Source organism: Acidovorax sp. GW458-11-26-14-TSB4 (assembly GCF_059423865.1).
Genome location: NZ_JBWKYR010000012.1, coordinates 1 through 55,898 on the forward strand (window position 1 = coordinate 1; position 55,898 = coordinate 55,898).

Annotated in this window: 51 protein-coding genes, 1 tRNA gene and 2 pseudogenes (1 of these 54 running past the window's edge); 25 read left to right on the forward strand and 29 right to left on the reverse strand. The window is 67.9% G+C overall.

All coding sequences use genetic code 11. The features are described from left to right. Positions 1–110: 110 nt before the first annotated feature. The 5 genes and pseudogenes from urtD to AC07X5_RS21725 form a co-directional block, all read right to left on the reverse strand. Positions 111–986, reverse strand: coding sequence for an urea ABC transporter ATP-binding protein UrtD (urtD, locus tag AC07X5_RS21705; RefSeq protein WP_409960541.1), 876 nt, complete (start codon positions 984–986; stop codon positions 111–113). Beyond that, positions 983–2,137: an urea ABC transporter permease subunit UrtC gene (gene urtC / locus AC07X5_RS21710; protein ID WP_494771791.1), complete on the reverse strand. Its 1,155-nt coding sequence runs from the start codon at positions 2,135–2,137 to the stop codon at positions 983–985. The genes urtD and urtC overlap by 4 nt, the downstream gene beginning before the upstream one ends. 17 nt (positions 2,138–2,154) lie before the next feature. Further along, positions 2,155–3,735, reverse strand: a complete 1,581-nt coding sequence (urtB, locus tag AC07X5_RS21715; protein ID WP_494771792.1) for an urea ABC transporter permease subunit UrtB — start codon at positions 3,733–3,735, stop codon at positions 2,155–2,157. Between the two features lie 121 nt (positions 3,736–3,856). Continuing rightward, entirely contained in the window at positions 3,857–5,128 is a 1,272-nt protein-coding gene (gene urtA / locus AC07X5_RS21720; RefSeq protein WP_492232364.1) for an urea ABC transporter substrate-binding protein, read from the reverse strand. A gap of 243 nt (positions 5,129–5,371) precedes the next feature. Continuing rightward, positions 5,372–5,830: pseudogene (locus tag AC07X5_RS21725) on the reverse strand (Lrp/AsnC family transcriptional regulator). A 155-nt stretch (positions 5,831–5,985) separates the two neighbouring features. On the opposite strand from AC07X5_RS21725, the gene AC07X5_RS21730 reads away from it, so the two are divergent. The 3 genes from AC07X5_RS21730 (at position 5,986) to AC07X5_RS21740 (ending at position 9,452) form a co-directional block, all read left to right on the forward strand. Continuing rightward, a complete protein-coding gene (locus tag AC07X5_RS21730; protein WP_494771793.1) occupies positions 5,986–6,594 on the forward strand; it encodes a glutathione S-transferase in 609 nt (202 codons plus the stop codon). A 97-nt stretch (positions 6,595–6,691) separates the two neighbouring features. Then, positions 6,692–8,965: a xanthine dehydrogenase family protein molybdopterin-binding subunit gene (locus AC07X5_RS21735; RefSeq protein WP_494771794.1), complete on the forward strand. Its 2,274-nt coding sequence runs from the start codon at positions 6,692–6,694 to the stop codon at positions 8,963–8,965. A 25-nt stretch (positions 8,966–8,990) separates the two neighbouring features. Beyond that, positions 8,991–9,452 (forward strand): (2Fe-2S)-binding protein, encoded by a 462-nt coding sequence (locus tag AC07X5_RS21740; protein ID WP_409960548.1) that lies wholly within the window; start codon positions 8,991–8,993, stop codon positions 9,450–9,452. Between the two features lie 93 nt (positions 9,453–9,545). Here AC07X5_RS21740 and AC07X5_RS21745 read toward each other — a convergent pair whose 3' ends face one another. Continuing rightward, entirely contained in the window at positions 9,546–10,601 is a 1,056-nt protein-coding gene (locus AC07X5_RS21745) for a sensor domain-containing diguanylate cyclase (protein ID WP_494771795.1), read from the reverse strand. 21 nt (positions 10,602–10,622) lie between these two features. Next, positions 10,623–11,804, reverse strand: coding sequence for an S-methyl thiohydantoin desulfurase domain-containing protein (locus AC07X5_RS21750; protein WP_494771796.1), 1,182 nt, complete (start codon positions 11,802–11,804; stop codon positions 10,623–10,625). A 196-nt stretch (positions 11,805–12,000) separates the two neighbouring features. Here AC07X5_RS21750 and AC07X5_RS21755 point away from each other — a divergent pair, with 196 nt between their 5' ends. Next, entirely contained in the window at positions 12,001–12,714 is a 714-nt protein-coding gene (locus AC07X5_RS21755) for a DUF3334 family protein (protein ID WP_409960551.1), read from the forward strand. A 51-nt stretch (positions 12,715–12,765) separates the two neighbouring features. Here the strand turns inward: AC07X5_RS21755 and AC07X5_RS21760 are convergent, their stop codons facing one another. After that, positions 12,766–13,461: a glutathione S-transferase family protein gene (locus AC07X5_RS21760; protein ID WP_494771797.1), complete on the reverse strand. Its 696-nt coding sequence runs from the start codon at positions 13,459–13,461 to the stop codon at positions 12,766–12,768. Positions 13,462–13,538: 77 nt separating this feature from the next. Between AC07X5_RS21760 and AC07X5_RS21765 the strand changes: the two genes are divergently transcribed. From AC07X5_RS21765 to AC07X5_RS21775, 3 genes are all read left to right on the forward strand, one after another. Then, the gene (locus AC07X5_RS21765; protein ID WP_494771798.1) at positions 13,539–14,435 is read left to right on the forward strand and encodes a LysR family transcriptional regulator; all 897 of its coding nucleotides are present in this window, start codon (positions 13,539–13,541) and stop codon (positions 14,433–14,435) included. A 98-nt stretch (positions 14,436–14,533) separates the two neighbouring features. Further along, on the forward strand, positions 14,534–15,247 hold the full coding sequence (phoB, locus tag AC07X5_RS21770) for a phosphate regulon transcriptional regulator PhoB (protein WP_494771799.1): 714 nt from the start codon (positions 14,534–14,536) through the stop codon (positions 15,245–15,247). Positions 15,248–15,425: 178 nt separating this feature from the next. Next, on the forward strand, positions 15,426–15,956 hold the full coding sequence (locus AC07X5_RS21775) for an arsenate-mycothiol transferase ArsC (RefSeq protein WP_494771800.1): 531 nt from the start codon (positions 15,426–15,428) through the stop codon (positions 15,954–15,956). 3 nt (positions 15,957–15,959) lie between these two features. Here the strand turns inward: AC07X5_RS21775 and AC07X5_RS21780 are convergent, their stop codons facing one another. The 3 genes from AC07X5_RS21780 to AC07X5_RS21790 all read right to left on the reverse strand — a co-directional run bounded on the left by AC07X5_RS21780 (position 15,960) and on the right by AC07X5_RS21790 (position 20,629). Then, positions 15,960–16,235, reverse strand: coding sequence for a hypothetical protein (locus tag AC07X5_RS21780; RefSeq protein ID WP_409960555.1), 276 nt, complete (start codon positions 16,233–16,235; stop codon positions 15,960–15,962). A gap of 154 nt (positions 16,236–16,389) precedes the next feature. After that, entirely contained in the window at positions 16,390–19,308 is a 2,919-nt protein-coding gene (locus AC07X5_RS21785) for an EAL domain-containing protein (protein ID WP_494771801.1), read from the reverse strand. A gap of 415 nt (positions 19,309–19,723) precedes the next feature. After that, complete coding sequence (locus AC07X5_RS21790; RefSeq protein WP_494771802.1) at positions 19,724–20,629, reverse strand: hypothetical protein; 906 nt, start codon at positions 20,627–20,629, stop codon at positions 19,724–19,726. Positions 20,630–21,039: 410 nt separating this feature from the next. Here AC07X5_RS21790 and AC07X5_RS21795 point away from each other — a divergent pair, with 410 nt between their 5' ends. Then, positions 21,040–21,366, forward strand: a complete 327-nt coding sequence (locus AC07X5_RS21795) for a plasmid stabilization protein (RefSeq protein WP_494771803.1) — start codon at positions 21,040–21,042, stop codon at positions 21,364–21,366. Positions 21,367–21,379: 13 nt separating this feature from the next. On the opposite strand, the gene AC07X5_RS21800 is transcribed toward AC07X5_RS21795, so the two are convergent. Together AC07X5_RS21800 and AC07X5_RS21805 are read right to left on the reverse strand one after the other, a co-directional pair. Next, a complete protein-coding gene (locus tag AC07X5_RS21800; RefSeq protein ID WP_494771804.1) occupies positions 21,380–22,420 on the reverse strand; it encodes a response regulator in 1,041 nt (346 codons plus the stop codon). Beyond that, entirely contained in the window at positions 22,417–26,025 is a 3,609-nt protein-coding gene (locus AC07X5_RS21805; RefSeq protein ID WP_494771805.1) for a hybrid sensor histidine kinase/response regulator, read from the reverse strand. Before AC07X5_RS21805 ends, AC07X5_RS21800 begins: the two co-directional genes overlap by 4 nt. 186 nt (positions 26,026–26,211) lie before the next feature. On the opposite strand from AC07X5_RS21805, the gene AC07X5_RS21810 reads away from it, so the two are divergent. The 9 genes from AC07X5_RS21810 to AC07X5_RS21850 all read left to right on the forward strand — a co-directional run bounded on the left by AC07X5_RS21810 (position 26,212) and on the right by AC07X5_RS21850 (position 32,315). Continuing rightward, on the forward strand, positions 26,212–26,514 hold the full coding sequence (locus tag AC07X5_RS21810; protein WP_409960561.1) for an urease subunit gamma: 303 nt from the start codon (positions 26,212–26,214) through the stop codon (positions 26,512–26,514). Positions 26,515–26,698: 184 nt separating this feature from the next. After that, positions 26,699–27,295 (forward strand): HupE/UreJ family protein, encoded by a 597-nt coding sequence (locus AC07X5_RS21815; RefSeq protein ID WP_494771806.1) that lies wholly within the window; start codon positions 26,699–26,701, stop codon positions 27,293–27,295. A gap of 27 nt (positions 27,296–27,322) precedes the next feature. Next, positions 27,323–27,628, forward strand: coding sequence for an urease subunit beta (locus AC07X5_RS21820; protein ID WP_184856956.1), 306 nt, complete (start codon positions 27,323–27,325; stop codon positions 27,626–27,628). Positions 27,629–27,699: 71 nt separating this feature from the next. Continuing rightward, positions 27,700–29,418, forward strand: a complete 1,719-nt coding sequence (gene ureC, locus AC07X5_RS21825; RefSeq protein ID WP_494771807.1) for an urease subunit alpha — start codon at positions 27,700–27,702, stop codon at positions 29,416–29,418. Positions 29,419–29,445: 27 nt separating this feature from the next. Next, positions 29,446–30,090 (forward strand): LysE family translocator, encoded by a 645-nt coding sequence (locus AC07X5_RS21830; RefSeq protein WP_409956687.1) that lies wholly within the window; start codon positions 29,446–29,448, stop codon positions 30,088–30,090. Between the two features lie 31 nt (positions 30,091–30,121). Further along, positions 30,122–30,739 (forward strand): urease accessory protein UreE, encoded by a 618-nt coding sequence (gene ureE, locus AC07X5_RS21835; RefSeq protein ID WP_494771808.1) that lies wholly within the window; start codon positions 30,122–30,124, stop codon positions 30,737–30,739. 30 nt (positions 30,740–30,769) lie between these two features. Further along, the gene (locus tag AC07X5_RS21840; protein ID WP_494771917.1) at positions 30,770–31,486 is read left to right on the forward strand and encodes an urease accessory protein UreF; all 717 of its coding nucleotides are present in this window, start codon (positions 30,770–30,772) and stop codon (positions 31,484–31,486) included. Beyond that, positions 31,483–32,169 (forward strand): urease accessory protein UreG, encoded by a 687-nt coding sequence (ureG, locus tag AC07X5_RS21845; protein WP_494771809.1) that lies wholly within the window; start codon positions 31,483–31,485, stop codon positions 32,167–32,169. The genes AC07X5_RS21840 and ureG overlap by 4 nt, the downstream gene beginning before the upstream one ends. Before the next feature lie 58 nt (positions 32,170–32,227). After that, positions 32,228–32,315 (forward strand) — tRNA-Ser (locus AC07X5_RS21850). Between the two features lie 79 nt (positions 32,316–32,394). Here the strand turns inward: AC07X5_RS21850 and AC07X5_RS21855 are convergent. Continuing rightward, positions 32,395–32,871: an Lrp/AsnC family transcriptional regulator gene (locus AC07X5_RS21855; protein ID WP_494771810.1), complete on the reverse strand. Its 477-nt coding sequence runs from the start codon at positions 32,869–32,871 to the stop codon at positions 32,395–32,397. An 88-nt stretch (positions 32,872–32,959) separates the two neighbouring features. On the opposite strand from AC07X5_RS21855, the gene AC07X5_RS21860 reads away from it, so the two are divergent. Next, positions 32,960–35,068: an aminotransferase class V-fold PLP-dependent enzyme gene (locus AC07X5_RS21860; RefSeq protein WP_494771811.1), complete on the forward strand. Its 2,109-nt coding sequence runs from the start codon at positions 32,960–32,962 to the stop codon at positions 35,066–35,068. A gap of 189 nt (positions 35,069–35,257) precedes the next feature. Beyond that, positions 35,258–35,977, forward strand: coding sequence for a glutamine amidotransferase (locus AC07X5_RS21865; protein ID WP_494771812.1), 720 nt, complete (start codon positions 35,258–35,260; stop codon positions 35,975–35,977). Between the two features lie 20 nt (positions 35,978–35,997). Here the strand turns inward: AC07X5_RS21865 and AC07X5_RS21870 are convergent, their stop codons facing one another. Beyond that, positions 35,998–36,135 (reverse strand): hypothetical protein, encoded by a 138-nt coding sequence (locus tag AC07X5_RS21870; protein WP_409956675.1) that lies wholly within the window; start codon positions 36,133–36,135, stop codon positions 35,998–36,000. Between the two features lie 197 nt (positions 36,136–36,332). Here AC07X5_RS21870 and norR point away from each other — a divergent pair, with 197 nt between their 5' ends. After that, the gene (norR, locus tag AC07X5_RS21875) at positions 36,333–37,910 is read left to right on the forward strand and encodes a nitric oxide reductase transcriptional regulator NorR (RefSeq protein ID WP_494771813.1); all 1,578 of its coding nucleotides are present in this window, start codon (positions 36,333–36,335) and stop codon (positions 37,908–37,910) included. 13 nt (positions 37,911–37,923) lie between these two features. On the opposite strand, the gene hmpA is transcribed toward norR, so the two are convergent. The 4 genes from hmpA to AC07X5_RS21895 form a co-directional block, all read right to left on the reverse strand. Continuing rightward, positions 37,924–39,114, reverse strand: a complete 1,191-nt coding sequence (gene hmpA / locus AC07X5_RS21880; RefSeq protein ID WP_494771814.1) for an NO-inducible flavohemoprotein — start codon at positions 39,112–39,114, stop codon at positions 37,924–37,926. A 291-nt stretch (positions 39,115–39,405) separates the two neighbouring features. Further along, on the reverse strand, positions 39,406–39,852 hold the full coding sequence (locus AC07X5_RS21885; protein ID WP_409956806.1) for a response regulator: 447 nt from the start codon (positions 39,850–39,852) through the stop codon (positions 39,406–39,408). 15 nt (positions 39,853–39,867) lie between these two features. Beyond that, positions 39,868–41,247, reverse strand: a complete 1,380-nt coding sequence (locus AC07X5_RS21890) for an RAD55 family ATPase (RefSeq protein ID WP_494771815.1) — start codon at positions 41,245–41,247, stop codon at positions 39,868–39,870. A gap of 221 nt (positions 41,248–41,468) precedes the next feature. Beyond that, positions 41,469–41,783 (reverse strand): hypothetical protein, encoded by a 315-nt coding sequence (locus tag AC07X5_RS21895; protein ID WP_409956810.1) that lies wholly within the window; start codon positions 41,781–41,783, stop codon positions 41,469–41,471. Positions 41,784–42,997: 1,214 nt separating this feature from the next. Here AC07X5_RS21895 and AC07X5_RS21900 point away from each other — a divergent pair. Next, entirely contained in the window at positions 42,998–43,561 is a 564-nt protein-coding gene (locus tag AC07X5_RS21900) for a hypothetical protein (protein WP_494771816.1), read from the forward strand. A gap of 103 nt (positions 43,562–43,664) precedes the next feature. Here the strand turns inward: AC07X5_RS21900 and AC07X5_RS21905 are convergent. After that, positions 43,665–44,945: pseudogene (locus AC07X5_RS21905) on the reverse strand (alpha/beta hydrolase). A gap of 179 nt (positions 44,946–45,124) precedes the next feature. Here AC07X5_RS21905 and AC07X5_RS21910 point away from each other — a divergent pair. Beyond that, entirely contained in the window at positions 45,125–46,063 is a 939-nt protein-coding gene (locus AC07X5_RS21910) for a LysR family transcriptional regulator (protein WP_494771918.1), read from the forward strand. Positions 46,064–46,139: 76 nt separating this feature from the next. Beyond that, on the forward strand, positions 46,140–47,075 hold the full coding sequence (locus tag AC07X5_RS21915; protein WP_494771919.1) for a tripartite tricarboxylate transporter substrate binding protein: 936 nt from the start codon (positions 46,140–46,142) through the stop codon (positions 47,073–47,075). 20 nt (positions 47,076–47,095) lie between these two features. Here the strand turns inward: AC07X5_RS21915 and AC07X5_RS21920 are convergent, their stop codons facing one another. The 4 genes from AC07X5_RS21920 to AC07X5_RS21935 all read right to left on the reverse strand — a co-directional run bounded on the left by AC07X5_RS21920 (position 47,096) and on the right by AC07X5_RS21935 (position 49,706). Further along, positions 47,096–48,235, reverse strand: a complete 1,140-nt coding sequence (locus tag AC07X5_RS21920) for an ABC transporter substrate-binding protein (protein ID WP_494771817.1) — start codon at positions 48,233–48,235, stop codon at positions 47,096–47,098. A gap of 426 nt (positions 48,236–48,661) precedes the next feature. After that, entirely contained in the window at positions 48,662–48,934 is a 273-nt protein-coding gene (locus AC07X5_RS21925) for a hypothetical protein (protein WP_409956818.1), read from the reverse strand. Positions 48,935–49,122: 188 nt separating this feature from the next. Beyond that, positions 49,123–49,482, reverse strand: coding sequence for a hypothetical protein (locus tag AC07X5_RS21930; protein ID WP_494771818.1), 360 nt, complete (start codon positions 49,480–49,482; stop codon positions 49,123–49,125). 23 nt (positions 49,483–49,505) lie between these two features. Then, the gene (locus AC07X5_RS21935) at positions 49,506–49,706 is read right to left on the reverse strand and encodes a hypothetical protein (RefSeq protein WP_409956822.1); all 201 of its coding nucleotides are present in this window, start codon (positions 49,704–49,706) and stop codon (positions 49,506–49,508) included. A 257-nt stretch (positions 49,707–49,963) separates the two neighbouring features. Between AC07X5_RS21935 and AC07X5_RS21940 the strand changes: the two genes are divergently transcribed. Both AC07X5_RS21940 and AC07X5_RS21945 read left to right on the forward strand, forming a co-directional pair. Continuing rightward, positions 49,964–50,302: an I78 family peptidase inhibitor gene (locus AC07X5_RS21940; protein ID WP_494771819.1), complete on the forward strand. Its 339-nt coding sequence runs from the start codon at positions 49,964–49,966 to the stop codon at positions 50,300–50,302. 95 nt (positions 50,303–50,397) lie between these two features. Beyond that, a complete protein-coding gene (locus tag AC07X5_RS21945; protein WP_494771820.1) occupies positions 50,398–51,573 on the forward strand; it encodes an MFS transporter in 1,176 nt (391 codons plus the stop codon). Positions 51,574–51,577: 4 nt separating this feature from the next. Here AC07X5_RS21945 and hemW read toward each other — a convergent pair whose 3' ends face one another. The 5 genes from hemW to AC07X5_RS21970 form a co-directional block, all read right to left on the reverse strand. Then, entirely contained in the window at positions 51,578–52,834 is a 1,257-nt protein-coding gene (gene hemW, locus AC07X5_RS21950; RefSeq protein WP_494771821.1) for a radical SAM family heme chaperone HemW, read from the reverse strand. Between the two features lie 180 nt (positions 52,835–53,014). Next, on the reverse strand, positions 53,015–53,614 hold the full coding sequence (rdgB, locus tag AC07X5_RS21955; protein WP_494771822.1) for an RdgB/HAM1 family non-canonical purine NTP pyrophosphatase: 600 nt from the start codon (positions 53,612–53,614) through the stop codon (positions 53,015–53,017). Positions 53,615–53,659: 45 nt separating this feature from the next. Then, a complete protein-coding gene (rph, locus tag AC07X5_RS21960) occupies positions 53,660–54,388 on the reverse strand; it encodes a ribonuclease PH (RefSeq protein WP_494771823.1) in 729 nt (242 codons plus the stop codon). Positions 54,389–54,498: 110 nt separating this feature from the next. Beyond that, on the reverse strand, positions 54,499–55,401 hold the full coding sequence (locus AC07X5_RS21965; protein ID WP_007855569.1) for a PP2C family protein-serine/threonine phosphatase: 903 nt from the start codon (positions 55,399–55,401) through the stop codon (positions 54,499–54,501). Between the two features lie 82 nt (positions 55,402–55,483). Next, positions 55,484–55,898 carry the 3' end of a serine/threonine protein kinase gene (locus AC07X5_RS21970; RefSeq protein WP_409956833.1) on the reverse strand. The gene runs 602 nt beyond the window's last position, so the window shows 415 of its 1,017 coding nt (coding positions 603–1,017); the start codon falls outside the window, past its right edge; it ends in the stop codon at positions 55,484–55,486.

The window sequence follows — 55,898 nt, forward strand, 5'->3', positions numbered from 1 at the left end:
TCTTTGCCTTCTTTCTTTTGGCGACGCAAAAGAAAGAAGGTGCGCCGCCGGGCGCACATCCCGGCCTCCGCCCTCAAACCAAGCACCGAAGAACGAAGAGCAGCAAGCCATCACCGCCCCAAATAAACCTCAATCACCCGCTCATCCGCCTGCACCTGGTCCAAGGTCCCCTGCGCCAGAACAGCCCCATCGCACAAGACAGTCACGATCTCCGAGATCGTGCGAATGAACCCCATGTCATGCTCCACCACCATGAGGGAGTGCTTGCCTTTCAGAGTCAAGAACAGCTCGGCCGTCCGCGCCGTCTCATCGTCGGTCATGCCAGCGACAGGCTCGTCCAGCAACAACAGCTTCGGATCCTGCATCAGCAGCATCCCGATCTCCAGCCACTGCTTTTGCCCATGGCTCAGATTGCCCGCCATGCGCGTCACGCTGCCCGCCAGGTGAATCGTGTGCAGCACCTCGGCCAGTCGGTCGGACTGGCCCGAATCCAGGCGGAAGAACATGCTGGACTTCACGCCCTTGTGGGTCTTCAAGGCCAGCTCCAGGTTCTCGAACACCGTGAGCTGCTCGAACACCGTGGGCTTCTGGAACTTGCGGCCTATCCCTAAGCTGGCGATCTCGGGCTCGTTGTGGCGCAACAGGTCGATGGTGCTGCCGAAGAACACGGTGCCGCTGTCGGGGCGGGTCTTGCCGGTGATGATGTCCATCATCGTCGTCTTGCCCGCGCCATTGGGGCCGATGATGCAGCGCAGCTCGCCGGGGGCGATATCCAGGCTCAGGTTGTTGATGGCCTTGAAACCGTCGAAACTCACGTTCACGTCTTCGAGGTAGAGAATGCGGCCGTGGGCCACATCCACCTCGCCGGGCGTGGCGATGCGCGAGAAGCCGGCGGCGCGCCCGCCCGATTCGGTCTGGCCCGGAGCCGCCGGGGCGGCCTTGGCCGCAATGCGGCGCGCGCCCTCTTCCATCAGGTCCGGGGTCATTGCGTGCCTCCCTTCTTGTCGTCGTTGTTCTTCTTGCTGCCGAAACCGAACTTCTTCACCAGGCCCACCACGCCGTTGGGCAGGAACAGCGTGACCGCGATGAACAGCGCGCCCAGGAAATACAGCCAGAACTCGGGCGCCGTCACGGTGAGCCAGCTCTTGGCGCCGTTGACGATGAAGGCGCCCACGATGGGACCGATCAGCGTGGCACGGCCGCCCACGGCTGCCCAGACGGCGATCTCGATGGAGTTGGCGGCGCTCATCTCGCCGGGGTTGATGATGCCGACCTGGGGCACGTACAGCGCGCCGGCCACGCCGCACATCATGGCGCTGATGGTCCAGATGGTGAGCTTGTAGGGCAGCGGCGAGTAGCCCGAGAACATGACACGGGTTTCGGCATCGCGCACGGCCTGCAGCACACGGCCGAACTTGCTGCGCACCAGCCAGCGCGCCAGCAGGAAAAAGCCCAGCAGCGCCACACCCGTCATCACGAACAGCAGCATGCGCATGTTCTGCGTGGCGATGGGCTGTCCCAGGATGCGCTTGAAGTCGGTGAAGCCGTTGTTGCCGCCGAAGCCCGTCTCGTTGCGGAAGAACAGCAGCATGGCCGCGTACGTCATGGCCTGGGTGATGATGGAAAAGTACACGCCCTTGATGCGCGAGCGGAAGGCGAAGTAGCCGAACACGAAGGCCACGATGCCGGGCACGGCCACCACCAGGATGAGCGTGGCCACAAAACTGTCGGACAGCATCCAGTGCCAGGGCAGCTCCTTCCAGTCGAGGAAGACCATGAAGTCGGGCAGGTCGCTCTTGTAGTTGCCGTCGCGGCCGATCTGGCGCATGAGGTACATGCCCATCACGTAGCCGCCGAGCGCGAAGAACAGGCCATGGCCCAGGCTCAGGATGCCGGTGTAGCCCCAGATCAGGTCCATGGCCAGCGCGCAGATGGCGTAGCACATGATCTTGCCGAGCAGGGCCACGGCATAGTCGGACAGGTGCAGCGGGCTGCCGGCCGGCACCCACAGATTGAGCACAGGTGCCACGGCGCACACCACGATGAGCGCCACGATGAAGGCCGACCAGCCGCCGCGCGTGAGCAGCGGCGCGGGTGCGGGCAATTGGATGGAGGAGGAAGGCGTAGTCGTCGTCATGTTCTGTCTCGATCCGCTCAGTCAGCGGTACGCCCTTTGACCGCGAAGATGCCCTGCGGCCGCTTCTGGATGAAGATGATGATGAACACCAGCACGGCGATCTTGGCCAGCACGGCGCCCGTCCAGCCTTCGAGGAACTTGTTGAGCACGCCCAGGCCGAGCGCGGCATACACGGTGCCGGCCAGTTGGCCCACGCCGCCGAGCACCACCACCATGAACGAGTCGACGATGTAGCCCTGGCCCAGGTCGGGGCCCACATTGCCCACCTGGCTGAGGGCGCAGCCCGCGAGGCCTGCGATGCCCGAGCCCAGCGCGAAAGCATAGGTGTCCACGCGGGCGGTGTTCACGCCCATGCACGAGGCGATGGGGCGGTTCTGCGTGACGCCGCGCACGAACAGGCCCAGGCGCGTGCGGCTGATGAGGAAGGCCACGCCCCCGAGCACCGCCAGCGCGAAGGCGACGATGATCACCCGATTCCAGGGCAGCTGCAGGTTTTCCATGAGCTGCACGCCGCCGCTCATCCACGAGGGGTTTTCCACGCCCACGTTCTGCGCGCCGAACACACTGCGCACCAGTTGCTGCAGCATGAGGCTGATGCCCCAGGTGGCCAGCAGCGTCTCCAGCGGGCGGCCGTAGAGGAAGCGGATCACGCCGCGCTCGAGCACCGCGCCCATGAGCGCCGAAGCCATGAAGGCGGCGGGCACGGCCGCCACCAGGTACCAGTCGAACGCGCCGGGGAAGTAGCGCTGGAACACGCCCTGCATGACGTAGGTGGCGTAGGCGCCGATCATCATCAGCTCGCCGTGGGCCATGTTGATCACGCCCATGAGGCCGTAGGTGATGGCCAGGCCCAGCGCCACCAGCAGCAGGATGGAGCCCAGGCTGATGCCCGAGAACATGGCGGCCAGGCGCTCGCCCCACTGCAGGCGCTCTTCCACGGCCTTGAGGGCCGTCTGCAGGGCGGCCTTGACCTTGGGATCCTCTTCGCTGCGCAACTGCTCCAGCAGCACGGTGCGCGTGGCGGGGTTGGCGCTGGCAGCCAGCAGTTGGGTGGCCTCCAGGCGCTTGGCGGTGTCGCTGCTGCTGATGAGGATGCGTGCGCGGATACCTTCCAGGCGCACCTTGAGGCCGGCGTCCTGCTCGGCGGCCAGGGCCTTTTCGATCAGCGGCAGGCGGGCTTCGTCGGTCTCTTCGCGCAGGGCGTCGATGGCCTTGCGGCGCTGCGCGATGTCGGCGGACATGAGCTGCAGCGAGGCGAGCGCGGTGTCGAACTCGCCGCGCATGCGGTTGTTGTTGACGATATCTTCTGCATCGTCGGGCACGGGCACCTCGGCGCCGGTCACGGGGTCGGTGCCCTTGCCGTCCTTGATGACGATGGCCTTGTCGCCGGCGATCTTGACCGCGTCGTCGCCCATGGCGCGGATGAAGGCGATGGTGGCCTCGTCGGGCGTGGCGATGGCGGCCTGCAGCGCTGCGATGCGCTCATCGGTGTCGCCAGCCGCCATGGCGCGCGCGGATTGCGCCGTGAGCGCGTGCGCCTGCACGGCTGCGCACAGCAGCAGGCAGGCGAACAAGCGGTGAAAGAGGGATGAAAGCATAGCGGCCAGTGGCGTCAGGAGAATGCGGCGGTGCGCTGGCGTCGCCCCTGGCTTCCATGCGGACCACGCAAGCCAGGGGGAAAGAAAGGAGGCGCATTGCGCCTCCCGGAACCGGCAACGATCAGAGCTTGCTCTTGCCGTCCGGCTCGTCCTTCTTCTTGTCGTTGCCTTCGATGTAGGGCGACCATGGCTTGGCCTTGACGGGGCCAGGCGTCTTCCACACCACGTTGAACTGGCCATCGGCCTTGATCTCGCCGATGAACACGCTCTTGTGCAGGTGGTGGTTCTTCTCGTCCATCTTGGAGACGATGCCCGACGGTGCCTTGAAGGTCTGGCCGGCCATGGCGGCGATCACCTTGTCCACGTCGGTGCTCTTGGCCTTCTCGACAGCCTGCTTCCACATGTTGATGCCGATGTAGGTGGCTTCCATCGGGTCGTTGGTGAGCGGCTTGTCCTTGTGGCCGGCAATGCCCTTGGCTTTGGCGTAATCGCTCCACTTCTTGATGAACTCGGTGTTGGCCGGGCTCTTGATGGACTGGAAGTAGTTCCAGGCCGCCAGGTGGCCCACCAGGGGCTTGGTGTCCACGCCGCGCAGCTCTTCCTCGCCCACGGAGAAGGCGACGACCGGCACGTCCTTGGCCTTCAGGCCCGCATTGCCCAGTTCCTTGTAGAAGGGCACGTTGGAGTCGCCGTTGATGGTGGAGACCACGGCCGTCTTGCCACCCTGGCTGAACTTCTTGATGTCGGCCACGATGGTCTGGTAGTCCGAATGGCCGAAGGGGGTGTACTTCTCGTCGATGTCGCTGTCCTTCACGCCCTTGGACTTGAGGTAGGCGCGCAGGATCTTGTTGGTGGTGCGGGGGTAGACGTAGTCGGTGCCCAGCAGCACCCAGCGCTTGGCGCTGCCGCCGTCCTTGCTCATCAGGTAGTCCACCGCGGGTATGGCCTGCTGGTTGGGCGCGGCGCCGGTGTAGAACACGTTCTTCGACAGCTCTTCACCCTCGTACTGCACGGGATAGAAGAGCAGGCCGTTCATTTCCTCGACCACGGGCAGCACGGACTTGCGGCTCACCGAGGTCCAGCAGCCGAAGATCACCGAGACCTTGTCCTGGCCCAGCAGCTGCTTGGTCTTCTCGGCGAACAGGGGCCAGTTGGAGGCAGGGTCCACCACCACGGGTTCGAGCTTCTTGCCCAGGACACCGCCCTTGGCGTTGATCTCGTCGATGGCCATCAGCACGGTGTCTTTCAACACGGTTTCCGAGATGGCCATGGTGCCCGAGAGGCTGTGCAGGATGCCGACCTTGATGGTGTCCTGCGCATGGGCTGGCAGTGCAGACAGGCCAGCGAGCGTAGCGACGGCCGCAAGGGCCTTGAGGGAATAACGACGTTGCATGTGTGCTTCTCCAGTGGAAGGGGTGGTGGTTCAACAAACCGCTTCGCCCGATGGCGCCTGGATGGGCGCCTTGGTCGGTCGATGGAATGGATTCTGGAGAGCGCACCCCGGATCGGAAATACGCCGGGTGGCGTACACGGCCGGTTACAGGAGGGGCTTCAATCACCCCCCGCCCTTTGCTGGACGGGCACTTGAAGCTACTGAAAAAATAGCTTCACAGGCATCCTCGGCATGCGCCGCCGCTCAGCGCGCCGGCCGCTGGAGTGCGTGCACCGTGGTGGTCTTGCGCACCGGGCTGGACAGCACCAGCGAGGTGGTGACGCCACCGTGCCTTGCCAGCGCATCCACCACGCGCTACAGGTCCTCGGGCTCGGCGATGGCGCAGCGCACGATGAAGCAGTCCTCGCCCGTGACGCGGTCGGCCTCCAGCACCTCGGGCATTTCCGCGAACAGCTTCAGGTAGGGTGCGATGCCGGCATGCGTGGTCTGGATGCGGATGAGGGCCTGCAGCCGCACGCCGATGGCGCGCAGGTTGACGCGCGCGCCATAGCCTTCGATGACGCCCGCGTCTTCGAGCTTGCGCACGCGCTCGCTCATGGCCGGCTGGGACAGGCCGATGCGCTTGCCCAGGGCCGCCAGGCTCTGGCGGGCATCGGCCTGCAGGGCTTCGAGGATGAGCCAGTCCTTCTTGTCGAGTTCCATGCTGCTGCGTATTGAACGGGGTTGGGCGGTGGCCGATCATCCATCGGTTTGGCGCCCATTATTCCGATGCCTGCTGCTTCACGCAGCACCGACAGGCCTATATGGTGCATGACCTGCGGCCAGTGGTGGCCGATTGCTCCGAGGAAACAGACCCCATGCAGCTGGTTGGAATGCTCGACTCTCCCTTTGTCCGCCGTGTCGCCATCGCGCTCACGGTGCTCGGTGTGCCCTTTGAGCACCGGCCACTGTCGGTGTTCAGCACCTTCGATGCCTTCGGCCGCATCAACCCCGTGGTCAAGGCGCCCACCCTGGTCTGCGACGACGGCGGCGTGCTCATGGACTCGACGCTGATCCTGCAATGGGCGGCCACGCTGTCCCCGCGCCGGCTGCAGCCGGCGGGCGGCGCGGCGCTGCAGCACGCGCTGCGCCTGACGGGCCTGGCGCTGGCCGTGTGCGAGAAGGCGGTGCAGATCGTTTACGAGCACAAGCTGCGCCCCACCGAGAAGCTGCACGCCCCCTGGCTGGAGCGTGTGACCGGCCAGTTGCTGGCCGCCTGCGCGCTGCTGGAGGACGAGCTGGCACGCGCGCCCCTGCCCGCGCCCGCGCAAGAGATCGGCGATGCCGGCATCACCATTGCCGTGGCCTGGGATTTCCTGCAGATGATGGTGCCCGACACCGTGGCGGCGGCGGGCTACCCGACGCTGGCCGCCTATGCGGAGCAGGCGGAGCGCTTGCCGGCCTTTGCCACACTGCCTGCGCGCTGAATCGGGCGCTTGTGTCGCCTGGGCGCATCGCGCCGGGACCCCTGCCGGTATACGATGGCTTCCTACCCATCGCTGCGACGAGAGGCAGGCAACAACCATGGTGAAACGACGCACAGTGCTCTGGGCCGGCGCGGCCACAGCGGGCGCGCTGGTGATTGGCTGGGGGGCCCTGCCCCCGCGCCAGCGCCTGCGCACGGGCGCGCCGCTGCCCACGGCGGGCGGGCAGGCAGCGCTCAATGGATGGCTCAAGATCGGCGCGGACAACACCGTCACGGTGATGATGGCCAAGGCGGAGATGGGCCAGGGCACGCACACCGGCCTGGCAGCCATCCTGGCCGAGGAGCTCGATGCCGACTGGCCCCAGGTGCGGCTGGAGATGGCGCCCATCGATGACATCTACAACAACCTGGCCACCGTGGTCGACGGCCTGCCCTTCCACCCGGACAACGATGGTTCCATCAAGGCCGTGGCCGGCTGGCTCACCGCCAAGGCCATGCGCGAGGTGGGCGTGATGATGACGGGCGGCTCGTCCAGCATCAAGGACCTGTGGCTGCCCATGCGCGAGGCCGGCGCCAGCGCCCGGGCCATGCTGGTGCGCGCGGCGGCCGCGCAGTGGAACGTGCAGGCCACCGAGTGCAGCGTGCAGGCCGGTGTGGTGGAGCATGCCGCGGGCCAGCGCGCCAGCTTTGGCGAACTCGCGGCCCTGGCCGCGCAGCAGCCGCTGCCCGGCAAGGTGGCGCTCAAGGAGGCCGCACAGTTCCGCCTGATCGGCAAACCGCTCACGCGCATCGAGGCGCGCAGCAAGCTCGACGGCACGGCGGTGTTCGGCATCGACGCGAATCCGCCTGGCCTGCTGCATGCCGCCGTGGTGATGTGCCCCACACGCGGCGGGACATTGGCGCGCATGGACGGCGCAGCCGCGGAGAAGCTGCCCGGTGTGAAGAAGGTGCTGGCGGTGGAGGCCCTGAACGGTGGCACCGGCGCGGTGGCCGTGATCGCCGATACGCCCTGGCATGCGCGCAAGGCGGTGGCCGCCGTCACGGTGGAATGGGACCACGGCCCGGCGGCCTCGCTGTCGAGTGCGGCGGTGTATGAACAACTGGCCCAGGCCCTGGACCAGGCCAAGGGCTTCGGCTACCACCAGAGTGGCGATGCCGAGGCGGCCATGCAGGGCGCGGTGCGCACCATCACGGCCGACTACCGCGCGCCCTACCTGGCGCATGCGGCGCTGGAGCCGATCAACTGCACGGTGCAGTTCAAGGACGGAGCGGCGACGGTGTGGACCTCCACCCAGGTGCCCGACCTGGCGCGCGCGGCAGCCGCCAAGGTGCTGGGCATCGCCGAAGACAAGGTGGACGTGCGCCAGCTGCTGCTGGGCGGCGGCTTCGGCCGCCGGCTGGAGGTGGATTACGTGGCCCAGGCGGCCGCCATCGCGCGCGCGGCCGGTGGCGCACCCGTGCAGACGCTGTGGACGCGCGAGCAGGACACGCAGCACGATTTCTACCGCCCCGCGTGCATGGCCCGCTTCAAGGCGGGCTTCGATGCGCAGGGCAAGCTGGTGGCCTGGGACAATCTCTCGGTGGGCCAGGCCATCGTGCCCCAGGTGCTCGGCCGCATCTTCGGCCTGCCCGGCGCCGGGCCGGACAAGACCACGTCGGAAGGTGCTTTCGACCAGCCCTACGAGTGGCCCCATGCGCGCGTTGCCCACGAGATCCTCGCACTGCCGCTGCCCGTGGGCTTCTGGCGTTCGGTCGGACACTCGCACCAGGCCTTCTTCAAGGAAAGCTTCATGGACGAGGCGGCGGCAGCCGCGGGGCAGGACCCGGTGGCGTTTCGCGCCGGCCTGCTGCAAAGGCACCCACGCCATCTGCATGTGCTGAAGACGGCCGCCGAACTGGCCGGCTGGGGCCAGCCGCTGGCGGCCGATGCATCCGGCGCGACGCGCGCGCGGGGCGTTGCTCTGCACCAGTCCTTCGGCTCCATCGTCGCGCAGGTGGCCGAGGTGTCGGTGGCGGCCGACAGCAAGGCCATCCGCGTGCACCGTGTGGTCTGTGTGATCGACTGCGGAGCGGCCATCAACCCCAACCTCATCACCCAGCAGATGGAAAGCGCCGTGGTCTTCGGCCTCACGGCTGCACTGCACGGCGAGATCACCGTGGACAAGGGCCAGGTTCAGCAGGCCAACTTCCACGACTACCCACTGCTGCGCATGGCCGATTGCCCGCGCATCGAGGTCCGCATCATTCCGAGCACCGAGCCACCCGAGGGCGTGGGCGAACCGGGCGTGCCCCCGATTGCCCCAGCCGTGGCCAACGCCCTCTTCGCGCTGAACGGCCAGCGCCTGCGCAGCCTGCCTTTGCGCGTGGCCTGAACCAACTGCTCCAGGAGACTCCCCCATGCCCACCACCCTTCGCATCAACGGCAAGGCCGTCTCAGTGAACGCCGAGCCCGACACCCCGCTGCTGTGGGTGCTGCGCGGCGAGCTGCACATGAACGGCACCAAATTCGGCTGCGGCATGGCCCTGTGCGGCGCCTGCACCGTTCACCTGAACGGCGAGCCCACGCGCGCCTGCATCACGCCGCTGTCGGCCGTGGGCGACGGGGACATCACCACCATCGAAGGGCTTGCAGGACCGCAGGCCGAGGCCTTGCGCAATGCCTGGACCGTGCTGGACGTGGCCCAATGCGGCTACTGCCAGAGCGGCCAGCTCATGTCGGCCTGCGCCCTGCTCACCAAGACCGCGCGGCCCACCGATGCGGACATCGACACCGCCATGTCAGGCAATGCCTGCCGCTGCGGCACCTACCCGCGCATCCGTGCGGCCATCCACCAGGCAGCAGGCACGCCACCGGGCTAAGAACCTGTTCAAAGGCCAAGGGGCAACATACAGAAGGAAGTGCGGGGCCGTGGCCTGTGTGTGGCGGCGTTCCGCCCCAAAGGCAGCCGTGCGTCAGTTGGCCAATACACGGCCTTCGGCGGTGTCGGGATCCAGCACGACCAGGATATCGTTACGAGCAGGGGGCCCGTGTGCCGCCATCTGCACGTTGTTGCGCCCGGCCTGCTTGGCCCGGTAGAGGGCCTTGTCGGCGGTATTGACCAGTTCCTCGAAGCTCGCGCCACGCACGTCGTCAAGGGTCGCCACGCCGATGCTCACGGTGACGGTGACGCAGGCGCCGTCACCATCCACCAGCACATTGTGGGCCGATACGGCGTTGCGCAGCGATTCGGCCATGCGCAGCGCGCTCTGGGTATCGATGCCCGGCAGGACGATGACGAACTCCTCGCCACCAAAGCGCGCCACGATGTCCACCGCCGTGCGCGAACGCGCCAGGCAGGCCTGGGCCACGGCGCAGATCACCCGGTCACCGGCCAGGTGGCCCCAGGCGTCGTTGACGGCCTTGAAGTGGTCGATGTCCACCACCATCAACGACAGCGGCTGGCCCAACTGCGCGGTGCGCAGGCACTCGCGCGCGCCCAGGTCCATCAGCGTGCGCCGGTTGGACAGGCCGGTGAGCGCATCGCAGGCAGCGAGTTGCTCCAGCGCGGTGTTCAACTGCTGCAGCAGCTCGTTCTGCTCGCGCAGCTGGCGGTTGATCTGGGCGATCTCGTCTTCCTTGCGCTTGCGGTCGTCGATGTTGAAGGTCACACCGATCAGGCGCTTGCCCGGGGTGTCGGTGTGGCCATCCATGATGCGGCCATAGTTGGCGTACCAGACCCATTCGCCGCCCTTGTTGCGCAGGCGGAACTCGCAGCGGTACTGCGGCGTGATGCCGGACACGTGGTCGGACACCGCACGCTGCACGATGGCCAGGTCATCGGGATGGAACAGGCCGTAGACGTCCTGCAGCCCCGAGACGATCTCCTCTTCGGTGAACCCCAGCTCCAGGAAGGTCTTGGTGGCCTTGCGCGTGACGGTGCCGGTGAGCAGATCGTTTTCCCACAGATCCAGGCCGGCCGCCTCGAGCGCCAACTCCAGCCGGTCCCGGTTCAGGTCTGCTTCACCCATGGGTTCCCGCCCGTCCACGCATCAGGCCGACGGCATGGCGCCCGCGTAGCCGATGTTGCGCAGCAGCCCCTCAAACGATGCCACCACGCCCGGCGTGTTGTACAACAGGGAGGCGGTCTGCACCTGGATGATGCTGACCTGCTTGCCGGTGCTCTGGCCGGTGGCGGCGTCGAAATAGATGGCCAGGTCATCGCTGGCATTGGAGAAGCCACGGCCCGTGCTCTCGGAGTAGTAGCAGATCGAATCGGGCGCGATGATGTCGGGCGAGGTGCTCGCCGTGCTGTACATGATGAGGTTCTCGTTCAGGTTGTACAGGTAGTGGGTCTCGGTGCTCTGCGAGGGGTCCTGCGTGTTGTCCAGGCGGATGATGCCCGAATCGAGCGAGGCGCTGGAGGTGGACTGGGTGACGGCGGTGATGTAGAAGTTTTTCAGCACGACCTTGGCCGGCCGGCCGGTGAGCGAAGTGATCTTGGCGGCGACATCGCTCGTGGCCTGGGGGCTGCCTGCGCCCAGCAGGTAGGCACCCAGCTGCCGTGCCTGCTCCATCGTGCCGGGGATGTAGTTGCCCGACAGGGCGAAGTTGTTGTTGGCGTTGGACGGCCACATGGCAATGCCGGAATAGCCGCCAAAGCCGCCGACCACGCCCCCGGCGAGCGATTCCACCTGGGCTGCCGTGGGCGCACCGAGGACGGAGGATTGGATCTGCGAAGGATCGGCGACGTCGTTGGCCAGGGCGCAGGGAGTGGGCGCCAACTGGACCCCGCCGGTGAAGGTGGTTTGCGGCAGCTCGGGCACCGCCCGGCCGGCCCCGTCGCCATCGACGACCCAGACCGTGCCATTGGACAGGGCCGCGCCGATCAGCGGCACCAGGGAGTTGATGGGCCCGATCTCCACCGGGATGAAGCAACCCAGCAGGATGCCGGTGTTCAACTCCATCACTGCCACGGTATTGGTGATGGAATTCTGGATCGTTGTGAGATCCAGGCTGTCGGCCGCATCGGGCGAGCCCATGATGGCCAGCACGCAGGCCGGGGTGGCGCCATCGTAGTCCTTGACGGTGACTTGGCCACTGAAGCCCTGGGCGGCCAGCTCCTGCAGGACACTGCAGGCATCGTTGTAGCTGCCCCCTCCACCGCTTGCCAACACGGCAGCACCCGCTGCAATGGATTGAAAATCGGCAAGCCCGTAGCTGTAAGTTCCCATTTGGATCCCTCTCTCTTGACGAATGGCTGGGACGATACGCCTAGCCGGTCGATTGTCAACCCGCAGCTTAACTTCTGGCGCCAATGACGCCAAAGGCACCACAGTGCCAGGTAACCACTCTGGCCGAGTGCTGCCGCTTCGCCTATGCTCTGTCAAGCCGTTGTCATCCTGAGTGCCCCTATTTCCTGCGACCACCATGAGCCCTACCGAAACCTCCGTCATCTACGGCACCGAAGACCTGCTGATCAGCCTGTGCAACTCGGTCACCCGCGTGCTCAACGTCGCCACGCACAGCCAGATCCATTACTCGGGCATGGTGCAGCGCATCAGCAAGACCTGCCTGAAGCCGGACATCGGCTGCTTCGTGCTGTTCGATGGGGGCTTCTCGGGCCTGGTGATCATCAACTTCTCGGCCCAGGCCGCGATGGAGCTGTATTCAAGCTACCTGCTGAACATGGGCATGTCCAAGGACGACCTGGTCTCCTCCTACACCTCGGACGAGGTCGCCAACGTGATGGGCGAGCTCATGAACCAGGTGGTGGGCGACTTCACCGGCAAGGTGCGGCGCGAGCTGCAGACCCACATCACGCAGAACCAGCCCAAGATGCTGGTGCTCAACAAGCAGGTGATGCTCAGCGTGGACGCCAACCTGGACAAGCCCGAGGCCCGGCGCGTGACTTTCTATACCGCCAGCAACAACATCTTCTACCTGGAGCTGGCCATCGACCGCACCGAATTCATCAAGGCGGTGGATTTCGAGGCCCAGGACACACCCGACGCCGATGCCCTGATGTCGCAGAACGCCCGCGGCACGCAAGGCGAAGCCCCGGCGCCTGCCCCCGCGCCCGCAGCGGACGCCGGTGGCGGCGGCTCCGACACGGACGAGCTGCTCAAGTCGCTGGGCATGTAGGCTCCCCGCCCCGGCCCACGCGCCGCCCGGGCTGCAGAGGCGGCGCAGGGGTCATGCCGGCATGGCCACGGCCTGTGCCATGCGCGCCGCCAGCGCACCCTGGCGTGCACGCAGAAAGGCGCGCAGCCGGTCCCCATAGTCTGCACCCACGGCACCGGCCACCGAGGGCCGGGCCGCCAGCGCCGCGCGCCAGACCGCCACATGGGGCAGGCCGGTGAACACGCCGAAATCGCCGATCCGGTCGAACACGTCGAAGTAGCGGAACACCGGACCAAAGACCGCATCGACCAATGTAAAGCGCGTCCCCGCAAAGTAAGGGCCCGCTTCCGAGCGCAAGGCCAGCTGTGCCTCGACCTGCGCGAACAGGCGCTGCAGGGCCGCGGCCCGGTCGGCCAGCGCGGCCTCGTCGGGCGCGCTGTAGAACGCGCCTATGGCCGAGAGCACGGCCGAACCGAACTCCATCCAGCCCCGGTGCCGGGCACGGGCCAGCGCATCCTGCGGGTGCAGGCGGGGCGCCACGGTCTCGTCCAGGTACTCGCAGATCACGGCCGATTCGAAGACAGGCTGGCCATCGACCAGCAGTACGGGCGTCTTGCCCAGCGGCGACAGTTGCAGAAACCAGGCGGGTTTGTCGCCCAGGTCGATGTCGATGCGTTCGATGGCGATGCCCTTTTCCGCCATGGCGATGGCGGCCCTCTGGACATAGGGGCACAGGGGATGGCTGATGAGGGTGAGTGCGTGGGGCATGGCAAAGATCCTTGAAGGGTGGGAGCCCTGAATCTATGATTGCGCCAGCGAAATCAAAATACGCAATACTGCAAACCATGCTTGCGCCAACGCAATATCCGGCCACCCCTTTCCAGTTGGGCGCCAGCGACCTGGAGAACCTGCTGGCCCTGGTGCGAGCGGGCACGCTGGCAGGCGCCGGCGAGCGCCTGGGGGTGGATCCGTCCACGGTATTCCGCACCCTGCAGCGCATCGAGCGCGGACTCGGGCAGGCGCTGTTCACCCGCTCGCGCTCGGGCTACCAGGCGCTGGAGCTGGCGCAGACGCTGGCCGGGCACGCGGAGCAGCTGGAATCGGCGCTGGAATCGGCGCGCTCCGCCGCGCAACAGCGGCCCGAGCGGGTGTCGGGCACGGTGCGCATCACCACCACCGACACCATCCTGCACGGCCTGGTGGCACCCGCGCTGCTGGCACTGCAGGGCCAGCACCCGCTGCTGCAGTTCGAGCTGCACGCGGGCAACGACCTGGCCAGCCTGACCCGGCGCGACACGGACATCGCCGTGCGCGCCACGCGCCGCCCGCCGGCCCATCTGGTGGGCCGGCAGGTGGGGCCCATCCGCATGGCCCTGTATGCCGCACGCCAGGGCCCGGTGCAGCAACTGGCCGACGTGCACGCCGACCACGACTGGGTGGCGCCCGACGATGCGCTGCCCGAGCACCCCTCGGTGCTATGGCGCAAGCGGCATTTTCCGAAGGCGGTGGCGCGCTATCGCGTGGGCAGCATCCTCACCGTGATGGAGCTGGTGGCCCTGGGGCTGGGCGTGGGCGTGCTGCCGGTCTTCCTGGCGCAGCAGCACCCCGGCCTGGTGGCGCTGACCGGCGCACTCGAAGAGTGCGAGACCGGGCTGTGGCTGCTCACCCATCCCGAGTCGCGCCACCTGCGCCGCGTGGCCACGGTGTACAGCCACCTGGCGCACACGCTGGTGCTGGAGTGAGTGACGCGGGTCTGCCATCCTGGATTTCACCCCGCGATGCATGCGGGAAACAACCCCTTCACGCCATAAGACAGGCAACCTGGGTTTACCCTTGGACCATGCGACCCTTACCCCGCGTTTTGATCGTCGATGACGAACCCGCGATTGCAGAACTGATCTCCGTGAATTTGCGGCACAACGGGTTTTCCCCATCCTGGGTCGAGGATGGGGAGGCCGCCCAGCGGAAGTTCGAGAGCGAACTGCCGGATGTCGTGCTTCTCGACTGGATGCTGCCGGGTGACAACGGCCTGGCCCTGGCCCGCAAATGGCGCGGCGATGAACGCACGCGGCGCCTTCCCATCGTGATGCTGACGGCCCGGGGCGATGAGTCGGACAAGGTGGCGGCACTCGATGCCGGTGCCGACGACTATGTCACCAAGCCGTTTTCCACGCAGGAACTGCTGTCCCGCATCCGTGCCGTGATGCGGCGCAACCCGGCCGACCCGGCCGGCAACCAGATGCGCACCGGAGACCTGGTCCTCGACTCGGCGACCCACCGCGTGGCCTTCAAGGGCCAGCAACTGAGGCTCGGGCCAAGGGAGTTCAAGCTGCTGCACCACCTGATGGCCCATGCCGAGCGGATCCACACCCGCTCGCAATTGCTGGACTCGGTCTGGAACGACAACCCGCTCATCGAGGAGCGCAGCGTCGATGTCCATGTGAAGCGGCTGCGCGAGACCCTGGGAGAGGCCGGCGCCATGATAGAGACCGTGCGGGGCGCCGGGTACCGGCTGACGGCGCACCTGGCGCCACGGTCGCAGGCAGCTGGCTGAAGGCGGCGGCTGGCGCGGGGCCCTGCACGCAGGCGACAGGGAGTCGGGCACGGATGCTGCATGCTGTCCGATACTCGGCAGCTGGGGAGGCCGCGGCACGCAACCGCCGGGCATCCAGCGCCCCGGGCCTTGCCGCTGCACCACCGCCACCTCTTCATCGAATTTCGAACCACCGACCATGGGCCCTGCGCCGAATGTCCTGTTCGTGTCTGCCGAGAATGCTGTCCGCAGCCAGTTGGCGGAGTCCTGCCTGCGCCACGTCGGCAAAGGCCGCTTTGGCGCATTTTCGTGTGGTGTGCCGGGGCGGACGGCGGCGACGGTGAGCCCGGTCGCGCTGGAAGTGCTGCACCGCGCGGGCATGCCCATTGCCCGCCTGGCACCCAAGGGCTGGGACCAGTTTCTGGCGCCAAGCGGGACGCGCATCGACATCATCGTGGCGCTCGATGCTGAAACCGCGCACCACCACCCACCCTGGCCCTGGCAGGCGCACAGCGCGCAGTGGGCCTACCCGCCGCTGCTGCACACCTTGGCGCCGGTGGCCAACCGGGTGCAGGAGGCAGAGCGCACGCTGCATTCGCTGCGCCACCGGATCGAGCTCGTGGTGACCCTGCACGCCAGCGGCAAGCTGCAGCGTGATGACTGGCAAGGCATTGGCGATGCGCCGCCGCCCGTTGCGCTGGAGCACGCCCCGCGGCCGGGGCCTGCATAGCCGCTACCGGGTCTGCGCGATCAACTCCCGGTCAATTCCGTTTTCCGCGCACAGCTCCGAAAGATCCTTCATGGCCGCCTCGAGGTGCCCCTGGGTGAAGGTGAGCTCCGCCACCAGCACATCGTCGCGTCCGTCCACCAGCACCCGGATGCTCCGGTCGCCATCCAGGGCGCGCCAGACGGTGATGGCACTGAGCGCATCGGTGGCCGCGCTGGCCCGGGACCTGGGAGCGCCCTGCGCGGCACGAACGAATCTGAACGATTGGGATATGTTGCGCATCTTGGTCGGCGGTCCACCAACGAGCCACGCCGCGTGGTACCAAACCCCATGCTACGCGGTGTTTTAGACGGCACCGTGTCAGACGCGAAGACATTGCGGTGCGCGTGGCGCAGGCGCACCGCAGGCTGCGCCCGGCGCGGGCGGTAGGGGCCCCTCAGTGCGGGTCGGAGCGGCGCTCGCCGAACAGCCCGGCCTGTCCTGACGGTGGACCGCTGGCGCCCAGCATCTGCACGAACTGCGCGAGCAGCGGGTCTTCAATGAAGCTGGCGGCGGACGATGCGGCCAGCAGTTGCTCCGGCAGCTGGGGCCGCGCGACGATGAAGCCCTGCACATAGTCCACGCCGATCTCGGCCAGGGTCTGTACGGTGGCCTGGTCCTCGGCCCATTCGGCAATGGTCTTCATCCCCAGGTTGCGCGCCAGGCTCACGATGGCCTCGACGATGGCCACGTTGGCCGGGTGGCGGTTCATGTTGACGATGAAGTTGCCGTCGATCTTGAGCAGGTCGGATGGCAGGTCCTTGAGGTAGGAGAACGAGGTGTAGCCCGCGCCGAAGTCGTCCAGCGCCACCTTGGCGCCGTAGGAGCGCACCTGGCTGATGAAGCGGCGCGTGTTCTCCAGGTCGTGCAGGGCCACGCTTTCGGTGATCTCCAGGCACAGCCAGCTGGCCAGGTGCGGGTGCTCGTCGAACAGGGCGAACACGTCGTCGATGAAGGCCTCGTCGTTGAGCGAGGCGCCGCTCAGGTTCAGGCATACGAACTGGGTACGCCCCAACTGGCCGTGGTGCTTATCCAGCCATTCGAACACGGTGCCCAGCACCCAGCGGTCGATGACGCCCATGCGCCCGCTGTGTTCGCCTGCGGCGATCAGCCGGGGTGTGGGCACCAGCGCGCCGCTGGCGTCGCGCATGCGCAGCAGCACTTCAAAGTTGAGCGACTCGGTCGGTGCGGTGAGCGACATGATGGGCTGCATCTCCAGGTACAGGCCTTCGATGCGCTCGTCCGACGACAGGCGCTCCACCAGCTTCATCTCGGTCTCGTGGGCGATCAGGCCGGGCGCGTCGCGCTCGTACACGGCCAGGCCCTGGTGCAGGCCGCGCTTGGCATCGCGGCAGGCATGGTCGGCGGTGGAGACCACGTCGCGTATGCTGCTGCCCTGCGCAACCTCGATCAGGCCGATGGAACCGCGCACGTGGAACGAGCGCGCGCCCACGCGGTAGGGGCTGGTGCAAATGCTGGAGACGATACCCTGGCTGATGAGCCGGGCCAGGGTGATGTGCGTGTCGGGGAAGACGATGAGGAACTCGTCGCCGCCCACGCGCCCGATCTGCATGTTGCCCGAGAGCATCTGCGAGACGCGCGCGCACACCTGCTGCAGCACTTCGTCGCCGGCGGCATGGCCGAACAGGTCGTTGATGAGCTTGAAGCGGTCCAGGTCCAGGTAGGCCAGCGCCAGCGGCTTGCCCTGGTTGCGCTGGGCCAGGGCCGATTCGAGCACCTGCTCGATGCCGCGGCGGTTGAGCACGCGCGTGAGCGCATCGTGGTGGGCCAGCACGCGCAGGTTCTCGGTGGCGCGCGATTTCTCGGTCACGTCCTGCAACGAGCCTTCGATGCGCCCGCGCGCCAGGGTGGCGCGCACCATGTAGCGCCGGGTCAACTCCCCGTCGTCGCGCCCGCTCACGGTGAACTCGGTTTCCGTCTCGCCCTGGCCGTGCACCATCTGGTCCAGCAGCAGCCAGGCCGCGTCGCCGAACTGCGCGCGCCAGGTGCGCCCGCCGTTGTCCAGCAGGCCTGCGCCCAGCATCTCTTCGAGCGCCGGGTTGGCGCTCAGGAAACGGCCCTGCAGATCGAGCGTGAACAGGCCGATGGGCATGGCCTCATAGGCGTGCTGCAGCTGGGCCTGCACCTCCAGGCGCTTGACGTGCTCCTGGCGCATCTGCTCGGCGATGGCCAGCGCGGCCAGCAGGCTCGACGACAGCGCCGCCGTGACGTGGTTGACGGTGCCCACCAGCACCTTCATGCCATAGGCCGCTGCCACGATCTCGGAGAAGCTCGACAGGAACGTGACCCCGAGCGATGCGGCATACCACATGGCGACACGCGAGCGGGTCTTGAACACGATGCGCACCAAGCTCACTGTCATCAGCAGCAGCCCCAGGCCGGTGGAGACCCACATCATCGGCAGGTACACGCCATAAGGCAGGAACACGGCGGCCAGCAGCAACGGGATGCAGGCCCACTGCGCGCCATGGATGAAGGGGCCCAGGCGCGAGCGGTCCAGGTCCTCCTGGAACAGGTTCTTGTACAGCGTGATGGTGAGGAGCCCGTAGACCGCCACCGTGATGGCGCGGGCCGGAAACAGCCACGGCGTGGGCACCACATGGCCCAGCCACTGCACGTCCCAGCCAGCGGAGATGGCCCCCACGCGCAGCGTGACCACCAGCCAGGCGGCAAACAGCACGTACAGCGATTGCCGGTTGATCAGCGCCGTCATCAGCACGAACATGCCCAGCACCACCAGGCCGCCTTCGAGCAGGCCCAGGTTGCGGTGGAATTCGAGCACCGAGGCCTGCAGATCGGCCTGGGCCCACCAGTCGGCCTGCAGGCGTGCGGGCCCGACGAAGGCCGCGCGGCACAGCACGCGCTCGCCGGCTCTGGCCTCGGGCAGGCCGAAGCCGGCTTTCATGGGAACCAGGCTGCCGCTGGCCTGCTCACGCGTTGCCTGGCCCAGCGACTCCAGGCTGCGGCCGTCCCAGCAAGCCATGGCCACGGCGTGGCGCGAGGGAAAGAGCACCGAAGGCGGTTGCGCCATGGACGCCGGCAGTTCCACCATGAACCACACCGGCTCCTCGGACAGGTTGGTGTCGTGGAAGGACTTGAGCGGCCGGCCGGCCAGTGCGTCCAGCGCCTGCGCCGGCGTGAGTCCGGCTGCCGCCTGGGGCAGCACGCGCATCATCAAGGTGTGGCCGCCCGCCGACAGGTAATTGCTCTGCCAGAACAGCAGCGCCCACAGGGCGATGCCGCCCATGGCAATGGGGACGATGTAGATGGACAAGGCGCGCAGCAGCCAGTCCACCAGGACTGTGCCGCGCCTTACCGCTTGCCGTGCGTGCTCCTGCAATCGCGCTGACCCCGTTGTTGCGTGTGGATGCGCGGGGCCCCCGAGGCCAAGCGCTGGACGGCGCATGGGCCACGGCCCCGCAAACAGGGGCCGTGGCCACGCGCAAACTTCCATCTTGTCATGGAACACGGGGCCTGCATTGCAAGTCTCGGCGCGTTCCCCCATTTTTGTGGAAGTTTACAAAGCAACGGGGCTCCAAAGACCCGGGCAGGTGTGGCCTTTTTGCCAACAGGTGATGAAGGGAAGTACCAGCAGCAAATTCCATCCCACCCTGACCGGGTAGGCCCGCGCACGGGCGGCGTCGCATTTTTGACCCGCCGGACGAGAGGAGGGGACGGTGTGTGAAGCCAGCCGCCAGGGCGGCTTCACTTCAGGCAAACATGCGGTTGCTGGTGCACGCAGGCAGCTCCCGGCCCCGTCCGCCGCCCACCATGCGGCGCGGGTTGGGTACCGCCACGGCGGTCCGGGCGGCCGGCAGGCTGCGCACCGGCACCGGTCCCATGTCGATGTCGGGGTGCCGGGTGTGGCAAAAGAAATTGAGCGCGGGGTGCTGCGCCTCGTGCCAGCGCGCCGGGCCCGTGCCGATGTCGAAGGCCATCACCCGGTGCGGCAGGTTGCCGGCATGCGCCAGCGGGATGAAGCCGCGTGCGGGGAACAGGTCTTCGAACAGCAATTGCTCATAGTGCCGGTCGATGGGCGCACGGCCCGCGGCGATGGCGTGCTCGATGCCCTGGCGCTCGCAGTACTGGAAAGCGGCCTTGATGAGCACGGTCTTGACCAGACGGCCCATGGTGCCGCCGACGATGCCCAGCCGCGTCACCTCGGCCAGGTGCAGGCCGTCCATCCAGGCCGGCAGGTCCACCGACTGCTCCACGCTCAGCGCATGCAGGCGGTTGCTCTGGATGCGCGCGGTGCCCAGCGGCGACCCATCGAGCTTGGACTCGGCCAACAGCACGACGACGCCCTCCTCGTAATCGGTGGCCTCGGGCTGCAGCAGTTGCTGCGCCAGGCCGGGCACGTGGCGCGCATAGGCCGCATGGCGGATGTGCACCGCCTTGCGCAGGTCGGCCTCGCTCTTGACCAGACGCACCCAGAAGGGCAGGCGCTCCTCCTTGGTGGCCATGCGGTTGAGTTCGTCCATGCGCGTGGGACGCAGAGCGCCACCCCGCACCCGGGCCGGCCGCGTGACAGGCAATGCCACGCCGAAGGCTCGCGACGGCAGTGGCGGGTGCGCACGCAGGGTGGGGGCTGCATTGGCAGCGGAGGACTCAAGCATGATCTGGCCTTGGTGACAAGAAAAAAATGGGCAAATTGCGACAACCCACTGTAGGTTCCGCCCCGGGTTTCTTGAGTCAGGGCCAGGATGGAAATCCTGTCTCTTTTCTTCCGACACACCTGGTGCGAAATTGCCCGACAGGCCTGTCTCCCTGGCGGGTAGTGGCGTGTCCCCTCGGGATCGATGGCAGTTGCAGGCCTTGTCAGCAGGCCGCGCGCATCCACGGCAAAAAGGGGCCTTGGCGCGACACCTGGCCGTGGCACCCGGGAGGCTCAAGCGCCTTGTGATGCGGCTGCACAGGGCGCAGAGGCTGTAGGCCTGTCCTACACCGGGGCGATGGGCCGTCCTATCCGGGAAGCGCGCCATGGCGCATAGATTGGAGAACTGGATACGCCACCATGGAGGTCCCCATGCCCCAGCCCACTTGGAGCGCCAAGCGCGAACGCCAGTACGGCCATATCAAGGACAGCCTGGTCCAGCGCGGCAAGAGCGAGCGCACGGCCGAGCAGATCGCCGCGCGCACCGTGAACAAGGAGCGTGCGCAGCACGGCGAGGCCGAGACCGCCCACCCCAAGACCCTGAAGGACACGCCCGCGCCGGTGCGCGGCGGCCGGCGCTCGCACCAGGGCGCACAGGGCCGCACGCGCGAGCAGCTCTACGAAGAAGCGAAGCGCAAGGGCATCCAGGGCCGCTCGAAGATGAACAAGGCCGAGCTGGAGAAGGCCGTAGGCCGCTGAAGCCCGCAGTGCGCTATCCCTCGAACTGGGGGTGCAACTGCCGGATGCGGTTCATCGCCATGCCCGCTGCGGCCGTGCGCGTTTCCACACCCAGCTTGGCGAACACGCGCTCCAGGTGCTTCTTGACCGTGGCGGGGCTGGCGCCCAGGATGTCGCCGATGTCGCGGTTGATCTTGCCCTTGACCACCCAGTACAGCACCTCGGCCTCGCGCGCGGTGAGCTTGAAAGACAGGCTCATCGACTCGATGATCTTGGCGTCCGACACCTCGCGCATCACCAGCAGCCAGTCGCCCCCGCCTTCGCTGTCACCCGCTTGCTGGTGCAGGCGGAAGGTCAGGCGCCGCGCACCCTGGTCGATGGCCAGGCGCGGCGGCTCGGCCTGGGCCTGCGCGAGCAGTTCGGCCGCATTGCCGGCCAGCACGTGGCGGCGCAGCCAGGCCTGCACGGCCTCGGGCGCCCAGGGGCTGGCTTCGCCGAAATAGGCCTGCAGCAGTTCGCGCGCCAGCGGTGTCTGCCAGACGATGCGCCCGTCCACCGCGCGCACGGTGATGCTGGCGTAGCCGAAGGCATCGAGCGCGTTGCGCGCTTCGCGCGCCTGGCTGGCTTCGGCCCGGGCCTTGCGCGCGGCGCCCAGGTGCACGCCCATGCGTGCCATCACCTCGCGCGGCTTGATGGGCTTGGTCACATAGTCCACCCCGCCCGCCTCCAGCGCCGCCACCAGGTGCTCGGTCTCGGTCAGCCCGGTCATGAAGATGATGGGGATGTGCGCGGTCTGGGGCGAGGCCTTCAGCCGCCGCGCCACCTCGAAGCCGTCCATGCCGGGCATCATGGCGTCGAGCAGCACGATGTCGGGCAGGGCCTGGGCGGCACGCTGCAGCGCGGCCTCGCCGTGCATGGCCACGAGAACGGTGTAGCCCGATTCGTCCAGCGCGTCGTGCAGCACGGCCAGGTTGTCGGGCACGTCGTCGACGATGAGCACCACGTCGCTGTCGCTGCGGTCCAGCGCAGCGCCGGCAGGTGCAGGCGGGTGGGATGCGGCGTTGGTGGTGGTCATGGGGGGGCTTGCTCCAGGATCTGGCCCATGGCATCGAACTGGAATTGCCGGGCCAGGCCCCGCATGGTATCGACGAAGGCGCCATGCACCGGCTGTTCACGCTCGATTTCGTCCAGAGCGTTGAGGATGCCGCGGTAGTAACCCAGCGACACGGCCTGCGACAGGGCCGCCAGCGCGCCGGGGTCAGGGTAGCTGAGCTCGCCTGCACCCTGTACAGGCACGGGCGCAGAGGCCGCGGCCTGCGGTACGGCCTCGCCCAGCCACTGCAGCGCCAGGCGCCGCTCCAGCCAGTCGAGCAGCTCGCTGTGGCGCACGGGTTTGACGATGAAGTCCTCGGGGCGGATATCGACGTCGTTGTCCAGCGCCTTGTCGAAGGCATTGGCAGAGACGATGGCGCAATGGAGTTCTGGCAGATTCATCTGCCGCACCCGCCGCAGCGTCTCCCAGCCGTCGATGCCCGGCATGGCCAGGTCCATGAAAAGGGCGTGGGGCCGGTAGCCGGTGGCCAGCAGGTCGAGCGCGTCGTGGCCGCTGGCAGCCTGGCGCAGCTCGAAGCCCAGGGGTTCGAGCAGTTGCACCAGCAGTTCGCGGTCGGCCTCCTCGTTGTCCACCACCAGAATGCGGCGGCGCTCGCCCGCATAACCCTTGCGCACGCGCGGCGCCTGCAGGGCCGGCGCCGCGGCCTTGCCCAGGGCCTCGGCATGCACCTCGGGCAGGAAGAGCTTGACGTGGAATACCGAGCCCAGGCCGGGCTCGCTGGTCACGCTGAGCTCGCCGCCCATGAGCGCGGTGAGCATCTTGGCGATGGTCAGCCCCAGGCCCGCGCCGGGCGCTGCGGCCACGGCGGAGGCGCTGCCGCCGCGCGCGAAGGGTTCGAAGATGCGCTCGATCTCATCGGCCGTGAGGCCGGGCCCCGTGTCCTGCACGTCGATGCGCGCGATCTCGCGGGCGTAGCGCACGCGCAGGGTGACGCGCCCTTGCGCGGTGAATTTGACGGCATTGCCCAGCAAGTTGATGAGGATCTGGCGCAGGCGCTTTTCATCGGCGCGCACCACCTCGGGGATCACACCCTGCACGTCGAACTGGAAGGCCAGGCCCTTGGCGGCCGCCTGCAACTCGAACAGGCTGGCCATCTCGTGCAGGCCGTCGGCAAAGCGCATGGGCATGACGTCCAGCGTGAGCTTGCCCGACTCGATGCGCGCGATATCCAGCGTGCCCTCGATCAGCGACAGCAGGTGCTCGCCGCCGCGGCGGATCACGTGCACGGCCTGCTTGCGGTGCGGGGGCACGGCCGTGTCCTCGCCCATGAGCTGGGCATAGCCCAGGATGGAGTTGAGCGGCGTGCGGATCTCGTGGCTGATGGCGCTGATGTAGCGGCTCTTGGCCTGGTTGGCCTGGTCGGCGGCGCGCTTGGCCTCTTCGGCCACCTGGCGCGCCTGCTCGGCCACGCTGCGGGCGTTCTGCAGGGCCTCGTCGGTCTGGCGGTGCAGCTCGATCTCGCGCATCAACAGGCCCGTCTGCCGGTTCGATTCTTCCTGCGCCACCTGGCGGCTCTTGTGCGCCAGCACCAGCCACCAGGCCACGATGCCGGAGATGACCAGGAGCGCCAGGTAGGCCTTGAGCAGGCCTGAACGCAGGGCAACCTCGGGGGCAGCCTGCACCTCGGTGTCCGTGAGGGCCTGGCCGATGGTGTTGAGCTCCTGGTGGTACAGCAGGCCCATGACGGAGGCCAGCAGCGGCGCGATCACCAGCATGAGCAGCAGGAAATGGCCCAGCCCTGTGTCCAGGTAGCGCCAGATGGCGCGCGGGAGCACCCAGCGCAGGGCCGAGGACCATTGCACCGCCATGCTGGCGTGGGGCTTGCACAGGTCTCCGCAGCGTGCATCGAGCGTGCAGCACAGCGAGCAGATGCCGCCGCCGTAGGCGGGGCACTGGGCCATGTCGGGCGCTTCGTACTCACGCTCGCAGATGACGCAGCGCTGTACCGAAAAGCGCGTGTAGGACCCCAGATCGGCCGCGACCTGCCCGCTCACCGGCCCGTGCATGGGCACGGCCGGTGGCTCGGGCTGGCGCGCGATGTAGTAACGCCCCCGTGTGGCCCAGGCGATGAGCGGCGCGGTGGCAAAGGCCACGGCCATGGCGATCACGGCCGAGAAGGCCTGCGGCAGCGGGCCGAAGAAACCCAGGTGCGCGCTGATGGAGACCACCGAGGCCAGCGCCATCGATCCCACGCCCACGGGGTTGATGTCGTAGAGGTGGGCGCGCTTGAACTCGATGCCCTTGGGCGACAGGCCCAGGGGCTTGTTGATGACCAGGTCGGCCACCACCGACATGATCCAGGCGATGGCGATGTTGGAGTACAGGCCCAGCACCTCGCCCATGGCGCGAAAGACATTCATCTCCATCAGCATGAAGGCGATGAGGGTGTTGAACACCACCCACACCACGCGCCCGGGATGGCTGTGCGTGAGGCGCGAGAAGAAGTTGGACCAGGCCAGCGAGCCCGCATAGGCGTTGGTCACGTTGATCTTCATCTGCGAGACCACCACGAACAGGGCCGTGGCCGCCACCGCCCAGCCGTAGTGCGGGAACACGTACTCATAGGCCACCAGGTACATCTGGTTGGGGTCCACCGCACGGTCGGCCGGCACCATGTGGGTCAGGGCCAGGTAGGCCAGCAGCGCGCCGCCCAGCATCTTGAGCACCCCGAGCACCACCCAGCCCGGCCCGCCCGCCAGCACGCCCAGCCACCAGCGCCCGCGCGTGGCCGGCGTGCTGGCGGGCATGAAGCGCAGGTAGTCGGCCTGCTCCCCCATCTGCGTGATGAGCGCGATTCCAACGGTGAGTGCCGCACCAAACAAGGGCAGTTGAAACGATGCACCGCGGCCAGATTCACCACCATAGTGCGTTATTCCCATGAATGCACCGGGATCGTGCACCACCACATAGCCAAAGGGCACGACCAGCATCACCAGCCACAGCGGCTGGCTCCACATCTGCAGCCGGCTGATGGCCGAGACGCCGTGGGTGACCAGGGGAATCACCACGATGGCGCAGATCAGGTAGCCCCAGGTGGGCGGTATATCGAGCGCCAGCTCCAGCGCATAGGCCATGACGGCCGCTTCCAGCGCGAAGAAGATGAAGGTGAACGAGGCGTAGATCAGCGAGGTGAGCGTGGAGCCGATGTAGCCGAAGCCCGCGCCGCGCGTGAGCAGGTCCATGTCCACCCCGTAGCGCGCGGCATACACGCTGATGGGCAGGCCTGCCAGGAAGATGATGAGCCCGGTGGCCACGATGGCCCAGAAGGCGTTGATGAAACCGTACTGCACCAGCAGCGTGGCGCCCACGGCCTCCAGGATCAGGAACGAGGCGGCGCCGAAGGCCGTGTTGGCCACGCGCCATTCGGACCACTTGCGAAAGCGCTGGGGCGTGTAGCGCAGCGCATAGTCTTCCATGGTCTCCGTGGCCACCCAGCTGTTGTAGTCGCGCCGGACCTTGACGACCTGCTGCGGGGCCTGGGCGTCCGCGCCCATGTCCTGGCCCGCACCGCCCTGTGCATGGGCGCCCGCGTCGGGCGGGGCGATGGCGGCGGTGGTGGGGGGCATGGGCGTCGAGGGGCGGGGCGGCAGTCCCCGAGGTGGTGCAGTTTCCATGCCACGGCCGGAGGATGGATGCGCCAATCGACGTATGGCCGGCACGCTGCTTGCTCACTATGATGGTGCAGACCAGGGCCGCCCCGCGCCTGCGCGCGGCACCAGGACGCCCTCTCCGATCACCTCATCGCCAAGACCATGGAACTCACCCCCCGCGAAAAAGACAAGCTGCTGATCTTCACGGCGGCCCTGCTGGCCGAGCGCCGCAAGGCCCGGGGCCTGAAACTCAACTACCCCGAGGCCATGGCCCTGATCAGCGCGGCCGTGATGGAGGGCGCGCGCGACGGCAAGACCGTGGCCCAGCTCATGAGCGAGGGGCGCACCGTGCTCACGCGCGCCGATGTGATGGAGGGCATCCCCGAGATGATCCCCGACATCCAGGTCGAAGCCACCTTTCCCGATGGCACCAAGCTCGTGACCGTCCACCAACCCATCTTGTAGAGGCGGAAAGCACCTTGTTCATGCCCGCTCACCACGCCAGAACCCACCTGCTCGTCGTTGCAAATGCTCGCCATAGCCCGAGCTATGGCTGTGCTTTGCGCCTAGAGCAGACGGGTTCTGACGCGTTGCTCGGCCACGACCAAGATACTTTCAGCCTCTAAGTTTTTTCCCGGAGACTTTCCCCATGCGCGCATCCCGCACCCTTGCCTTCCTCGCCCTGGCCACGCTGGCCGCGGCCGCCAGCGCCCACACCGATGGCGTGGCGCATTCGCACCATGACTTCTTCAGCGGCTTCACCCACCCGCTGTTCGGGCTGGACCACCTGGCCGCCATGGTGGCCGTGGGCCTGTGGAGCGCCCTGTCGGCACGCCGTGCCGGGCCCGAGCTGCTGTGGGGCCCGGTGGGCTTTGCCAGCCTGCTGCTGGTGGGCGCCGTGATGGGCATGCAGGGCGTGTCAGTGCCGGCTGTGGAGCCGATGATCGCCGCGTCGCTGCTGGCCACCGGCCTGCTGGTGGTGTCGCGCCTGCGCGTACCGGGCATCGTGGCCGCGCTGGGCGTGGGCGTGTTCGCGCTGTTCCATGGCCTGGCCCACGGCTACGAACTGGCCGGCAGCGACAGCGCCTGGCAGACCCTGGCCGGCATGCTGTGCGCCACGGTGCTGCTGCACTGCGCGGGTCTGGCCGCGGGCTGGGCGCTACGCCACCGTACGGTGTGGCTGACCCGCGCGGCCGGTGCCGGCGTGGCCGCCCTGGGCGGCGCCATGCTCATGCAGTTGGCATAGAACCACCTCTGAAAAGGACACGCCACCATGATCCCAGGCGAACTGTTGATCGACGCGGGCGAGCATGCCCTGAACCCCGGGCGCCGCACGCTGACGCTGGTAGTGCGCAATACGGCGGACCGGCCCATCCAGGTGGGCTCGCACTACCACTTTGCCGAGACGAACGGCGCCCTGGGCTTCGACCGCGAGGCCGCGCGCGGCATGCGGCTGAACATCGCCTCGGGTACGGCCGTGCGCTTCGAGCCCGGGCAGGAGCGCACCGTGGAGCTGGTGGACTATGCGGGCGACCGCACGGTCTACGGCTTTCGCGGCCTGGTGCAGGGCGCGCTGTGATGCTGGCCCCTGCCCTTTTCACCCACATTCTTTCCCGCCCCGCGCGGGGCAGCAGCAAAAGGTCTTGAACCATGGCAACCATTGGACGACGCGCCTATGCGGAGATGTTCGGCCCCACCGTGGGCGACCGCGTGCGCCTGGCGGACACCGGCCTGATCGCCGAGGTGGAGGCCGACTACACCCTGCGCGCCGGCGGCTACGGTGAAGAAGTCAAGTTTGGCGGCGGCAAGACCATCCGCGACGGCATGGCGCAAAGCCAGCGCACGCGCGATGCGGGCGCCGTGGACACGGTGCTGACCAATGCCCTGGTCATCGACCACTCAGGCATCTACAAGGCCGACATCGGCCTCAAGGGCGGGCGCATCGTGGCCATCGGCAAGGCCGGCAACCCCGATACGCAGAGCGGCGTGGACATCATCATCGGCGCGGGCACCGAGGTCATCAGCTGCGAGGGCAACATCGTCACCGCGGGTGGCATCGACAGCCACATCCACTTCATCTGCCCGCAGCAGATCGAGGAGGCCCTGGCCTCGGGCGTGACCAGCATGCTGGGCGGCGGCACGGGCCCGGCCACGGGCACGCTGGCCACCACCAGCACCTCGGGCACCTGGAACATGGAGCGCATGCTGCAGGCGGCCGATGCCTTTCCGATGAACCTGGGCTTTCTGGGCAAGGGCAACGCCAGCCTGCCGGCGCCGCTGCGCGAGCAGATCGAGGCCGGGGCCATTGGCCTGAAGCTGCACGAGGACTGGGGCACCACGCCTGCGGCCATCAGCAACTGCCTGGACGTGGCCGAGGAGACGGACACGCAGGTCGCCATCCACAGCGACACGCTCAACGAGTCGGGCTTTGTCGAGAACACCATCGCCGCCGTGGGCGGGCGCGGCATATGCGCCTTCCATACCGAGGGCGCGGGCGGCGGCCATGCGCCCGATATTTTGCGCGTGGTGGGCGAGGCGAACTTTTTGCCCTCTTCCACCAACCCCACCATGCCCTACACGGTGAACACGCTGGACGAGCACGTGGACATGCTCATGGTGTGCCACCACCTCGATGCCGGCATTGCCGAGGACCTGGCCTTTGCCGAAAGCCGCATCCGCAAGGAGACCATCGCGGCCGAGGACATCCTGCACGACCTGGGCGCCATCAGCATGATGAGCAGCGACAGCCAGGCCATGGGCCGCGTAGGCGAAGTCATCATCCGCACCTGGCAGACGGCGCACAAGATGAAGGCCCAGCGCGGCACGCTCGAAGGCGACAGTGCGCGCAACGACAACACGCGCATCAAGCGCTACGTGGCCAAATACACCATCAACCCCGCCATCGCGCACGGCATCAGCCACGAGGTGGGCTCCATCGAGGTGGGCAAGTGGGCCGACCTGGTGATCTGGAAGCCGGCGTTCTTCGGCGTGAAGCCAGCCCTCATCCTCAAGGGCGGCTTCATCGCCATGGCGGCCATGGGCGACCCCAATGCCTCCATCCCCACGCCGCAGCCCGTGCACTACCGGCCCATGTTCGGCGCCTTCGGCGGGGCCATCGCGCGCACCTCGCTGACCTTTGTCTCGCAGGCCGGGCTGGCCGCAGGCATTGGCGAGCGCTTCGGACTGGCCAAGAACCTGGTCGCGGTGCGCAACATCCGCGGCGTGCGCAAAGAGCACATGGTGCACAACAGCTACACCCCGCGCATGGAGGTGGACGCACAGACCTACACCGTGCGCGCCGACGGCCAGCTGCTCACCTGCGAGCCCGCCACCGAGCTGCCCATGGCGCAGCGATACTTCCTGTTCTGACCGAAGCCCGAACCAGGAGTGCTGCCCATGCTGCCCGAAACCCATCTGCTGCTCGCCTTTGCCGGCGCCAGCCTGGTGCTGGCGCTCACCCCCGGCCCTGCGGTGGTCTACATCGTGGCGCGCACGGTGGCGCAGGGCCGTGCCTGCGGCCTGGCTTCCGTGCTGGGCGTGGCGCTGGGCAACCTGGGCAATGCCATCGGCGCGGCGCTGGGTCTGGCGGCGCTGTTCGCCGTGTCGTCGGCCGCCTTCACCGTGGTGAAGTGGGCGGGGGCCGCCTACCTCGTGTACCTGGGCCTGCGCATGTGGTTCGCAACCCCTGCAAGTGCCGCCGATGGTTCGAAGACCGGCGCGCGGCAGCCGCTGCGCCGCGTGTTCCGCGACGGCTTCGTGGTAGCCCTGCTCAACCCCAAGACCAGCCTGTTCTTCGCCGCCTTCCTGCCGCAGTTCATGGACGCACAGGGCAGCGCGCTGGCGCAGACCCTGGCGCTGGGCTGCACCTTCGTGGCCATAGCGGCCTGCACCGATCTGTTCTATGTGCTGGCCGCCAGCCTGGTCGCCCCCCGCCTGGGCCAGGCCACGCGCCATGCCGTGTGGGGCAACCGGCTGGCCGGCACTTCCTTCATCGGCCTGGGCGTGCTCACGGCCATGGGCTCGCGCCCCACCACGCGCTGAGCCCACCTTCCTTCCTACCGCATTGGCATTCATGATTTCCGTCGGAAAAATCCTCGTCCAAGGCCATGGCCTGGCGCCCGTGCTGCTCAAGCGCGCTCCCACCGTCGAACTCGACTGGGACGTGCGCCAGAAGAGCCGCTTTTCCACCACCGACTCCAGCGGGCGCGAGCTGGGCGTGTTCCTGCCCCGAGGCACCGTGGTGCGTGGCGGCGATGTGCTGGTGGCCGAAGACGGCTCGCTGGTGCGCGTGCTGGCCGCGCCGCAGGCGGTGCTCTACATCACCCACTGCAAGAACCACGGCACGCCCTTCGACCTGGTGCGCGCCGCCTACCACCTGGGCAACCGCCATGTGCCCATCGAGCTGCAGCCCGACCACCTGAAGATCGAGCCCGACCATGTGCTGGCCGACATGCTGCGCGCCATGCACCTGATCGTGCAGGCGAAGGACATGGCCTTCGAGCCCGAGGGCGGCGCCTATGCGGCCGGGCATGGCGGCGGGCACGGCCACCACCATGGCCACGAGCACCACCACGATGACCACGGGCACGACCACGCCCATGCCGGCCACAGCCACGACCATGACCACGACCACGGGCATTCGCACGATGACCATGCGCACGGCGACCACGGCCACAAGCATGCGCACTGACGGCGCTGCACCCAGGCGCTGCCAGCCATGATGATGCGCGAGCCCCCGGCCCCGACGGCCCTGCCCGCGGCCAGCCTGCTACAGCTGATCTGGCTGGCATCGCCTGCGCTGCCCGTGGGCGGGTTCTCGTATTCCGAAGGGCTGGAGAGTGCCATCGAAAGCGCCGGTGTCGGCTCCGAGGCCGCCGTGGCCGCCTGGCTGCTGGACCAGTTGCACATCACCCAGGCGCGCGGCGACCTGGCCGTGGTGGCCCAGGCCGTGGGCGCCTGGCGCCAGAGCGACATGGACCATGTGAAAAGCCTCAACGACTGGGTGCTGCACACGCGCGAGACCAGCGAGCTGCGCCTGCAGACCGAGCAGATGGGCCGCTCGCTCGCCGACTGGCTGCGCAACCAGCACCAGGGCGATGCGGCACGCATGCCCGCCGTGCAGGCCCTGGCCGCGCTGCCGCCCACCTACCCCGTGGCCTTTGCGCTGGCCGCATCCACCACCGAGGCCTCGGTCTACGACGTGCTGCTGGCCTTTGCCTTTGGCTGGGCCGAGAACATGGTGCAGGCCGCGCTCAAGTCCATGGCCCTGGGCCAGAGCGCGGGCCAGCGCATCCTGGCCAAACTGGCCCAGGCCATCCCCGAAGCCGCCACCTGCGCGCTGGCGCTGCCCGATGGCGAGCGCCAGGCCTTTTCGCCCATGCTGGCCATTCTCTCGGCCCGGCACGAAACCCAATACTCCCGCCTTTTCAGATCATGACGACCACCACGACCCACACCAGCCCCCTGCACCACGTCCCCAACCGCACCAAGCACCTGCCCCCGCTGCGCGTGGGCATCGGCGGCCCTGTGGGCTCGGGCAAGACCACCCTGCTGGAAATGCTGTGCAAGGCCATGCGCGACGACTACGACCTGATCGCCATCACCAACGACATCTACACCAAGGAAGACCAGCGCCTGCTCACGGTGAGCGGCGCCCTGCCAGCCGAGCGCATCCTGGGCGTGGAAACCGGCGGCTGCCCGCACACGGCAATCCGCGAAGACGCCTCGATCAACCTCGAAGCCATCGACCGCATGCTGGGCCAGTTCCCCAATGCCGACGTGGTGTTCGTGGAGAGCGGCGGCGACAACCTGGCCGCCACCTTCAGCCCCGAGCTGTCGGACCTGACCATCTACGTGATCGACGTGGCCGCGGGCGAGAAGATCCCGCGCAAGGGCGGCCCCGGCATCACCAAGAGCGATCTGTTCATCATCAACAAGACCGATTTGGCCCCGCATGTGGGTGCCGACCTCGGCGTCATGGAATCGGACACCGTGCGCATGCGCACCACCCCCCAGGGCCTGCGCCCCTTCGTGATGACCAACCTGAAAACCCTGGCCGGCCTGAACGAGGTGGTGCGCTTCATCGAGACCAAGGGCATGCTGACCAAGGCGAGGGGCTGATCACGTTGACCGGGGTGGCCGGTCATTTCCGTGGACTAGAATACGCGCCTTCCCTCCCGGAGACTTGGGTGAGCGGTTTAAACCAGCAGTCTTGAAAACTGCCGACGGGCAACCGTCCGTGAGTTCGAATCTCACAGTCTCCGCCAGAACATCCATGGACAAGCGCCTTTCGGGCGCTTTTTTTATTTTGCCCGTCCCCACAGCAGATGGGTATCTGCGAGCGCTCTACTCAACATAGGACAGCGGCAGCGCCGTCGTGAACTTCAGCTCCTCCATCGCAAAACTGGACGACACATCGAACAACTGGGTACCGGCAATCAGGCGCTTGTACACCTTGCCGTAGGCGGCGATGTCGGGCACCACGACGCGCAGCAGGTAGTCCACGTCACCGCTCATGCGGTAGAACTCCACCACCTCGGGAATGGCCTGGACCGTGGCGCGAAAGCGCTCGAACCACTCCTCGGTGTGGGTGCTCGTGCGCACCGACACGAACACCGTGACCCCTACGTTCACCTTGGCAGCGTCCACCAGGGCGACCTGGCGGGTGATCACGCCCATCTCCTTGAGGCGCTGGACGCGCCGCCAGCAGGGGGTGGACGAGAGGCCCACGCGGGCGGCCATGTCCGCGATGGGTGTTTCGGCATCGACCTGAAGAATCTCTATCAACTTGCAATCAATAGAATCCAATTTTATTGTGGCCATGATTTGGGGATTTTTATTCCAATTTTATGGCCTATTCTTGGAAAGATTGCAAGCCCTTGCTGCGGTGATCCGCCGAGAATTTGGCGCCATGGAAGAAATTTATCTCGATGCCAACGCCACGACACCGGTACTCCCCCAGGGCCGCATGGCGGCGCTGGAGGCGATGGGCGAAGCCTTTGGCAACCCCAGCAGCATCCATGGCAGTGGCCTGAAGGCGCGGGCGCTCATGGAGCAGGTGCGGGACCGCGCTCGCCGCTTGCTGGGTGCGGCCGGTGGCCAACTGTGCTTCACCAGCGGCGCAACCGAGGGCATACAGACCGCCGTGCTGTCGGCCCTGACCGAGCTGCGCCGCCGGCGCGATGCCGGAGACACCCAACAACCCCTGCTGCTGCTCTATGGGGCCACCGAACACAAGGCGGTGCCGGAAGCACTCAGGCACTGGAATGACCTGCTGGGCCTGCACTGGCCGGTGCGCGCCATCCCGGTGGACCACCAGGGCCGGCACGATCTGGCCTGGCTGCGCCAGCAGGCGCCGCAGGCCGGCCTGGTATGCACGATGGCAGCCAACAACGAGACCGGTGTGGTCAGCGACCTCGACGGCATCCGCGCGGCGCTGGCGGACAGCAGCGCGCTGTGGCTGGTCGACAGCGTGCAGGCCCTGGGCAAATTGCCCCTGCATCTGGCCGAGCGCCGCATCGACTACGCGCCCTTTTCCGGGCACAAGCTCTATGCGCCCAAGGGCATCGGCATGCTGTACGTGCGCGAAGGCGCACCCTTCACCCCGCTGATGACAGGCGGCGGGCAGGAAGGCGCGCTGCGCGCAGGGACCGAGAACATCGCAGGCATTGCCGCGCTGGGCGAGGTGCTGCGGGCGCTGGAAGCGGGAGACACCTTCGCGAACCAGGAGACGCTGTGGGCACACCGCGAGCGCCTGGCGCTGGCGCTGACCGAGGCCTTTCCCGGGCTGGTGTTCAATGCCCCGCCATCACTGTGCCTGCCGACGACGCTGAACTTCGCCGTGCCCGGCCTCGCGTCCAGGCTGCTACTGGACCTGTTCGACGCCGCCGGTCTGCGTGTCAGCGGTGGTTCGGCCTGCAGCGCGGCCAAGGCCCAGCCCAGCTATGTGCTGGAGGCCATGGGCCTGCCCGCCTGGCAGAGTTCGGCGGCCGTGCGCCTGTCCTTCGGGGCAGCCGACTCCTCCGAGCTCATCGAGCGTGCCTGTGCGCGCATTCGGGCCTGCGGCGCGTCGCTGCGCGCCCATGGCTTGACGGTCCATGCACCCGCCGGCAACACCACGCCCACCGGTCTGGTGACCCGCTTCGTGGTCGATGGCGCATGCTGCTACCTGGTGGCCGATGCGGCCCGCCGCCACTGCGTGCTCATAGACCCCCTGCCCGCACATAGCGAACAGATCACGCAGTGGCAGCGCCGCCACGACCACACCCTGGTGGCCGTGCTGGCAACCACAAACCGCATCGAGCATGCCGCAGCGGTGGCCACCCTGAGCGCCGCCTTCCCGGAGTCCATGCAGGCCTTGGGCTCCGTGGAACCCTTGGGGTGGCCGCAGGGCGAGCGCCAGATTCAGCTGGATCACCACCGCATCACGCGGCTGGCGCCCCCGGGAGGCAGCGCCGATGCAAGCGTCTATGTCCTGCACACGCCCGACCAGGGCCAACTGGCCTTTGTGGGAGCTTCCGCCATGGCGGACGACACAGGCTCCCTGAACTGGTTGACCCCGGCCTTGGCACCCCATGCGCTGCTGCTGCCCGGCCACGATGAGGCACAGCATTTCGCCTGGACCCTTGGCCAGCCATCACGCCCCAAGGCGCTGCATGCCGAACCAGAGGCCCTGGCGCTGTCCCGCGAGCGCCTGCACCTGCAGTTCCAGACGTCCCCTGCCCCGCTTCTGGTCGATGTGCGTGAGCTTTATGAGCACGCGCTGGGCGGCAGGCCCGACCTGGGGCAAGGCATCCAGCCGAAAGTGCAGGCGGTTCCGCTGGGCAGCCTGCTCAATGCCTTGCCCGTCTGGCTCAAGCTGGAGGCCGATAGGCCCGTGCTGTTCTACTGCCGCAGCGGCAACCGCAGCGCACAGGCGGCGCGCGCACTGCGCCGCCTGGGCCATGCCAACGCCTGGAGCCTGGAGGGCGGCCTGGCGCTTTGGATGGCGCAGGCAACACCGCAAGCCCCTGCCCGCTGAACGGATGCAAGGGCCAGAGCGTTCATTCCATCGGCTGCGCCCCTGGTTGCGCATGGCTTCTGGAGGGCACGCACAGATAAAATCGCTCACGCATCCAAGTTTCTGCGACCACGGCCTCTGCCAGTGACAGGAACCCCAGGCGCCCTTTGGGGCGCTTTTTTCTTCTGGATACCTCCTGCTGCTGCACACATGACCGCAAGCCCCGATCCAAGCCCCCTTCGCAAACCCCTCCTCATCGTTGCCGCCGGCAAGACCTTTCCCGGCATCCGCGAGGCCCTGGGTGATTTCGACGACTGGATCGCCGCTGGTCTGGGGGACGCACTTCCCCTGCTGCGCATCGATGCGCAGCAGGAGGCTGCCAGGCTACCCGACCCGACCGAACTGTCGGCCGTGGTGGTCAGTGGTTCGCATGCCATGGTGTCGCACCGCGAGCCCTGGAGCGAGCATTTGGCGCTGTGGATGCGCCGCTGCGTCGAAGCCCAGGTGCCGGTGCTCGGCATCTGCTACGGGCACCAGTTGCTGGCGCATGCATTCGGCGGCCATGTGGACGATCTGCCGCGCGGGCCGGAGGTGGGCACGCACACCGTGCGCCTGACGGCCGAGGCTGCGCAGGACACCTTGTTCGCGGGGCTGCCGGGGCAGTTTCCCGCACAGTTGGTGCACTACCAGTCGGTGCTGCGCCTGCCGGACGGGGCCGTGCTGCTGGCGCGCAGCGAACTGGAGCCACACCAGGCCTTTCGCGTGGGCGGCTGCGGTTGGGGCGTTCAGTTCCACCCGGAGTTTTCAGCGCGGGCCATGCAGGCCTATGTGGAGCATGTCCAGGAAGCACGGAATGCACACGTCAGCGATACGTCCGAGGCGGGCAGCGTGCTCGGCCGGTTCGCAGCGATGGTGGTGGCGGGGAGCTGAGACCGGAGGTTCGTCGTGCCCTACCAGGGCACCATGATGGCGATCAGCAAAAAGCCCACGATGACGCCGAGGACGGCCACCGTGCGGCCGGTGGCAAACCGGTTGCGGCCCGAGGAATGGGGCACCTGGCCGGAAGAGGGAGAGCGGGGTGGGGACATGGCAGGCTCCTGGGGCAAATGGTGATTCAATGCCCCTACCTTAGGTCCGGCGCCGGGCGGGCCGCGTAAGACAAGGCTGCATCCGGGGCGGCGACAAACGGCCGATCTGCAGGCCCCAGTTCCCGCACACGCCCCCGGTGCAATGCATCCACGGGACAATGCAGGCCGGCGCACACGCTCGGCGCCAAGCTGTCCCCATGACCCCCCAGACCCTGCTCACCGCGCTGCTGCCCCTGATGGCCGACCTGGCGCAAGACCTGCCTGAGGCCGAGCGCCACCGGCGCCTGCTGGAGGCCCTGCGCGTGCTGCTGCCCTGCGATGCCACGGCCCTGCTGCGGCTCGACGGCGAGTGGCTGGTGCCGATGGCCGTCAACGGTCTGTCGCGCGACACGATGGGGCGGCGCTTTCGTGTGGCCGAGCACCCGCGCTTCACGCAACTGCTGGCCGCCAGCGGCCCGGTGCGCTTTGCCGCCGACTGCGGCCTGCCCGACCCCTTCGACGGGCTGGTGGACGGCCTGCAAGGCCATCTGCCGGTGCACGACTGCATGGGCTGCGCGCTGCAGGTGGACGGCAGGCCCTGGGGCATGATCACGCTGGACGCACTGGAGGTGGGCCGTTTCTCGCGCGTGGCGCAGCCCACGCTGCAGGCCTTTGCCAGCCTGGCGGCCGCCAGCGTGGCGGTAGCCACCCGCCTGCATGGCCTTGCGGCCGAGGCCGAGGGCGAGCGCCAGCGTGCCGAGACCTATGCCACCCAGGCGGCCGGCGTGCGCGGCGGGCCGCGCCAGCTTATCGGCCACAGCACGGCACACAAGCGCCTGCTCAAGGAGATCGCACTGGCCGGCCCGACCGAGCTGTGCGTGCTGATCCAGGGCGAGACCGGCACCGGCAAGGAGCTGGTGGCGCAGGCGCTGCATGCCGCATCGCCGCGCGCCAAACGCCCGATGGTCAGCATCAACTGCGCGGCCCTGCCCGACGCCCTGGTGGAAAGCGAGCTCTTCGGCCATGTGCGCGGCGCCTTCACCGGTGCCGTGGGCGAGCGGCGCGGCAAGTTCGAGCTGGCCGATGGCGGCACCCTGTTCCTCGACGAAGTGGCCGAACTGCCGCTGCCGGTGCAGGCCAAGCTGCTGCGCGTGCTGCAAAGCGGCCAACTGCAGCGCCTGGGTTCGGACCGCGAGCACCGGGTGGATGTGCGCGTGATTGCCGCGACCAACCGCGACTTGGCGCAGGAGGTGCGCGATGGCCGCATGCGGGCGGATTTCTACCACCGCCTGAGCGTGTACCCACTGCACGTACCGCCGCTGCGCGAGCGCGGGCGCGATGTGCTGCCCATCGGCGGCTTTTTCCTGGAGGAGGCGCGCTCGCGCATGGGCCTGGGTGCCGTGCGGCTGGATACCGCGGCCCAGGCCGCCCTGCTGGCCTACCGCTGGCCAGGCAATGTGCGCGAGCTGGAACACCTGCTGGGCCGCAGCGTGGTCAAGGCGCTGGGCCGGCATGCGCAGCGCCCCCGCATCCTCACCCTCTCGGCCGAGGACCTGGACCTCGGCAATACGAACAACGCGGCCAATCCCATGGCACCACCGTCCGCACCCGAGGCGCCCGCCGGCGGCCCCCTGGGCCTGCGCGGCGCCGTGGCGCAGCTGGAGCGGCGCATGGTGCTCGACGCGCTGGCGCAGCACGGCCAGCAATGGGCACCGGCGGCGCGGGCCTTGGGCATCGACCCTGCCAACCTGGCGCGCATGGCCAAGCGCCTCGGCATAGAGCGGGCGCCTTCCTGAGCCGCCTGTTTGTTTATTCCAGCGCCGACGCGGGCCCGAAGAACTCGAAGCGCGACTGCGCATCGGGCACGCCCCAGTTGCGCAGCCCGCGGCGCACCTGCTGCATGAAGGGCTTGGGGCCGAGGAAGTAGGCATCCACGTCGCGCGTGCCGCCGGGCAGCCAGCGCTCCAGCAGGTCCTCGTCGAGCCGGCCCACGGCGTGCGGCAGGCCGGGGGCGCCCTGGGTCACCTCGTCGTAGCAGTAGTAGCGCTGCAGCAGCCCCGGATGGCGCGTGGTGGCCTCTTCGATCTGCTCGCGAAAGGCATGCACCTCGCCATTGCGCGCGCAGTGGATGAAGGTCACCGGGCGCTCGGCGGCCAGCGCCTGCTCCATCAGGGCCAGGGTGGGCGTGATGCCCACGCCGCCGCTGATCAGCACCACGGGCCGCTCGCCCTCGCTCAGCACGAAGCCGCCCGACGGGGGCAGGAGGTGCAGGGTATCGCCCGCGTGCACCTGGTCGTGCAGGTGGTTCGATGCCATGCCGCCCGGCTCGCGCTTGACGCTGATGCGGTAGCTGCGCCCGTTGGGCGCAGCCGACAGCGAGTAGTTGCGCCGGATGTCCCTTCCCTCCACGGTCAGGCACAGGCCGATGTACTGGCCCGGCGCAAAGTCCATGAGCGCGCCGCCATCGGCCGGCACCAGGTGGAAGGACGTGATCTCCGCGCTCTCGCGCACCTTGCGCTGCACCGTGAAGGCACGCTGCCCACGCCAGCCGCCCGGTGCCGCAGCCTGCGCGTCGTAGCGCGCGCGCTCGGCGTCGATCAGGATGTCGGCCAGCTGCCCATAGGCGGCCGTCCAGGCGTCCATTACCGCGTCGGTCGCCACCTCGGCGCCCAGCACGTCACGGATGGCGCGCAGCAGGCAGCGGCCGACGATGGGGTAGTGCTCGGGCAGCACCTGCAGCGCCACGTGCTTGTTCACGATCTGCGTGGCCAGCGGGCCCATGGCTTCGAGCCGATCGATGTGTTTCGCATACATCAGCACGCCATTGGACAGCGCGCGCGGCTGGTCGCCCTTGGCCTGGTGGGTCTCGTTGAAGAAGGGCCGCACCTCGGGGTGCTCGGCCAGCAGCATCTTGTAGAAATAGGTGGTGAGCGCCTCGCCCCCTTGTTCGAGCAGGGGCACGGTGGACGAAACGATGGCGCGTTGGGAATCGGTGAGCATGGCGGGGGACACAGGAGTCGAGTGGATGAGACCCTGTAGAGTGCAACCCCCGTGCCGCCGCGCGCAGCCTTTGCGATCAATGGCTTACGTCAATCACCGGTCAAAACGACTGCATGGGTGGCGGGTCATTTCGACCACGCACAGTCGAAATGACTGCCACGCGCCAAGGCCTGTACCCGTCCTTTATGCCAGACGGCCGCGCCGCGCGGCCAGACCTAGGCAGCAGTCGCAGACAGTGCTGTAGCACGGCAAGGCGAACCAACTATCGTTTGCGGTTGGAAGCAAATCGTATCAGTCGCGACTGGGCACGTGGATGCCCTTGAGCAGTTGGCGCACGGACTCCTCGACCTGGTCATTGTTGTTGAGGGCCGGGCGGCCGTCCGCGACCAGGCGTTTGATCAGCGACAGCAGCGAATCGATCTCGATGGGCTTGATCAGGAAGGCGTCGTATCCATCGAAGATCCGGCGCACCACGTCCTCGCTGGTCGCGCTCATGAAGACGAAGGGGATCTGTGCCAGTGCCTCGTCCTGCCGGACTGCCTGCCCTAACTCTCCACCGTTCATGATGGGCATCATGAAATCGGACAGGATCAAGGCCGGCTTTTCACCATCGCGCAGAATATCCAGCGCGTGCTTGCCATTGGACGCCACCGCCACCCGGTAGCCTTCGGCTTCGAGCAGCAACTGCAGTATTTCGGCGTTGCCGTATTCGTCCTCGACGACCAGTAGCATATTCATCGAGACGGTCTTTCTTCAGACGTTGAGAAGCCCACCCGCCTTGAGCGGAGAAACGAAAATGTTTACCTGCGACTGCGTGGCCCCGCCACCGCGCACCTTGGTGATCAAGACCAGTCGCTCATTCACCGGCCTGTCCTTCGCGGCCACAGAGTCAAAAGCGAACACGTTGTCGAACCACCCTGTCACGCCATCGGCCAAAGGCGTTCCAGCCGCGACAGCCAGGGCATCCGGGTCCACGGTGAAAAAAGAAGTCACTCCGCGCCGCCGCAGCTCGGTCAGCAGGCGGCCCAGGAAACGGTACCCACGTTCAGGAAACGCCAGCGTGTCGGCCAATCCCGCCACCCCATCCACCACCAGCCGGCGGATCTTGAGCTCATCCACCAGGCGCAGCAGCTTGTGCCCCATCTCATCCATCGATTCGTCTTCGTGGCCCATATTTTTGATGACCAGTGCACCTGATCCCACCGCTGCTTCCACCCCCAAGCCCAACTCTGAGCCAAACCGCCTCAGATCGCCGGCCAGCTCGGTACACGACAACACCAGCCCTGGATCAACAGGGGTGGACGCTGCTGCGAATGCGAGCGCGAAAGTGGTTTTGCCGCTACCAGTTTGCCCGATCACCGCCGACGCACTGCCAGTGAACAGGCCGCGACCGTGTAGGACAGCGTCCAGCGCGGGCACGCCGGTCGAAATGGTGGAGGCGCCCAGCCTGGCGTTGGCGTCCACCAGGGGCAGGCTTTCCAGGCGGGGGAAGAACTGCAGTCCCTGCGTTGATATGCAGAAGGTATGCTGCCCACGGATGACCTGGCTGCCACGGAACTTGCGCACCTGCATGCGGCGCTCGGCGCGCCAGTGAAAGCCGTGGTCTTCGAAAGAAAAGATGCCGTCCACCATGGTCTGCTCTGCGCTCAGGGCGTTTCCATGGCCACTGGTGAGCACCAGGCAGGTGCAGGACATGGCACTCACCAAGCTCTGCAGTTCGTGCACGAACTGGCGCACCGAGTCGTTGGTCATCGTCTCCAGGTTGTCGACCACCAAGCCATCGATCACCAGCAAGGTCGCACGGTGGCGCATCAGCTCACCGCGCAGCAGGCCCACCACCGCCTTCAGCCCCCCCTGGTCCAGCTCGCGGTAGCCGCTGACGTAGAACACCGTCGCGCTCACCTCCTGCTGGTCGAAGAAGATCTGCTGCTCCATGTGCTGCAGCATGCGCGCATGCGATTCCGCCAGCATGGTGACGTACAGCGTGCGTATCTCGCGCCGCGCCAGGGTGTAGGCGATCTGGTTGGCCAGCGTGGTCTTGCCCACGCCCGGCGGCCCTTCGAAGATGTAGACACCTCCCTCGAACAGGCCACCGTTGAGGATATCGTCCAGGCCTTCGACCAGGGTGGGCAAACGTTTCATTTTTTGTGCGGTGGTAGAGATCGGCCATGCAAGAGGCGCCGTACGGCAGCCTCGGACCAGGGTGTTGCATTGCTAGCCGGGAACACCCCATTGTAGGGACGCCGGAAGGGCCCTGACGCGCCCTTCGCCATCCGCGGCCGTCAGACCACCACCAACGGCAGCACTCCGCCCAAGGCACAGCCCGGCGCCCCCCCGCAGCGCGAACAGGCCGGTCAGTTCACTTGTTGAAGCGGCGTCGCCGTCAGATGCAGGCCGTGCCTGGCCTCGTTCGTGTCCATGAGGTAGGACGACACCAGTTGGTGAACACTCAGTTGGTCAAGGTGGGTATCGAGGCGGATGTAGAGGCCGTCGCAGGTCGGCTTGGCCGCACGCAGGCGCGCCTTGGCGCGCGGCAGGGAGCGCACGGCATGCTTGAGCGTGCCCCGCAGCGCCCTGTACGCCTGCAGTACATCGTCCCCGCTGGGGCCTCCCAGGAGCCTCCCCAGGCCTGCAGGGGGGGCATGAACAATCCGGTAGCTGTAGATCATTGCGGCACCTCACTGCCAAACCCGCAACTTACGCCCGGTGCCTGCCAAGGTGTGTAGGCAAAACACCCTTGACGCGGCAAAAAATCACAGGTCTCCAGCGGATGGGCGTTGAAGATCCTCCGGCCCTGCGCATGCGCTGCCTGCCGACCGCACCGGGACGGCGGCGAGCATCCGCGCCCCACAGTCCACAGCCGCCGTGGACCACCCTGTGGACAAGGCCTGTGCAAACCGCGCAAAGCCAATGCCGGTGCGGCTTGCGACGCGCTGCCTGCCAATTGGGCAATGCCCCGCGCAGGGGCCGCGGCAGGGTGCCCATGTGGGCGCTCACCGTCCACAGCCGACGGGGATGACCCTGTGGACAAGCACTGGACATGCACGCCGGAGCAAGCACTGGCGCGGCCTGCAGCACGCTGCCCGCGATTTCATCAGCCCCGCACCGCCGCTGCCCGGGTGCATCGCCGCGAAATTGCCTTGCGCCGGCATTGCACCCGACCAGCGCAGAGTCCACAGCCAGCGTGGATGACCCTGTGGACAAGGCCTGTGCAAACCCCGCAAAGCCAATGCCGGCGCGGCCTGCAACAGGCTGCCTGCAAATTGACCAAGGTTCCGAGGAGGCGATGCGGCAAGGTCCGGCAAGGCCTCGAAAGGCGCCCTGGTGTCCACAGATGGCGTGGATGACTTTGTGGATAAGCCTTGCGCATGTGCGCCAAAACCAGTGTTGGCGCGGGCTGCCACGCGGTGCCCACGAAATCGCCAGCCGGGCCGCGCACCGGTCCCCAGGGCGCGCGGTAAAACAGGCCTGCGCTCCGGCGCACCTGCACGGCCGCGCCGTCCACAGGCGCCGTGGATGACCCTGTGGAAAAGGCCGGGGGATACGCCGCAAAGCCAACACTGGCGCGGCCTGCGACGCTGTGCCTGTTCTTTCATCAGCGCGCCGCCGCGTCCCACGGCATCGGGACGGTAAGTCACTTTTTGGGCCCAGGCAAGCACCCGGCCGCGCTCACGACCGGCCTGCACATGCACCGGGCGCTTTGCGCGTGGCTGCCACCAGGACAAGTCCACAGCCACCGTGGATGACCCTGTGGACAACCCCTGTGCAGGGGTGCCCCGGGCCAGCACCGGCGCGGGTTGCAACCCGGTGCCTGCGATTTCATCAACCGGCCGCCGCGCGCAGCCCGGCAGGCACGGCTTACACTGCCCGCTGGAGGTGTGCCATGGAACCACATTCGTCGCCCGCGGCCGGCAGAGGCCCCTTTGTGCTGGACGTTGCGAGGATCGCGCTGGGCGTGTTCATCGGTGGCCTGGCCGCCCTGTTCGCCCATGACGCCATCGTCGGGCCACAGCCCTCGGCTCCGCCGCCACCACCCCCTCCGGCGGTGAGCATGCCGTCCAAACCCGTGGGCCAGGACAGCGGCGGCACCGCCAGCGGCAACACCGGCACACAGGCGGCTGCGCCACCCCTGCCAGCCCAGCCCGAGCCGCCGTCGCCACCACGCCCTGCGCCGCCCGCCCCGCCTCAGGCCGAGGCCCCGCCTCCGGCGGCCCAGCCCGCGCCGGCCGCACAGGACCCGGCACCGAAGAAGGCCGACGACGACCTCAGGACCGCCCAGGCCCTGGCCGCGCGGCTCGAAGCCGAGCGCCAGCAGCGCCGCGCCGACGCCTGGGCCCGCTACTTCCAGCCCAGCCCGGTGTGCCGCGCCGACCCGACCACGCGTCCCTGCGCCGACGCCCACCTGGCAGCACGCAAGCGCTTCGACGCGCAGTACGTGGACCGCTGAGGGCCTGGATTCGCACTGCAGCAGCCTCGTTCGCCGAAGCCGCGCAAGCGGCCGAAGACCACCGGTGCGGCCCACGCCAGTGCGTCTGCCGCACCATGCCCTTTCACGGCCGGATGCGCGCCGGCACCCGCGTCTCCAGCGCAGGGGCCACGTAGTTCGGCGCAAAGCTGCAGCCCGTGCCGAAGCGTGCCTCCAGCGCCGTGCAGCGCTGGGCCACGCTGGCGGGCGTGGGCTTGGTGCGCGTTTCCACCCAGTCGAGCAGCGAGGTCACCAGGGCCGGGTAGGTCGGATCGCTGATGTAGCTGTGCGTGCCGGTGTTCACAAAGGTCTGCACCAGGCGGTCGCCGCTGCCGCCGCGGTCCATGGTGGTCTTGAAGTAGGCGTCCAGTTCCACGAAGGCCGTCGGATCGCTGATCCATTTGGTGGTGAGCACCGGCACGGGGATGGTGCCCTTGGGGTCGGTATCGTCGGCAAAGCGCTGCACGGCCACCGGGTCGGCGCGGTAGCGCAGCACGCCGGCGTTGAGCGCCGCGTCATCGGCCGAGCCGCTGTACACCACGCCGGTGTTGCCGAAGGGGCTGGCGCCGCCGGTGCGCTTGGCCGTCACGTCCTGGAAGTGGTAGGTGCCCCAGCTCAGGTGGGCCGAGATGGAGCTGGCCGGGATCTTCACCACCTTTTCGATGGTCTCGACCCTGCGCTGCTGCTCGGGTGTGCGCTGGGCAGCGCTCTTGTCCAGGCCCAGGCATTCGTTGGCGCGGGCGTTGAAGTCGTCGCGCGCCAGCGTCAGCGTGGCGGGCAGGCCGAGGTTGAGAGCGTAGCTCGCCTCGGTGGGCCGCGGGTGGTTGTTGCACAGGTACTGGTAGACCACGCGCAGGTCCAGGCGGAAGTCGTACGAACGCGTGCCGCCGGCCAGCACGCCGCTGGTGAGCAGCACGGCGTCATAGGGCTGCGTGCCCACGGTCTGGGCGGTGAACATCTCGGCGGCCTTGGCGGCCACACCCGCACCCCACGACTGCCCGTGCAGCACGGTGCGCTTGGGCACTGCGACATGCTCGTTGAAGATGCGGCGCAGGCGCTCGGTGTCCTCGGCCGCGGCGCGCACTTCCACCCCGCCCTGGCGAAAGGTGGAGCCGGCCCAGGCGTAGCCGGCCTTGACCATGATGGCCCAGCGCACCAGGTCTTCCTGCGCGCGCTCGGCCGTTGGGCGCGGCCAGGTCGGGCCCGCCATGGGCGTGCAGGATCAGGTTGCCGCCCCAGTCCTTGGGCGGTACGAGGGGCCGTCGCTACCGCCGCAGGCGGACAGGAGGGCAATGGCCGAGAGCGTGGACAGGACGGACAGGGTCGACGAAGCGACCGGGCTGCGCGGGCCGGTGGTGGAAGGCATGGATGGTGTCTCCGGTTGTTGTTGTGGCAAAAGCGTGCTCCTCTGCGGAATGCGCGATGAGCACCAAGGCCCACCACAGGGAAACCGACGAGGCCGGTCGCAGGGAACAGGGCGTATCCTAGGAGCGTGGGCTGCACATGCCAAACACCTGAATAATCTGTGATCCATACGTTATGAATATCGAGTTCAGGCACCTGCGCTACTTCGTGGCGGTAGCGGATGCCAGGCACATCACGCGCGCCGCCGAGCGCCTGGGGATGCAGCAGCCGCCGCTGAGCCAGCAGATCAAGGCACTGGAGGTGGAGCTCGGCGTGCCCCTGTTCCTGCGCCACCCCAAGGGCGTGACCCTGACCGATGCGGGCCAGTTGTTCTACGCCGAGGCCACGCGCCTGCTGCGCGACTGCGCGGCCATGCAGGAGCGCATGCTGGCCTTTGCCGATGGCAGCCAGGGCATGCTGTCCATCGGCTTCACCAGCTCGTCGGCGGCGCACGACTTCACGCCCGAGGCGCTGCGCGTGTGCCGCGCCACCTACCCCGGCATCCAGCTGGTGGTGAGCGAGAACAACGCCGCCGAGATCACCGACGCCGTGGCCTCTTCGCGCCTGCACTGCGGATTTCTGCGCGTGCCCGTGGCCTGGCCCAAGGGCGTGGTGCTCAAGACCCTGCTGCAGGAGCCCGCCGTGCTGGCCATGCCGCGCGACCATCCGCTGGCACAGTTGCCTGTGGGCAAAAAGCCCGGCGCGGTGCAGCTCAAGGACCTGCAGGGCGAAAAATTCATCTTCGTGCGCAAGCCCGGCGCACCGGGGCTGTACGCCAACCTGCTGGAGCTGTGCACGCGCGCGGGCGTGGGCATCAACGTGGTCTCGGAGGTCGACCGCATGATGACCAACCTGAACCTGGTGGCCGCAGGGGCCGGCATCTCGGTGGTGCCCTCGTCCATGCAGGGCACGCACCACAACGCCATCGTCTACCGGCCGCTGGCGCGCGCCGTGAAGCTGGGCGCGCCGCTGACCCTGGCTTACCGCAAGAGCGATTGCCATGGGCCCACGGGCGCCTTTGTCGAGCTGGTCACGAAGATCGCGGCCGAAAGGGCCCGTGGTGCCACGACCGCAGCCTGAGCGGCCCACCCCCGCCCTGACGCGCCGCCGCCAGCTGCTGCACTGGGCCACGGGCACGGCCGCGCTGGTGGCCGGCATGCCCGCCGTGCATGCAGCGGCGGCGCAGGCTGCGCCCTGGCCCAGCCGCCCCGTGCGGCTGATCGTGGTGTACCCGCCCGGGGGTGTGAGCGACGCGACGGCGCGCGCACTGGCGCAGCCCCTGGCGCAAGCCCTGGGCGTGCCCGTGCTGGTGGACAACCGCGCGGGTGCCGGCGGCGCGGTGGGCATCGACTTGCTGGCCCGCGCCGCGCCCGACGGGCATACGCTCGCGTACTCGGCCGTCACCCCGCTCACGCTGCAGCCCTTGCTGGTACCCGGGTCGCGCGACCTGCTCACGCAGGTTGCGCCCATCGTGGGCATCATGCACACGCCGGTGCTGGTGATCGGCACGCCGGCCTTGGGCACGCGCTCGTTCACCGACATGATCGCCATGGCCCGCGCGCGGCCCGGCGCCGTGCGCTGGGCCAGCTCGGGCGTGGCCACCACCGGGCACATGGTGCTGGCCCAGACGCGGATGCACAGCGGCGCCGACATCACCCATGTGCCCTACCAGGGCGGGGGTGCACAGCTCAACGACGCGCTGAGCGGCCAGTTCGAGGTGCTGTCCACCAACGTCGCGGCGCAGCAGCTCGAGTACGTGGCCGCCGGGCGCCTGCGCGCGCTGGCCGTGGGCTCACCCGCGCGCCTGGCGGACCTGCACGATGTGCCCACGCTGGCGGAGCTGGGCTACCCGCGCGCCAACCTGAGTTCGCTGTTCGGCCTGTTCGCGCCCGCGCGCACGCCGGCGGCCGTGGTGCAGGGCCTCAACGATGCGGTCAACCGCATCCTGGGGGCGGGAGGGTTGGCGGCCTCGCTGCGCGACAAGCATGTGCTGCCTGCTGGCGGCACCGTGGCCGCCTTCGCGCAGCAGATCGCGGCCGACCGGCGGGACAACGAAGCCCTGTTGCGGCGGGGCGCTGCGCTGCTGCGCTGAATGCCAGCGCCTGCCCGGTGCTACTGGCGGATGCGGCCGGTGGCGCTCACGATGGACAGCTCCACGAAACGCGAGCCCCCGCGCTGGCCGGGGCGGTAGCCCACGGTATAGCCGCCCAGGTCCAGGCTGTCGATGCTGTCCAGGGCCGCGGCCAGGTTCTCGCGCGTGGGCCGGGCGCCGGCGCGGCGTGCGGCTTCGGCAATCACCTTGGCGGTGATGTAGCCCTCCATCATCGCGTAGCTCACGGGCACGTCGGGGTCGCCGCTCTTGGCCTGCACCTCGCGGAATTCCTTGCTCAGCCTGCTCGATGCACGGTAGGGGTTGGGCGTGACCTGGGCGATCGAGATGCCCTGCATGTGCTCCTCGGCCAGGCGCTTGGCCAGTTGCTCCAAGTCGATGTCGGATGAGGCGAACAGCCGCGCCGTGCCGCCCTCGAGCCGGTACTTCTCGACGAAGGCCGAGGCGGCTGCCCCGCTGGTGACCATGATGATGGCCTGGGGCTTGGCTGCCTGCAGCACCTTGTTGGCATTTTCCATGCGCAGGGTGTCCATCTCGTGGGCGCCCTTGGCGATCAGGCTGCCGCCATTCTTCTTGATCGCCTCCTCGGCGCTGGCGAGCAGTGCCGGGGCATCGGGTCCTTCTTCGTACAGCAGGCCCAGTTTGGTGATGCCCACGGTGGCCAGGTGCTCTGTGATCTTGCCGATCTCGTCGCGCAGGCCGGCGCGCACGTTGTAGAGCTGTGGCGCATCGGGCTGGAAGGTGCTGCTGCGGTAGCCCACCAGCGCGATCTTCTCCCTGGCCAGCAGGCCCGACTTCTGCAGCGCGGCCAGGTTGCTGCTGCCCATGTAGCCCGCGAGCAGCAGCGGGCGCTGCTCGGCCAGCAGTTGCTGGGTGGCGGCCAGGGTCTGGTCGGCGCGGCCGGTGTCGTCCTTGCGCGCCAGCACCAGGGTGTTACCATTGATGCCGCCAGCCTTGTTGACGTGGTTGAAGTACATCTGCATGCCCGCCGAGTAGCCCCGGCCGTCACTGGCCTTGAGGCCCGACAGGGGCGCCACCTGGCCAACCACGAGGGGAGCGGCCTGCACACCCCCTGCCAGGGCCAGCAGGGTGGCGATGCAGGCGAATGACTGGCGGGCACGGGTAGCAGCTATCGGGTTCATGTGTCTCCTCTGGCTTTTTCTGGGGGCTCGCCCGGTGCGGTTGCATCCGGTAACGGACCGCTTTTATACCAGCAGCCCGCCGCCGCTGACAGCCTTCTGTCAGGTTGATACCCTTGCCCTGACCCGATAACTCGGCCCTTGCCCACAGCCCATCGAACAATCTGCTTGCAATATTCACATCTGGATGCAACATGTCCGCTTGAGTGGAGAGGGACTACAACCTGACAACTGCCCGCTCTACAACGCCGTCGTCGCCGTGGGCTGGCAACCAGGCGTGTTCTATTCCCGTTTGCCTGGTACTACTTCCTCACGCCTTGAGAGCCTGCCGCACATAGCCAATAGCCCGCCAGGCGGGAATCCGGGCGGAGCCCGGCCCCCGGAAGGCGCAGGGCTTGGCCAGCCGGCCCTTAGAACCTGTTTACGTTCTTAGTCGGCCGTGGCCATCAGCACAGAAAGTGCGCGCGCAAACGGCCGGTGGTGGCGCGACCTGGGTGGCACGGCATGCACACGCAAGGTGGCACAGCCCAGGCCCGTCACGGCAATCACCCGCGCCACGGGGCGCTGTTCGTCGAGGTCGGGCAGTTCCACATCGACCATGCCTGCAGCGCGCAGCACACGCAGCTTGTCGATGTTGGAGGCGTCGGTTTCTGGGTAAGGCAGCTCGTCGTGCTTGAGCGTCCTGAGGTAGTCAATCGGCATGGCGGCACTCCCAGGGGGTTGGTCAGTGCATTGTGGAGAGGGCATGGGAGCGCTTCAAGAACTGATACAAGACAGCACACTTCGGGCGCTGCTGTCACGGAAATACCCGCGCGCCTGCAGCAGCAGCGCGGGGCAAGGGCAATAGCCTTCCTGCTTGCAGGGGTGCAGACGGCACCGGCGGGGGCACGTCAGCGGGCTACCACGGCCAGCACTAGCAGGCGCTCGGCGATGTCGTCGGCAGTCTGCTCCATCTGCGCCAGGCTGTAAGTGCCGGCACACCAGCCGCCATACCAGATGCGAAACGCCTGCACACCCGCGACGGGTGCATACCTGCCGTACCAGCGGATGGCATCGTCGATGTGCGGGTGGTGGGTGGCGTTGCCGACCTGCTTGCGTTCGTCGAACATGCGCGCGCGGTAGCCGAGCGCACCGTCGTGGGCGATGTGCAGGATGAGGCTGTTGCCCCGGTGCGCGGGTGTGCAATCGTCGCTCTCGCGTTCCAGGCCCTCATCGGGGAGGGCGACGGCAGCCATGGCGGTGGCAAGCATGGGGCGGTGCTCCTGCAAGGCCATCAGCCCATGGCCTGGAATTCGCCGTAGACCGTGTCGCCGAACTGCGGTTCCACCTGCACGTGGGCCATATCGGTGCGGCCCACCATGAGGTATTCACTTTGTTGCGACTGCGAGGCGGCGCGCAGGGGCTGCCCCATCTGCAGGGGATTGGCCTCGCCGATCAGGTCAAGGCGCTTCATCTGAAGGTCTTCGAAATGCATGGTATCCATCCTCGCGCGCAGGCAAAAAACAGGGGCTGTACAAGGTCTGTGCATGAATTGGCGCATTTTCCGCAGGCCCGCGGGGTCGGAGAGCCGAGGGGTGCTTTGTAGGAAATGTCCTGCATGACGCCTTTTCTCAACGGAGGCGGCCGGATCGGTTACGCCGCGTCACAAACAAGCGGCGTGCAAGGCGGTATGGTGGCGGGCATGTACCCCGGCGGATCCCGCTCGTCCGGCCTTTTTCCCCAGGAGCCTCCATGCACCGCAGCATCCACCATCCCCTTCATGCCACCTGCGCCGGCCTGGCCCTCGCCCTGCTCGCGGGCTGCACCGGGACACCCGCGCGCGCGCCCGCCGCCGACACGCCCTCGGTGGGCCCTGGCCCCAAGGGGGGCACCTGCAATGCCGCTCCCGCGCAGGGTGCCAAGGGCAAGCAGCCCACGGCCAGCACGGTGGAACAGGCGCGCGTGGCCTCGGGCGCAGCCATGGCCCGCGTGCTGCGCGACAACCAGCCCGTGACCATGGAGTTCAACGCCGAGCGCCTGAACCTCGTGACGGACGCGGGCGGCAAGATCACGGCAGTGCGCTGCGGTTGATGGGGTGAGTGGCAGGGCTGCACGCACAGGCAGCAGCAAACGCCCACACCGGGTACGATCCCTGGGCGGGCACCTCTCGCACCGCCCGCCTTCCGATGCAGCCGCCCTCCCCCACCGTACGCGCCATTGCGGCCCTTTCGCTCACCCAGTTGATTGGCTGGGGCTCCACCTTCTGGCTGCCGGCCGTCACCGGGCCCGCGATGGCCGCCGACCTGGGCCTGCCACTGCCCCTGGTGATGGCAGGGCCGACCGCCATGCTGGTGGTAATGGCCCTGGTGTCCTGGCCGCTGGGCGCCGTTTTCGAGCGCCATGGCGCGCGCCCGGTGATGGTGCTGGGTTCGTTGCTGGGCGCGGTGGGCCTGGTGCTCGTGGGCCTGGCGCAGGGCCCCGTGTCCTACCTGCTGGCGTGGACCCTGCTGGGCCTGGCCGGCGCAGGCATGCTGACCACGCCCGCACAGATCGCGGTGACCGAGATCGCGGGCGACCAGGCGCGCAAGGCCCTGGGTGTGCTGATACTGGCCGGGGGCCTGACCTCCACCCTGTTCTGGCCCCTCACGGGCCTGCTGCAGGCCCAATGGGGCTGGCGTGCGGCAACGCTTTCCTTCGGCGTGCTGATGCTGTTGGTCTGCATGCCCGTGCACTGGGCCATTCTGGCCCGACGCCCCCGGCAGAAGGCCGCTGAATCATCGAACGCGGGACCTGCTCCCACCATAGACCACCCACGCTTCGTGCTGCTGGCCATGACGTTTGCATCCAACGGCTTCGTGACCTGGGGCTTTGCGCTCACCATCATCATCCTGTTCGAGGCCGCGGGGCTCAGCCACGCCAGCGCGCTGGCAGCGGCCTCCTTCATCGGCATCGCGCAGTGGGCCGGGCGGCTGTTCGACTTCCTGGGCGGCGGGCGCTGGTCGGGCTTCACCTCGGGGCTGGCCGCATCGGCCCTGTTCCCGCTGAGCTTCATCGTGCTGCTGCAGACCAGCAGTTTCACCGGCGCCCTGCTGTTCGCGGTGCTCTACGGCGTGGCGGGCGGCGTGATCGCCGTCAACCGGGCCACGCTGCCGCTGCAGATCTTTCCAGCCGGGGCCTATGCACGCGCGTCGGCACGGCTGGCCATGCCGCTGAACCTCTCGTTCGCTGCGGCGCCGCCCGCGTTCGCGGCCCTCATGGGCTCGGCCGGGCCACGCGCGGCCTTGTGGCTGGCGTTCGGGATTTCGCTGCTGTCCCTGGCCTCGCTGTTCGGGCTCTGGCGGCTGCAACGCAGCATGGGCTGACCCGTCAATCGGCCAGGAACAGCTCCTGCAGGTCGCTCAGGAAGTCGAAGCCCCGCTCCGTGGGCCGCACGTGGCCGCCCAGGCTGCGCTCGATCAGCCCCTTGGCTTCGGCCTTCTCCAGCGCCTTGGCAATGGCGGTGATGGGCAGGCCCGTGCGCTCGGTGAAGTCCTTGAGTTCGAAGCCTGCACGCAGGCGCAGGGCGTTGAGCATGTACTCGAAGGGCAGGTCGGCGCGGCGCACCTCCTCGTCCTGCGCGACGGCATGGCCGGCCAGGGCGTTGTCCATGTAACGGGCCGGGTCGCGAAAACGCACCTGGCGCACCACGCGGTGGGCAAAACTGAGCTTGCTGTGCGCCCCCGCGCCGATGCCCAGGTAGTCGCCGAACTGCCAATAGTTGGTGTTGTGGAAACACTGGTGGCCGGACTGCGCGTAGGCCGATATCTCGTAGCGCGCCATGCCGGCCTGGCCCGTCATCTCGGTGATGCGGTCGAGCATGGCGTAGGCCTGGTCGTCCTCGGGGATGGCCGGCGGGTACTTGGCGAAGTAGGTGTTGGGCTCGATGGTGAGGTGGTAGATGGAGATGTGCGGGGGCTTGAGCGACAGGGCCAGGCCCAGGTCCTCCTCCAGCTCGGCCAGCGTCTGCCCCGGCAGGGCGTACATGATGTCCAGGTTGAAGGTGCCGAAGGCATCAGCCGCCTCGCGAACGGCGGCCAGGGCCTGCCCGCGGTCGTGCACCCGGCCCAGGGCCTTCAGGTGCCGGTCGTTGAAGCTCTGCACGCCGATGGACAGGCGCGTGACGCCTGCACCGCGGAAGGCGCGGAAGCGGTCCTTCTCGAAGGTGCCGGGGTTGGCCTCCATGGTGATCTCGCAATCGGCCTCCAGGCGCAAGCGCGCGCGGATATCGCCGATCAGCCGGTCGATGGCTTCGGGCGAGAACAGGCTGGGCGTGCCGCCGCCGATGAAGATGCTGTGCACCGAGCGCCCCCAGATGAGGGGCAGCGCGGCCTCCAGGTCGGCCATCAGCGCGTCGATATAGCGCTGCTCGGGCACCTCGCCAGGGGCCGCAGCGCTGTCGCGGTACTCGTGCGAGTTGAAGTCGCAGTACGGGCACTTGCGGATGCACCAGGGCAGGTGCACATAGAGTGACAGCGGCGGCAGGCTCTGCAGCTGCAGCAGGCCACCGCGCATGTAGTGCTGGATGTCCCGCACCACGGCGGGCTCGGCCGCCTCGGTGTCGGGGACGATGGGGATGTGGGTCATGGGACTTCGGCGGCCGGCTCAGAGGCTGGGAATTTTTTGGCCGTGACCGAGGGGCGCGCCAAAACGCCTCGGATCTAGGCGCAAAGCACAGCCATAGCTCGGGCTATGGCGAGCATTTGCAACGACGAGCCGGGGTGTTTTGGCGTGCAAGGCGGGCATGGACGAAAGATTCTCAGCCTCTCAGAACCAGCGCTCGCGCATCAGCGCCAGCATCTGCTGGGCCGCGCGGCCGCGGTGGCTGTGGGCGTTCTTCACTTCCACGGGCAGCTCGGCAAAGGTCCTGCCGAACTCGGGAATGAACATCACGGGGTCGAAGCCAAAGCCATTGCTGCCGCGCGGTTCGCGCGTGATCTCGCCGACCACGCGGCCCACGGCGATCAGGGGTTCAGGGTCTTTAGGGCTGCGCACCGCCACCAGGGTGCTGACCATGGCCGCGCGGCGCTGGTCGATGCCCCGCATCTGCTCCAGGATGGCGCGCACATTGGTGTCGTCGCCCTTTTCATAGCCGAACTGCGTGGCGTAGTAGGCCGTGTCCACGCCGGGCAAGCCGCCAAAGGCGTCCACGCACAGGCCGGCATCGTCGGCCAGGGCCGGAAGGCCGGTGTGGGCCGCGGCGAAGCGCGCCTTGGCCAGGGCGTTCTCGACAAAGGTGCGAAACGGCTCATCGGCCTCGCCCACGCCCAGGTCGCCCTGGCGCACGAGTTCGACGGAGAGCGGCGCCAGCATGGCCTGCAATTCGGCGAGCTTGCCGCGGTTGTTGGAGGCGAGGACCAGTTTCATCGTGCAAATCGTTGTTGTCGGGGCCGCAGGGGCGGCCCAGGGGGGTCAGTCGCGCAAAGCTTGCTGCTGCAGCGCAATCAGCTCGGCAATGCCTTTTTCGGCCAGGGCCAGCAGCGCATCCATTTCCTTGCGCGTGAAGGCCACGCCTTCGGCTGTGCCCTGTACTTCCACATAGTGTCCCGCACCCGTCATGACCACGTTCATGTCGGTGTCGCAGCCTACGTCCTCCACATACTCCAGGTCCAGCAGCGGCGTGCCTTCGACGATGCCCACCGAGATGGCGGCCACGGGCTGGATCAACGGGGACTTCGTGATCTTGCCAGCAGCCAGCAGCTTGGTCACCGCGTCCTGCGCGGCCACCCAGGCGCCGGTGATGGCGGCGGTGCGGGTGCCGCCGTCGGCCTGGATCACATCGCAGTCGAGCTGGATGGTGCGCTCGCCCAGAAGCCTCAAATCGAACACGGCGCGCAGGCTGCGGCCGATGAGGCGCTGGATCTCCTGCGTGCGGCCGTTCTGCTTGCCCCGTGCGGCCTCGCGGTCGCTGCGGCTGTGGGTGGCGCGCGGCAGCATGCCGTACTCGGCCGTCACCCAGCCTTCACCGCTGCCGCGCTTGTGCGGGGGTACGCGCTCTTCGACCGATGCCGTGCACAGTACCTTGGTGTTGCCGAACTCGATCAGCACCGAGCCCTCGGCATGCATGGTGTAGTGGCGCGTGATGCGCACGGGGCGCAGCTGGTCGGCTGCGCGGTCGCCGGTGCGGGTGAAGGTGGTCATGGTGTTTCCGGTGTCGATGGGAAGGCAATCCCGCGCGGGCCAGCGTCGTGCTCGCGGGGCAGCAGGAAAAGGGCGCTCCAAGCCGCTGCGCGGCCGGCTGGCACAGGCGGTCAGGCTTTGCGCGCGGCAGAGCGGCGGATGGCTTCGTTGATCTCGGCGATCGAGCGCTCGATGGCGGCGTCGTCCAGGTCGTCCACCAGCCCGTCGAGCGGGCCGGCCTGGATGGTGGAGGCGAACACGTCGTCGCTGATGCTGTCGGTGGACACGCCCTGGGTGGACTCGAAGGCATCGGGCGTCTCCCACTCCAGCGCCACCACGGTCACGTTGTCGCTGCTGTCGCCGGCCTTGCGCAGGGCATCCTCCACCAGCTCGGGGACGGCATGCGACACCGCCTGCAAGGCCATCTGTTTGGCGATCTCTTCATCGCTGAGCGTGCCCCACAGGCCGTCGGAGCACAGCAGGATGCGGTCGCCCTGCTCCAGGTACACCGGGCCGGTGATGTCGTAGATGGGCTTGGTGGGCGAGCCCAGGCAGGTGAACAGCACGTTGCGGTTGATGCGTTCCAGCCCCGGCGGCGGGTTGTTGCGCAGCTCCATGTACGAGTGGTCGCGCGTGCGCGTGAGCAGGTCGCCGTCGCGCACCATGTACAGGCGCGAGTCGCCGCAGTGGATCCAGGTGGCCGTGCCGGCCTGGACCACGGCCGCCACCAGCGTGGTGCGCGGCGTGTCCAGCATGCCCTTGTCGGTGGCGTAGCGCAGGATCTGGTGGTGCGCGGCCAGCAGCGCGCCCGAGAGGAACTCCTGCACGTCCTTGAGCTGGGGCTTGGCCTCACGCTGGAACAGCGCCGAGACCGTCTGCAGTGCGATCTGCGCCGCCACCTCGCCCTCGGGATGGCCGCCCATGCCGTCGGCCAGCACGAACAGGCCCGATTCTCGCGTGTAGCAGTAGCCCATGCGGTCTTCGTTCTTCTCGCGGCCGCCACGGCGGCTGATCTGGAATACGGAGAACTTCATAGTGACCCACGCAAACAAGGATGCACCACTGCATCGTTAGTGAAACTGCACCCTGCCCGAACCCGCTTTGCGTGGGTCGTTTTCATTTGGGTTTTGCTCCGATCCCGGTGGCCTCGCCCACCTTCTGCACATTCTTCTTGGTGTCGGACACCAAAGTGTCAAGCTGCAGGCGCATCTTCTCGGCCACCGTGAGCTTGGTGTAGCGGCGTTCGCCCTCGCGGCTGAGTTCCTTCTGCAAGGCGAACACGGACTGAGGGCGCGACAGCGGGTCCAGCGCCATGCACCACTCCACCACCTCGATCAGGTTGTCGGAGTACACGCCGCGCAGCTTGGTCAGGGCCAGCGAGAGGCGGTCCTTTTCGATGCGCTGGGGCGCCTCGTTGGGCGGAAAGCCTTGCATGCAGGCATAGATGCAGGCGCCGATGGCGTAGATGTCGGTCCAGGGGCCCATGGACGAGTCGCGCCGGTACATCTCGGGTGCGGCGAAGCCGGGCGTG

Coding starts and splice junctions, on each gene's coding strand:
- norR (WP_494771813.1), top strand. CDS start 36,333: ATGACCCCCCAGACCCTGCTCACCGCGCTGCTGCCCCTGATGGCCGAC.
- AC07X5_RS21805 (WP_494771805.1), bottom strand. CDS start 26,025: ATGCCCCCCACCACCGCCGCCATCGCCCCGCCCGACGCGGGCGCCCAT.
- AC07X5_RS21920 (WP_494771817.1), bottom strand. CDS start 48,235: ATGAACCCGATAGCTGCTACCCGTGCCCGCCAGTCATTCGCCTGCATC.
- urtC (WP_494771791.1), bottom strand. CDS start 2,137: ATGACGACGACTACGCCTTCCTCCTCCATCCAATTGCCCGCACCCGCG.
- AC07X5_RS21855 (WP_494771810.1), bottom strand. CDS start 32,871: ATGGCCACAATAAAATTGGATTCTATTGATTGCAAGTTGATAGAGATT.
- AC07X5_RS21760 (WP_494771797.1), bottom strand. CDS start 13,461: ATGCCCCACGCACTCACCCTCATCAGCCATCCCCTGTGCCCCTATGTC.
- AC07X5_RS21765 (WP_494771798.1), top strand. CDS start 13,539: ATGCTTGCGCCAACGCAATATCCGGCCACCCCTTTCCAGTTGGGCGCC.
- AC07X5_RS21840 (WP_494771917.1), top strand. CDS start 30,770: ATGATGCGCGAGCCCCCGGCCCCGACGGCCCTGCCCGCGGCCAGCCTG.
- AC07X5_RS21830 (WP_409956687.1), top strand. CDS start 29,446: ATGCTGCCCGAAACCCATCTGCTGCTCGCCTTTGCCGGCGCCAGCCTG.
- rdgB (WP_494771822.1), bottom strand. CDS start 53,614: ATGAAACTGGTCCTCGCCTCCAACAACCGCGGCAAGCTCGCCGAATTG.
- AC07X5_RS21780 (WP_409960555.1), bottom strand. CDS start 16,235: ATGCGCAACATATCCCAATCGTTCAGATTCGTTCGTGCCGCGCAGGGC.
- AC07X5_RS21795 (WP_494771803.1), top strand. CDS start 21,040: ATGCCCCAGCCCACTTGGAGCGCCAAGCGCGAACGCCAGTACGGCCAT.
- AC07X5_RS21860 (WP_494771811.1), top strand. CDS start 32,960: ATGGAAGAAATTTATCTCGATGCCAACGCCACGACACCGGTACTCCCC.
- rph (WP_494771823.1), bottom strand. CDS start 54,388: ATGACCACCTTCACCCGCACCGGCGACCGCGCAGCCGACCAGCTGCGC.
- AC07X5_RS21800 (WP_494771804.1), bottom strand. CDS start 22,420: ATGACCACCACCAACGCCGCATCCCACCCGCCTGCACCTGCCGGCGCT.
- urtB (WP_494771792.1), bottom strand. CDS start 3,735: ATGCTTTCATCCCTCTTTCACCGCTTGTTCGCCTGCCTGCTGCTGTGC.
- urtD (WP_409960541.1), bottom strand. CDS start 986: ATGACCCCGGACCTGATGGAAGAGGGCGCGCGCCGCATTGCGGCCAAG.
- AC07X5_RS21870 (WP_409956675.1), bottom strand. CDS start 36,135: ATGTCCCCACCCCGCTCTCCCTCTTCCGGCCAGGTGCCCCATTCCTCG.
- AC07X5_RS21915 (WP_494771919.1), top strand. CDS start 46,140: ATGCCCGCCGTGCATGCAGCGGCGGCGCAGGCTGCGCCCTGGCCCAGC.
- urtA (WP_492232364.1), bottom strand. CDS start 5,128: ATGCAACGTCGTTATTCCCTCAAGGCCCTTGCGGCCGTCGCTACGCTC.
- AC07X5_RS21930 (WP_494771818.1), bottom strand. CDS start 49,482: ATGCTTGCCACCGCCATGGCTGCCGTCGCCCTCCCCGATGAGGGCCTG.
- AC07X5_RS21865 (WP_494771812.1), top strand. CDS start 35,258: ATGACCGCAAGCCCCGATCCAAGCCCCCTTCGCAAACCCCTCCTCATC.
- phoB (WP_494771799.1), top strand. CDS start 14,534: ATGCGACCCTTACCCCGCGTTTTGATCGTCGATGACGAACCCGCGATT.
- AC07X5_RS21755 (WP_409960551.1), top strand. CDS start 12,001: ATGAGCCCTACCGAAACCTCCGTCATCTACGGCACCGAAGACCTGCTG.
- AC07X5_RS21925 (WP_409956818.1), bottom strand. CDS start 48,934: ATGCCGATTGACTACCTCAGGACGCTCAAGCACGACGAGCTGCCTTAC.
- AC07X5_RS21750 (WP_494771796.1), bottom strand. CDS start 11,804: ATGGGAACTTACAGCTACGGGCTTGCCGATTTTCAATCCATTGCAGCG.
- AC07X5_RS21735 (WP_494771794.1), top strand. CDS start 6,692: ATGGTGAAACGACGCACAGTGCTCTGGGCCGGCGCGGCCACAGCGGGC.
- AC07X5_RS21730 (WP_494771793.1), top strand. CDS start 5,986: ATGCAGCTGGTTGGAATGCTCGACTCTCCCTTTGTCCGCCGTGTCGCC.
- AC07X5_RS21895 (WP_409956810.1), bottom strand. CDS start 41,783: ATGATCTACAGCTACCGGATTGTTCATGCCCCCCCTGCAGGCCTGGGG.
- ureE (WP_494771808.1), top strand. CDS start 30,122: ATGATTTCCGTCGGAAAAATCCTCGTCCAAGGCCATGGCCTGGCGCCC.
- AC07X5_RS21790 (WP_494771802.1), bottom strand. CDS start 20,629: ATGCTTGAGTCCTCCGCTGCCAATGCAGCCCCCACCCTGCGTGCGCAC.
- AC07X5_RS21815 (WP_494771806.1), top strand. CDS start 26,699: ATGCGCGCATCCCGCACCCTTGCCTTCCTCGCCCTGGCCACGCTGGCC.
- ureG (WP_494771809.1), top strand. CDS start 31,483: ATGACGACCACCACGACCCACACCAGCCCCCTGCACCACGTCCCCAAC.
- hemW (WP_494771821.1), bottom strand. CDS start 52,834: ATGACCCACATCCCCATCGTCCCCGACACCGAGGCGGCCGAGCCCGCC.
- AC07X5_RS21810 (WP_409960561.1), top strand. CDS start 26,212: ATGGAACTCACCCCCCGCGAAAAAGACAAGCTGCTGATCTTCACGGCG.
- AC07X5_RS21745 (WP_494771795.1), bottom strand. CDS start 10,601: ATGGGTGAAGCAGACCTGAACCGGGACCGGCTGGAGTTGGCGCTCGAG.
- ureC (WP_494771807.1), top strand. CDS start 27,700: ATGGCAACCATTGGACGACGCGCCTATGCGGAGATGTTCGGCCCCACC.
- AC07X5_RS21935 (WP_409956822.1), bottom strand. CDS start 49,706: ATGCATTTCGAAGACCTTCAGATGAAGCGCCTTGACCTGATCGGCGAG.
- hmpA (WP_494771814.1), bottom strand. CDS start 39,114: ATGCTCACCGATTCCCAACGCGCCATCGTTTCGTCCACCGTGCCCCTG.
- AC07X5_RS21940 (WP_494771819.1), top strand. CDS start 49,964: ATGCACCGCAGCATCCACCATCCCCTTCATGCCACCTGCGCCGGCCTG.
- AC07X5_RS21945 (WP_494771820.1), top strand. CDS start 50,398: ATGCAGCCGCCCTCCCCCACCGTACGCGCCATTGCGGCCCTTTCGCTC.
- AC07X5_RS21820 (WP_184856956.1), top strand. CDS start 27,323: ATGATCCCAGGCGAACTGTTGATCGACGCGGGCGAGCATGCCCTGAAC.
- AC07X5_RS21900 (WP_494771816.1), top strand. CDS start 42,998: ATGGAACCACATTCGTCGCCCGCGGCCGGCAGAGGCCCCTTTGTGCTG.
- AC07X5_RS21740 (WP_409960548.1), top strand. CDS start 8,991: ATGCCCACCACCCTTCGCATCAACGGCAAGGCCGTCTCAGTGAACGCC.
- AC07X5_RS21965 (WP_007855569.1), bottom strand. CDS start 55,401: ATGAAGTTCTCCGTATTCCAGATCAGCCGCCGTGGCGGCCGCGAGAAG.
- AC07X5_RS21885 (WP_409956806.1), bottom strand. CDS start 39,852: ATGAATATGCTACTGGTCGTCGAGGACGAATACGGCAACGCCGAAATA.
- AC07X5_RS21775 (WP_494771800.1), top strand. CDS start 15,426: ATGGGCCCTGCGCCGAATGTCCTGTTCGTGTCTGCCGAGAATGCTGTC.